The sequence below is a fragment of the Rhizobium grahamii CCGE 502 genome, assembly GCF_000298315.2.
In the GTDB taxonomy this organism is placed as follows: domain Bacteria; phylum Pseudomonadota; class Alphaproteobacteria; order Rhizobiales; family Rhizobiaceae; genus Rhizobium; species Rhizobium grahamii.
Map to the genome: position 1 here is coordinate 224,676 of NZ_AEYE02000031.1, position 53,155 is coordinate 277,830.

Below are 53,155 nucleotides of genomic sequence, written 5' to 3' on the forward strand. Positions count from 1 at the left end.
GTGTAGCGGTAGCCCTGCGGTACCGTCTTGATCCCGGCAAACAGCACGAGAATGACAAAGACTACGAGTGCAATGACGACGATATCGAAGCCGCCCAGAACCATAAAACTCCCCCGCGATAGAATCGACTGACGCAACCTTAAACGAGCCGACCTCAAACGCCAGTATCCTTGGGCCGGCAACGGCATTTACTGATGGATTCGATATGGGGAGTCTGCTGGCTATTCACAACGGGGCTGCTTTGGCCTAGAAGACCCGCAGGAAATACCGGTCGCAGCCCACCCGGTCAAAACAAGGGATCCTCATCATGAAGACTATCGTCATCTGCTCCGGCGGATTGGACTCCATTTCGCTCGCCCATAGGGTCGCAGCGGAGCATCAGCTTATCGGCCTGCTTTCCTTCGACTACGGACAGCGCCACCGCAAGGAACTGGACTTCGCCACGGCTTGCGCCAAGCGGCTCGGCGTACCGCATCAGATCATCGATATCCGGACCATCGGTCGGCACCTGACGGGATCGGCGTTGACCGACGACGTCGACGTGCCAGACGGGCACTATGCCGAGGAGACGATGAAGACGACCGTGGTGCCGAACCGCAACGCCATCATGCTGGCGATCGCCTTCGGCCTCGCGGCGGCCCAGAAGGCTGATGCCGTCGCGGTTGCCGTGCATGGCGGCGACCATTTCATCTATCCGGATTGCCGCCCGGGCTTCATCGATGCCTTCCAGGAGATGCAGAACCAGGCGCTCGACGGCTATGCCAGCGTCTCGCTGTTTGCTCCTTATGTCACCGTCTCCAAGGCCGATATCGTCACCGATGGCGCGAAATACGGAACGCCTTTTGCCGAGACGTGGTCCTGCTACAAGGGCGGCACGCGCCATTGCGGCCGCTGCGGCACCTGCGTCGAGCGGCGCGAGGCCTTTCATCTGGCCGGGGTCGCCGATCCGACGGAATACGAGGACCCGGATTTCTGGAAGGCGGCAACGTCAGGCTACGCGGCAAGGGAGGTGAAGTGATGTTTCGCATCACCAAGGAGTTCCATTTCTCCGCATCCCATCAGCTGACGCATCTGCCTGCCGATCACCAGTGCGCCAGGCTGCATGGGCACAACTACATCGTCGTGGTCGAGCTGGCTGCTGCCGAACTCGATGAGAACGGCTTCGTTCGCGACTATCACGAGCTTTCGCCGCTGAAGCGCTACATCGACGAGCGCTTCGACCATCGGCATCTGAACGAGGTGTTCGGTCATGATCGTGTGACGTCGGAATATCTCGCCAGGCACTTCTACGACTGGTGCAAGGAGCGGCTGCCGGAGACGTCTGCCGTGCGTGTCAGCGAGACGCCGAAGACCTGGGCGGAATACCGGCCATGAGCGGGGCTCGCCAGGCGCAGATCCGCGTCAGCGAGATCTTCGGGCCGACGATCCAGGGGGAGGGCGTGCTGATCGGCCTGCCGACCGTCTTCGTCCGCACCGGCGGCTGCGATTACCGCTGTTCGTGGTGCGACAGCCTGCATGCTGTCGATAGCGAGTATCGCGATCAATGGCTGCCGATGACTGTTGATGGCATATGGGCTGATGTGACACGGCTCTCCCGCGGCAAGCCGCTGATGGTCTCGCTTTCGGGTGGCAACCCGGCGATCCAGCCGCTTGGCGGTCTCATCGCGCATGGACATGCGCAAGGCTACAAGTTCGCGCTGGAGACGCAGGGCAGCGTCACCAAGGAATGGTTTGCCGATCTTGACGTGCTGGTGCTGAGCCCGAAGCCGCCGTCGAGCGGTATGGCGACGGATTGGGACGCCTTCGAGGACTGTCTTCGCTTGGCGGGTAACGGGCCTGCGATCGCGCTGAAGATCGTCGTTTTCGACGATCGCGACTATGCCTATGCGCGAGAGGCGTCGGCGCGTTATCCGGATCTCTCCGTCTATCTGCAGCCGGGGAACCATACGCCACCACCGCCGGATGACGACGACGCGCGCGTCGACATCGACGGCATCATGGACAGGATGCTGTGGCTGGTCGACAAGGTGACCGAGGACCGGTGGTTCGAGGCTCGCGTGCTGCCCCAGCTGCACGTGCTGCTGTGGGGCAACAAGCGCGGCGTCTAACTCTTAGACCCAACCGAGCAGTTCGCGGCGGACGACCTTTTCTAGCACCCGCATGCCGTCCTCGCTGTCGTTGAGGCATGGGATGTGGGCGAACTTCTCGCCGCCATTCTCGTGGAAGGAATGGGCGGCCTGCTCGGCGATTTCTTCGAGCGTTTCCAGACAGTCGGAGACGAAACCGGGGTTGAGGACGGCGATCTTCTTGACGCCGTCCTGCGCCAGCTTCTCGACGCTCTTGTCGGTGTAGGGCTGCAGCCACTCTTCCGGCCCAAAGCGGGACTGGAAGGTCACCATGAACCTGTCTTCGGGTAGTCCCAGCCGTTCGCGCAACAGGCGACCGGTCTTCTGGCACTGGCAATAGTAGGGATCGCCCTTCTGGAAGTAGGACATCGGGATGCCGTGGAAGGAGGCGATGATTTTTTCCGGTTCCCAGTCGAGCGTCGCCAGATGCCTGGTGACCGAGTTCGCCAGCGCCTCGATGTAGGCGTCGTCGTCGTGATAGTCGGGAACGGTGCGCAGCGCCGGCTGCCAGCGCATCTTGAGGAGATGCTGGAAGGCCTTGTCATTGACAGTTGCCGTCGTTGCCGCAGCGTATTGCGGGTAGAGAGGAAACAGCACGATTCTGTCGCAGCCGTCGTCCTTCAGCGCCTGGATGCGCGACGCGATCGACGGGGTGCCGTAGCGCATCGCCCAGTCTACCTTGACGTTGGGCAGGTCCTTGAGACGATCGGCCATCAGCTCGGCCTGGCTGCGGGTATAGGTACGCAGGTAGCTTTCGTTCTTGTCCTTGTTCCAGATCAGCTCGTAGGCCTTGCCTACCTTGCCGGGGCGGGTGTTGAGGACGATGCCGAAGAGGATCGGGTACCATTTCCAGGGCGACCATTCGATGACGCGCTTGTCGGTCAGGAACTCCCGGAGGTAACGGCGCATCGAGGTGTAGTCGGTGCCATCGGGCGTGCCGAGATTGACGAGCAGGACGCCCACCTTGCCTGATTTCACGGGCGGGTGATCCGCCGGGCGGCGTGCAGTATCAACGGTCGTCATGTGAGCCCCGGTATCTTGTCTGCCCGGCTCATACGCAGCCGGGTCACGATGGTTCACCCTATAGAACAAAAGCCGGCTCGGGAAACCCCCGGACCGGCTCGTCGTATCGAGACAAATCGTCTTACTTCGACGGAATCTGCAGTTCCTTGCCGATCGTCAGATGGCGCGGCGCCGGCTTGCCGTTGGCTTCGGAGATCTTCTGCCATAGCGCTCCCTCGCCGTAGAATTGCTTGGCGAGATCCCAGAGCGTGTCGCCGGCCGCGATCACGTGGTTGGTCGGAGTGTTGGGAGCAAGTGCTGCCGGAGCTTCAGCGGTGGGCGCGGCCGGCGCGGCCGGGGCTGCCGGAGAGGCGTGCGCGGGTTCCGTTGTGGCCGGCGCGTCGGTGCCGGAGGCTGCGACCTCGGTTACACGCCCGTCGGTGTAGGGCTTGTAGGGCGAGTGCGCTGCCAGGTATTCGGCCGCCACGTCGGCAAGGTCGGGTCCGAAGTCGTAGGCGTTCTTGCCCGCTGTCTCGAAGATGGAGTAGCCGTCGCCACCAGCGCGCATGAAGTTGTTGGTGACAACACCATAGGTCTTGGCGTCATCGAGCGCTACGAAGGCGTCGCCTTCCTTTGCTTCAACCGATACAAGGCGGCTGCCGGCGGGCTTCGACTTGTCGAAGCTGTATTTCAGGCCCGATACCTGCGGGAAGCGGCCGGCGCCTTGTTCGATCTGGCTGAGCCCGTTTTCCAGCGCCTTGCGGATGTCGGCGCCCGTCAGCTGGAAGGTCGCCAGCGTGTTCTGAAACGGCAGAACGGTGATGACTTCGCCCTGCGTGACGTCGCCGGCATCAATGGATGCGCGCAGGCCGCCGCCGTTCTGGATCGCGATCGTCATGCCCTGGTTCTTGCCGCGGTCGAGCATGGCGTCGGCCACGAGGTTGCCCATCGAGCACTCCTCAACGCGGCAGACAGTGCGGTCGCCCTGGATCGGGGCTTCGCTGGAGCCGATGACCTTCTTGCGCAGTTCCTCGATCGGCTTGGCGAGTTCCGCGATCCGCGCGGTGAGCGTCGGATCGGGAGTGAAGGAAGAGTCGATCAGGATCGGGTCGCCCTTGGCGTCCTTGACGACGCCGTTGTCATCGAAGGTGACGACCAGGTCGCCGAGATATTTGCTGTAGGACGCGGCCTGCACCACCGGCACCTTGTAGCCGCCGGGATTGTCGACCAGCGTCGGGTAGGGGCCTTCTGCCTTCGGGTCGGTATTGGACAGCAGGCTGTGCGAATGGCCACCGACGACGACATCGACATCGGGGATCTTGGCGATGGCTGCGAGGTCGCGCGGATAGCCGACATGGGTCAACGCGATGATCTTGTTGACGCCCTGCTTCTTCAGGTCTTCGACAGCCGCCGTGATGGTCTGCACGTCGTCGGCGATCATCACCTTCGGGCCGGGCGAGGAAAGTTCTTCGGTGTCGTTGGTCACTGCGCCGACGATGCCGATCTTCTGGCCGCCGACATCGAGCACCAGCGAGGGCTTGATGCGGTCGCCGAGCTTGGAACCGTCGCCAGCCAGCACGTTGGCTGAAATGACAGGGAATTTCACCTTGTCGAGAAAGGTTGCCAAACCATCCTCGCTGTCGTCGAACTCGTGGTTGCCGACGGTCATCACGTCGAACTTCATGTCGTTCAGCACTTCGGCCTCGGCGGCACCCTTGTAGGTCGTGTAGAAAAGCGAGCCCTGGAAATTGTCGCCAGCGTTCAGCAGCAGCACGTTCTTGCCATCAAGGGCGTTGCGGCGCTGGTCGATAGCAGTCTTCAGGCGGGCGGCACCGCCGAAGCATTCCTTCTTGCCTTCTTCCTCGGCGGAGCAGGTGGAATCGAACTTGTTGATCGACTCGATGCGCGAATGGAAATCGTTGATGTGAAGAATATTGAGTTCGTAATCGGCAAAAGCGGCGCTGCTTGACAGCGCCAGCATCGACGCGGTCAGCAGACCGAATTGAAATGATTTCGTCATCCTGCTCTCCTGATTTTTGGGGCGAAGCCTTTGACCCCTGTGCTCCGCCGTCCCTGCACGATCGATGTTTCCATCAAGCCCTTAACGGCGGCAAGAGAAAAAGCTGTGACAGGCCCGGCGCATTCCAAGGGCGGTAAACGAAAAACCTCGCGAGAGGCTGCTTTCTTTTTTTGAACGACGAAAATCCGCTCAGGCTGCGAAAGCAGTCATCCTCTGAAACGGGCTTGCTGAGAATTTGAGGACGGCCAGCGTGATCTCGCGGCAGCAACGTGACGTCAATCGGTCGCCCGACCCCGTTCTATAAATAACGGCAGTCGCGTCCTCGGGCCTTTTGGCAGACCAGACCCATTTAGTCCAACGCAAATCGAACTTTACAGCGCTACATGCGGCGCGTGAGCGTGAATTGCGCCCCGGCATCCGAGGTGCAGTTGAGCTGGCTCTGGGTCACCAGCGCGCAATTGACCTTGGACTGTGTCTTGCGCACCAGCGACGTCATGCTGATTTCGACCAGTGACGGAGAGGTGTTCACATAGGTGCCCGATGCCAGAAGCTGATTGCTGTCGGTGGTGCGGGTGGTGAAGGTGCCGGCCTGGAAGGTGGAGATGATGCCATTCGGATCAGCCCATGAGCCTTCAACACCTGTCTGAACCGGGCTCGCGGCAACCGGTATCGGGCGTGGCGACGACGTATTGCAAGCAGTCAGGGCTGCAGCTGCGCCGAGAAGGACAAGGAGGGTTCTGATTTTCATGAGCTTCTCCCGGGGATTCGGAACGAGAACTATCCGTTTGGTTGTGAGACACATGGCGCGGGCCAACCTTGAAGGCAAGACTTCAAGGTCGTGCAACGGCATTTATACAGCAGGCGTTACAAAAATGCCCGCCTTTCGGCGGGCATCTTCGAATGCGGGTTCGGCTGAGATCAGCGAACGAGAATGTTCTTGAACTGCCAGGGATCCTTGGTGTCGATGTCTTCCGGGAAGAGTCCCGGGCGACCTTCCAGCGGCGTCCAGTCGGTGTAGTGTCCTTCGACCGGGCCGAGGTACTGGCTCTGCACCTCGAGGCAGCGCCTGTAGTCGACTTCGTCGGCTTCGACGATTCCGGCATCAGGGTTTTCGAGTGCCCAGACCATCCCGGCGAGAACGGCGGAGGTTACCTGCATGCCGGTCGCATTCTGGTAAGGCGCGATGCGGCGGGTTTCTTCCAGCGACAGGCGCGAACCGTACCAGTAGGCGTTCTTCTCGTGGCCGTAGAGCAGGACGCCGAGTTCGTCGATGCCGTCCTCCAGCTCGTCCTCGTCGAGAACGTGGTGAACCGGCTGCGGGTTGCCGCCGTTGCCGAACATCTCATGCATCGAGAGAACCGCGTCGTTTGCCGGATGATAGGCGTAGTGGCAGGTCGGGCGGAACGTGACTTCGCCGTCCTTGTCGCGAACGGTGAAGAAGTCGGCGATCGAGATCGCCTCGTTGTGGGTGACGAGGAAGCCGTATTGCGGGCCGGGTGTCGGGCACCAGGTGCGGACGCGGGTGTTGGCGCCGGGCTGCTCGAGGTAGATCGCAGCCTTGCAGCCCTTCTTGTGCTTCTTGCCGTTCTTCGGCATCCAGTTTTCGTGAGTGCCCCAGCCGAGTTCGGCCGGCTGCAGACCTTCGGAGATGAAGCCTTCGACGGACCAGGTGTTCCAGAAGACGTTGAGCGGCTTTGGATGCTTGGTGCGCTGCGTATCGCGCTCGGCGATGTGGATGCCCTTGACGCCGACCTTCTTCATCAGCTTCGCCCAGCCTTCGCGGTCGTGCTGATCCGGTTCTTCGAACTTCAGGCCGATGTCGTTGGCGAGGTTGACGAGCGCCTGCTTGACGAACCACGAGACCATGCCCGGGTTTGCGCCGCAGGTGGAGACGGCCGTCGGGCCGCCGGGGTTCTTGGCCTTTTCCTTGCGAAGGGTTTCGCGCAGCGCATAGTTGGTGCGGTCGGCATTCTTCATGCTCTTGTCGAAATAGAAGCCAAGCCAGGGCTCAATAACGGTGTCGATGTAGAGGGCGCCGAGCTTGCGGCAGAGCTTCATCAGGTCGACCGACCCGGTGTCGACGGAAAGATTGACGCAGAAGCCCTGGCCACCGCCTTCGGTCAGAAGCGGCTTCAGCAGTTCCTTGTAGTTGTCCTTGGTGACGTGAGCCTTGATGTGCTTCACGCCATGCTTTGCCATGATTTCGGTGTGATCTGCGTCGTCTCGCGGGTCGATGACAACCATCCGGCTCTTGTCGAATTTGAAGTGGCGCTCGATCAGCGGCAGGGTGCCACGGCCGATGGAGCCAAAGCCGATCATCACGATCGGGCCGGTAATTTCGGCATATACCGGGTGGGTGTGTTCCGTCATTCTTTCTTTTCTCCTGTGGAAGGCGACGAAGGCGATAGCCTCTAAGAATTTATTTGAAAATGCGCAGATAATGCGAGATTACCGGCTCTAACCACAAAACCGCGTCACAATAAAGAGTGTTGGTCCCGGAACGCAGATATCAGACAGGCGAGAGGGCGTCCGCAAGCGCCCGGAGTTTGGCTGCAAGCTCGGCTTTTTGCAACGCCAGGCCTTTGTAGGCGGCCTGATGCTCGTCGAGACAATCGAGTTGTGCGGCGAAGCTTTCGGCGAGTTTGCCGGCGTCGGGGTGGTGAGCGATTGCCGCGATCGGATCGACATAGATGCGGATCGTGAAAAGGATATCGCCCGATCGCGGCAGCTTGCGCAAGGTCTGGCGCTCGACGCGAGCGAAGCGATCGGCGAGCGTGAAAGACTCGGCTGACGGCGGGCGGCGGTGCTTGGAAACCGGCAGGAAGAGATCGTCCGTGATATTGACGGACCAGTTAAGTCGTTCCACCGGCTGCGAGATCTGCAGGTTATCGAAGATGCGGGTGATGAGCGCCGCATTTCGAGTGCCTTCTCCAAAACCGGGTACGTCGGCATGGATCGCCTGCATCGGGCGACCGAACTTCTCCTGCAGCGACCAGGAGGAGGGGAAGGCGACGAAGCCGGCGACGAGGTGCCAGCCATCTTCCTTGCGCCGCATGATGACAAGGTCGTCCTGCACCAGCAGGCCGGCGCGCAGGAGGGGCGGGGCGTTGGTGTCGGCGGCATTCGCCGTGTCGTCCGAAAGCCCGGGATGGCGCTCGGCAAGGTGAGCCCGCAAGAGATCGTACGTCTCTTGTTGTGTCCCTTCGGTTCCGCCCTCGGCCATGAAGATCTCATCGCGATGGGCTTCGAGCAGTCTTCGCTTTTCGCCGACATAGCGCCCCCAATCGCCGTCCGGTTCGATCCAGCGAGCGAGATCGAGCGGCATCAAGCCGATGGTGAACGGGCGGGCGGAACCATCATAGGGCGTGTAGATCGGAAGCGTCATGACCGCACTCTATCCGGTCAACGTCCCTTGATGGAAGACCATGCGCCACTGGCAATCGGCGTCATGCCGCCAGATGGAGCTGCGCAGTGACCTGACTTGCGGGCCGGTTGGAACGGTTCGTATCGCCCGGTAGGTGACGAGCGCCAGGTCGGGAGCAAGCAATTGCAGCTCGAAGTCCGTCAATGTGCGTGTCGTCCCATCCAGCGGCTCTGCGAGCAGGCCGGTGATGACATCCTGGTATCCATAGAGGCGGCCGGATGCGCCGATTTCCCTGAATTCGGGCGAGAGAAGAGACTCGAGCGCAGCTGCCGAGGTGCGGACATTCGGCTCAAACAGCCGTTGTTCCAGAGATCGAAGATGCTCGGTGAGGTCGCTCATGCCGTTCCTGTCGTGGTCGTTCAGCTCTTCAGGATATCCAGCCCTTGGGTCGTGGTTGTGATGGCGACCTCGGTGATCTCGTATTCGGCGATGCCGTGCACCGTGAACGGGTCTTCGGCGACATAGGCCTCGATTTCGGCACGCTGGCCGACCGCAAGGACGACGCCGCCGGTGCGCGGCACCTTGCGGCCGGAGGCGAGAAACCAGCCCCTTGCATAGCCTTCCCTGACCCAGGCCATATGCGGCTCCATGTGCTTATCGGCTTCCTCGTTCGGCTTCACGTAGGTCAGGGCGAGGATGAACATCGCAGAATTTCCTTTCAGGGTGTTGCGTTCCGACGTATGTGGATATTCAATTGCTGAGGAGCCATCCATATTCTTTTTAGAATTCTGCTCCAAAGTGCGAACCGTTGAAGTCAGGACGCCCGGAACAATCGGATGAACCAGATATCGGAGCGGCTTGCCGAGTTGCAGGAAGACAGCGCTGTCCTGATCGCCCTTTACGATCAGGAAGACCGGCTACGCTATGCAAATCCGGCTTTTCGTTCGACCTTCGCCATCGAACCCGACGAAACACCCTTTTGGTCAGAATTGATGCGGCGCAATACGCGCGCCGGCAAAGGGACGATCATTCGCACCGCCGATTTCGAAGTGTGGCTCGTTTCCGCGCAATCGCGCCGCGGCAAACTGCCGTTCAGGGCCTTCGAAACCGATGTCGTCGATGGCCGATGGTTCTGGATGACGGAGACGGTACAGAAAGATGGCTGGATGTTGTGCATCGCCAGCGACATCACCCATCTGAAGCAGAGCGGGCGGGATGTCAGGCAGGATCGCGACTTTGCGCTGCGCGCCTCGCAGACGGACGAACTGACGAGCATTTCCAACCGCCGTTTCATGATGGCCGCGCTGGAAAGCCTGATCGCGGGGCAGACCTCTGCCAATGCCGGCATTGCCGGCTGCATCTGCATCATCGATCTCGACTTCTTCAAGCGCATCAATGACATTTACGGCCACCAGGTCGGTGATGATGTGCTGATCGATTTCTCACGCCGCGTGCAGCCTGTCATTCGCCGGCGTGACAGTTTCGGGCGGATCGGCGGCGAGGAGTTCATGCTGATCCTGCCGGATACGACGCTTGCGCAGGCGGAACTGATCGTCGACCGCATTATCAGGATGGTGCGTGGCGCCCGTCCGATACCCACGGTAGCGTCCTTCTCCTATACATGCTCGGCAGGATTGGCGGAGTTGCGTCCGGGAGAGACGGCACGGGAAGTCTATGCCCGTGCCGACGAAGCCTTGTACAATGCCAAGCAGAGCGGCCGCGATCGGTTGAAGATCGTGGCCTAGCCGACGAGCCGCGCCGGGATCAGTCCGCGCAACGAATTGCCCATATAGAGCTTTCCGGCTGTCAGATCGTTGACCGAGATGCGGCCAACGCGCGCCTTGTGCTGGCAGATCAGCTCGGTGCGCAACACGCCGGCGAGCAGGCCGCAGGAGATTGGCGGCGTACGCAACACGCCTGATCCGTCGTCGAGGAAGACCGAGGTGATCGTACCTTCGCAGACCTCGCCGCGCTCGTTCAGAAGCAGGACTTCGTCGGCTTCGGATGCCGGATATTCGGCGCGCGCAGTCTCGTAGACACTACGGCGCGTCGTCTTCATCCGCAGCAGTTTGTCGGCGGAATCGAGACGGGTTTCGGCAATCCGAACTTTCCATCCGGTGTCCGCCGGTGTCGGGACGAAAGGAGCCGTGGTGACCACGATTTGCCCCAGCCGATCAAGCGTCAGCCTCGTTCGCTGGGCGGTCGAGGCGCCGACAACGGCCTCTTCCAGTTTCGAGGCAGCGCCGGTCGGGTCGGGAAAGCCGATACGGCGGGCAGAGCGGGAAAGGCGGGCAAGATGCAGGCGCAACCTGACGAAACCGAAATCCGGCTCCCAGCGCAGCGTTTCTATCAGCGAGAAGTCGTTCATCGCGCGATCTCCTGATCGCCGATCGCAAACCGTGCCTTCAGCAGGCATTCCTCGTATTCGGCTTCGGCGGTGGAATCGAAGACGATGCCGCCGCCGACGTTGAAGACCGCCTTGCCGCCCGAAAACAGACTGATGGTGCGGATCGCCACGGAAAAGCGCATGGCGCCTGATGGAGCAATCATGCCGATCGCGCCGCAATAGGCGTCGCGTGGTGTGTCTTCGAGCGCGTGCAGGATCTGCATGGCGCTGAGTTTTGGAGCGCCGGTGATCGATCCGCAGGGAAAGAGCGCGGCGAAGATATCGCGAATGCTCAGATCCGGGAGAAGTTTCGCCTGCACGTGGCTGACCATCTGATGGACAGTCGGATAGGTTTCGATGTCGAAGAGCTTCGGAACATCCAATGTGCCGACCTCCGTGATGCGCGAGATGTCATTGCGCAGCAGGTCGACGATCATGCGATTTTCGGCCTGGGTTTTGATGTCCTCGCGCATGGCGGCGATGATCGCCGCGTCCTCTGCGTCATCAGCCCCGCGCTTTGCCGTTCCCTTCATCGGGTGGGTTTCGATCCAGCCTTGCTCGTCGGTGCGGAAGAAAAGCTCGGGCGAGCGTGAAAGAAGGGTGGGCCCGCCCAGATCGACCAGCGCGCCGTATTTCACAGGCTGTCTTGAGATCAGCGACCAGAAGGCAGCCTGGGGATCGCCGTCCCAGCGGGCGGTGATCGGCATGGTGAGGTTTGCCTGGTAGCAATCGCCTTGGCGCAGGTGCCAATGCAGGCGATCGAAGCGCTCTCTATATGTAGCAAAACCCCAACCGGCCCTGGGCTCGCTGAGGAACTCGCCGTTCTCTCCGCGCTGTTTCGGCTGGGCAAGCGGATGGGTATCGGCTTCGGGTGCATCGAAGATGCCGAAGGCCAGCAGCGGTGTTTCCCGGCCTTCCGACAGGAACGCTTCCAACTTCTCCTCGAAGAGATAACCCGCTTCATAGGCCATGTAGCCCGCCAGCCATTTGCCGGCGGCTTTTGCTTCTTCCATACGGGCAAGGCCGGCGATGAATTCCGCGCGCGTCTGGGCGATGATGATCTCCGACGGATCGGAAAAGAGCATCACTTGCCCGGTCGTGTCATCCCGGAACAGAACGTAGCGTTCAGCCTTGGTCATGCCTGCCTTTGGATCGAGAGCTTATGCGCTCTTATCAAGCGCTTCCAACTCGTCGATCAGCCCTTCGATCATCGACAACCCCTTGCTCCAGAACGACGGATCGGTGGCATCGAGGCCGAACGGCTTCAAAAGTTCCGAATGGTGCTTGGTGCCGCCGGCCTTCAGAAGCTCGAAATACTTATCCTGGAAGCCCTTGTCGGCCTTCTGGTAGACGGCATAGAGCGAGTTAACCAGGCAATCCCCGAAGGCATAGGCGTACACATAAAAGGGCGAGTGGATGAAGTGCGGGATATAGGCCCAGTAGGTCTCGTAGCCTTCCGAGATCTTGATCGCCGGCCCGAGGCTTTCCGACTGAACGGAGAGCCAGAGTTCGCCGATATCGTCCGAGGTTAGTTCGCCGGCCTTGCGAGCGGTATGGACCTTGCGCTCGAATTCGTAGAAGGCGATCTGGCGCACGACCGTGTTGATCATGTCCTCGACCTTCTGGGCAAGCATCGCCTTGCGCTCGCGCTTGTCCTTGGTCTTGTCGAGGAGGGCGCGGAAGGTCAGCATTTCGCCGAAGACGGAAGCGGTTTCGGCGAGCGTCAGCGGCGTCTGGCACATCAGCGCACCCTGGCCACCGGCCAGTACCTGATGCACGCCGTGGCCAAGCTCGTGGGCAAGCGTCATCACGTCGCGCGGTTTGCCGAGATAGTTTACGAGCACGTAGGGGTGCGCTGACGGAACGGTCGGATGGGCGAAGGCACCCGGCGCCTTGCCGGGGCGAACGGGAGCGTCGATCCACTGTTCGTCGAAGAAGCGCTTGGCGATCGCGGCCATCTCCGGCGCGAAGTTGCCGTAGGCGGACAGAACCGTGTCCTTTGCCTCATCCCAGGGGATGACGGCATTGGAGGTTTCCGGCAGCGGCGCGTTGCGGTCCCAGAAATTCATCTGGTCCATGCCGAGCCATTTCGCCTTCATCTTGTAATAGCGGTGCGAGAGGCGGGGATAGGCGTCCTTGACGGCAGCCGCCAGCGCATCGACGACGTCGCGCTCGACGCGGTTGGCAAGGTGCCTGCTGTCGGCAATGTCCTCGAAGCCGCGCCAGCGGTCCGAGATGTCCTTGTCCTTGGCGAGCGTGTTGGTGATGAGGGTAAAGGTACGAAGGTTTTCCTTGAAGGTCTGCGCCAGCGCCATCGCGCCCTTGTGGCGGACTTCCGGATCCTTTTCCTGCAGCATGTTCAGCGTGACTTCGAGCGGCAGCTTCTCGCCGTCGACGTCAAAGCGCAGCTCCGCCATCGTCTCGTCGAACAGGCGGTTGAAGGCAGCGGCCGAGGTCATCGACTTTTCCAGGAACAGCTGTTCCAGCTTGTCTTCCAGCTGGTAGGGCTTGTCTTTCCGCAGATCGACGAGCCAGGGGCGATAGTGGCCGGCATCCGGGTCGTTTGCCATGCAGGCGTCGATCACCGCGTCGTCGATGCGGTTGAGCTCGAGCGCGAAAAACAGGAGGTGGCTGGAGAATTCGGTGATCTTCGCCTGGGCGTCGCCATAGAGCTTGCCGTTCACCGGGTTCGACGTGTCGGAGAAATAGGTAAGCCCAGCAAAGGAGCCGAGGCGTCCGATGATGTCGTCCAGCGCCTCATATTCCTTCAGTGCCTGACCGATGCCCTCGGCACCTTTTTTGGTCGCGGCGTCGGCAAGCTTGCCCTTCCACTTCTCTTCGAAGGCGATTGCCTGCTTGCCGGCTTTTTCCATGTCGCCGGTGAAGGCAGTGGAGGTTGCGGAGGGGTAGAGGTCCTGCAGTTTCCAGGTCGGCAGCTCGCCGAGAGCGGCATCGGTCGCGGAGGCGGCAGAACTTGCCGAAAACTTAATGGTGGCGCCGGGGAGCATGTTTTTCATCATCAGGGTCCTCTTCCTCTTTTGCGACAGGCTTGACTGTCTATGCCGCTAAAGGCTTGGCATCAAGGGGCTTTCGGCTGCCCAGAAGCTCCGTTTCGGGTCGGATTCGGCTTCGTCACAAACGTTAAAATGCAATTGTTTCTCAAAACTGGATGTTCAAGCCTTTCTGCGAGAGTGCCTCCAGGTTTCGCATGAAGTGAGGCAGCAATGACCGGTTACCATGAGCTCAAGGGTGCAGCGCAGATACTTGTCGTCGAGGACGACCCGATCCAGCGTCGACTGCTCAAGAACGCGATAGAGCGTCACGGCCACGTCGTACATCAGGCGGAAAACGGCCGGATCGGGCTGGAGATGGTGAAGAGAGGCAGCGGCCTCTATAATGTCATCGTTCTTGACCTGATGATGCCTGAGATGACGGGCCTCGAATTCCTTGAGGCACTGCACGAATTCGGCACGCATGTTCCGGTGATTGTCCAGACAGGGCAGGGCGGTATCGAGACCGTGGTGCAGGCGATGCGCGCAGGCGCCTTCGATTTCGTGGTCAAGCCGGTTTCGCCTGAGCGGATTGCCAATTCGATCTCCAATGCCCTGAAGCTCGATCAGCGAGAGGTCAAGGCACGAGCCGGTCGCCGCTCCCGGTCCGGCAGCGTCGGCTTCGAGGATATTGTCTCCGCGAGCCCGGCGATGCTCCGCGTCATCGATCTGGCACAGCGCGCAGCCCAATCGAACATTCCGGTCGTGCTTGAAGGCGAGTCCGGTGTAGGCAAGGAGTTGGTCGCCCGTGCGATCCAGTCTGGCAGCGACCGCTCCGGCAAGCCGTTCGTCACGGTCAATTGCGGCGCCATTCCGCACAATCTGGTCGAAAGCATTCTCTTCGGCCACGAGAAGGGCGCCTTCACCGGTGCCACCGAAAAGCACATCGGCAAGTTCATGGAAGCCGATGGCGGCACCATCTTCCTCGACGAAATCGGCGACCTGCCGCTCGACGTGCAGGTCAAGCTGTTGCGCGCCGTGCAGCAGGGGGAAATCGAGACCGTTGGTGCGCGCACTGCGCACAAGGTCAATGTCCGGCTGATTTCGGCGACCAACAAGGATCTGATCGAAGAGGTCAAGAGCGGCCACTTCCGTGAAGACCTTTATTATCGTCTGAACGTCTTCCCGATCACCATTCCGGCACTCCGCAAGCGCAAGGAAGATATTCCGCATCTCGTGCGGGTCTTCACCGAGCGCTTCTCGAGCGAGCAGAAGGGTAGCCACCGCATGTCGGTGAGCGCCGGCGCCCTGGCTCTGCTCACTGCCTATGATTGGCCTGGCAACATTCGTCAGCTCGAGAATGCGATTTTCCGTGCGGTCGTGCTTGCCGAGGGCGGCGAACTCACCGAAGCGGACTTCCCGCAGATTGCCGCCCAGCTACCGGAATACGATGTCGTCGATCATCTGGCGCTCGTCGCCGATAACACGCGCCTCGACCGCCAGAGTGACGCCTCGGCCGCCACCTATCCGGCCCATCAGGCCAGCGTCGAAGAGGCCGTCGCCCGAATCACGGAGGCGCCCGATAACGCGATTGCCAGCACGAACCCGGCCGGGGAAGTGCGAAAGCTTGCGGATGTGGAAGAGGAATTGATCCGATTCGCCCTTAAATTCTACCGAGGGCAGATGAGTCAAGTGGCTCGGAAATTGGGCATTGGACGATCCACATTGTACCGAAAACTCAAGGATTACGGCATAGATCCGGACAATCCGCAGAAGGACGCCGCATAATCGCCTAAATTAACACTCCGGCAATCATCTTTTGTTACCAATCAGAAACCACTTGTTAGTGGCCTGTTCATTATGTAAGGAAAAGGTTGATCACGTGTGGCATTTTTGCCATCGTGTGACCGCATTTAACGGCCAACGGTGTCAAAGAGGGACTATCGGCTGTCTGACGGGGATTGAGTTTGCCGGATCTGAATGGGAATACGAAACCTTCGCGCTTGAACGGGCGCACTAGGTTCACGGACCTTTGCGGAAAGGTGTTTAGGACGGCTATGGCCGCCCTTCTCGCACTCGCTGTTTCGTCGCCGGTTCTGGTCAGTTCGCCTTCCGAGGCGGCCGGCGAAACACGTAGCCTCAAGCTCTACTTCATTCACACCGGCGAAAAGGCCGTCATCACCTACAAGCGCAACGGCCGATACGACCCGAAGGGTCTCGAGCAGCTGAACCGCTTCCTTCGCGATTGGCGCAAGAACCAGCCGACGAGGATGGACCCGCGCCTTTTCGATCTCATCTGGGAAGTCTACCGGCAGAGCGGCTCGCGCGACTACATCAACGTCGTCTGCGGCTTCCGCTCGCCTGCCACCAATGCCATGCTGAAGGGCCGTTCCCGCAATTCCGGCGTCGCCGAGAAGAGCCAGCATATGCTCGGCAAGGCGATGGATTTCTTCATTCCTGACGTCAAACTGGCCACTCTGCGCGGAATCGGCATGAAAATGCAGGTCGGCGGCGTTGGATTCTATCCGAAATCCGGCTCCCCCTTCGTTCACATGGACGTCGGCGGCGTTCGCGCCTGGCCACGCATGAGCCGCGAGGAACTGGTTCGGCTCTTCCCGAACGGCAACACGATGCACATTCCTGCGGATGGCCGTCCGCTGCCGGGTTACGAGCAGGCCGTGGCGGATTACAAGCGCCGCGTGAGCTCGACGCAGGTGCAGATGGCAAGCTCGGGTGCCTATACGGGCTCGTCGTCAGGCGATCAGCCGAAGCATAAGACATTGTTTGCCGCCCTGTTTGGTGGCGGTGCCGATGAGGCCGAAGACAGTTCTGATGATGATAGCAGCGTAGCAGTGGCTGTCGCCAAGGCGTCGCCGCCGGCGGCCAATATGCCAAACGCCGCCAATCCCGGCGAGCAGGCGCCCGCGCAGGCTACTGAAGTCGCAAGCGTAAATGCGCCGGTTCCGCAGGTGCGTCCGGCGTTCGCCAATCAGCCGGGCGGTAGCGAAGTCGCCAGCGCCCTCGTTGCTCCACAGTCCGGAAATGCAGCCCAACAAGCCCTCTCTGCTGTGACCGAGCAAGGTCAGCAGCAGTTTGCGGATCTCAGCGCCTACAGCGTACCGGTTCCATCTCTGCTCGGACCGCGCCGCTCTCCAGGCGATGCGGAAGTCGCTTCAGCCGACCCGTCTGCGATGACGGGGAATCTCGCAGCGGTTCCAACGCCGGGTGAACGACCGGCGCTTGCCGAAAAGCTTCTGGCTGCGGCGGATGCCGATGCTGAAGCCGACGACGATGTGGCAGACCAGGAAGATACGCTTTCTCCGGCCGTTGCCGATGCCCTTGACCAGCAGAATGGTGATGGCGACCGTCAGGTCGCGTCCAACCAGCCGCCGGTCACGAGCGTCGAGCAGGCTATTAACGCGGCGATACCGCAAAAGGTTCCAAGCGAAAAGGCTCCGCTGCAGCTCGCTGCACTCGCGCCGGCTACGAAATCAGCAAGTTTTGGCGATGGCTTCGATGCGCCGAAGCCATCCGATGCTAGCGGTGTAGCTCAGGGTCTGCCGACCAAGGGTGGCCGCCCGACAAAGCATGAGGCCGCGGAGGCCGACGCCAGCCGGGCTACCGTTCGGACCGAACCGAAGCTGACGCAGAAGATCATCTCGCAGTGGGCGCTCACCAACTCCCGTATGGAGATGGTCACCAAGCCTGTGAAGGCGCCGCGTTTCGTCAGCCAGACACTTCGCGCCCAGCCGACTGCAGTCTATGCTGAAGGCTTCACCAAGACGGCGTCCATTGATCCTGGCCGCTTCAGCGGTAGTGCGGTCAACTTCATGGAAGTGCGGAAGTTCGTATCGAACTGATGGTTCCACAAGGAATTTCGAAAGAGCCGCCGGAGCGATCCGGCGGCTCTTTCGTTTCTTCGATGTGACGGAAAGTCGCGCGGCGAGGTGCGGCTTAAACAAGAGCTCGGGTTGATTTTCATTTCTAGATCGAGAATAAAGCGCCTCCGATATTCTCTGTAAGTGAAGATATGGATCTGTCCTCAATCGAAATCTTTCAGGCGGTCGCATCGACCTGCAGCGTCACGAAGGCCGCGGCGGCGATAGGCCGGGTACCGTCGAATGTCACGACGCGCGTCCAGCAGCTCGAAGAGGGTCTCGGGGTGGCGCTGTTCTCGCGCGATGGCAAGAAGATGTCGCTGACGCGCGAAGGCACGGTCTTTCTCTCCTACGCTACACGTCTTGTCGACCTGGCCGAAGAAGCAAAGCAGGCCGTGCGGCCGCTCGCTGCCTCGGGCGCGCTGCGTGTCGGAACGATGGAAAGCACGGCCGCGAGCAGACTCCCTGATGTCATCAGGCGTTTCGGATCGCTGTGGCCAGATGTCTCATTGCAATTGACGATGGGGGCGACACGGGAGCTCATGCAGAGCGTGCTGGCCGAGGAAGTGGATTGCGCATTGGTCGCAAGACCGCCCGAGGCTGCGCTCGACGAGGCGCGCTATGCCGATCTCGACCTCGGCGGGTTCGATGCGCGACGCATCTATGTCGAGGAGCTGATCCTCGTCCTGCCGCCGAAGCATCCTGACGTCAGGGATGCAAGGAACCTTCGCGTCGACACACTTGCCGTCATGGAGCCAGGCTGCACCTATCGGCGGATGGCCGAGGAGTGGGCTGAAGGTGCTGCCTCGCTGCACACCCTCGAGCTCGGCTCCTATCATGCGATCCTGGCCAGCATTGTCGCCGGCAATGCCTTCGGTGTCATGCCGCGCTCCGTATTCGACCTCCTGCGATGGCCGGCTGATATCGTTACCCGCGAAATCGGCGCAGTGGAGACGTTTCTCGTTCGTCGTGAGGGCAGTCGATCGGACTCGTTCGAGGCGTTTCACGATGTCCTCGTTGCGTCGCGAGGCAGGGACCGCCTTTCACTCTCAAGCGGCTAACAGGCCCGCACCCCAAACAATTCGTTTCACAAACCGTCGGTTCGTCATGACAAATTCCAACACTCCAAAAGCCGATCCCGGTCATCGCTTCAGCCGCCGGCTGTTCTCGCCGATCCTTGCCGGTGCCACGCTGCGCGAACGCATGTTTGCCTGCCTTGGGGCTCTGATCGCGATTGCGTTGACAGGCCTGGTGTGTGGCTATTTCTTCGGGCAGGGCTCGCACCTGCCGCTGATCGTCGCGCCGATGGGCGCTTCGGCCGTGCTGCTTTTCGCCGTGCCGGCAAGTCCGCTGGCGCAGCCGTGGTCGATTATCGGCGGCAACACGATCTCCGCGATGATGGGCATTATCGCAGCGCACTTCATCCATGAGCCGATCATTGCGATCGGCGTCGGTGTATCGCTGGCCATCGCCGCGATGTCGTTTACCCGCTGCCTGCATCCGCCAGGCGGCGCCGCGGCGCTGACGGCTGTGCTTGGCGGACCCGCGGTGGCAAGTTGGGGCCTGCTTTTTCCTTTCGTGCCGGTGGCGCTGAATTCCTGCATCCTGGTCGCGCTCGGCATTCTCTTTCACAAGCTCGGACGGCGAAACTATCCGCACGTCACCACCCCGGCCCCGGTCAATACGCATCAGACGATCGATCCGCCGTCCGCGGTGCGGATCGGTTTCCGCGAAGAAGACGTCGATGCGGCATTGGCGAAGTTCGAGGAAACCTTCGACATCGACCGCGGCGACCTCAGCCGCCTGCTGCGGCAGGTCGAGGTCGAGGCGGTGGTTCGTTCGCACGGCACCGTCAGCTGCGCCGACATCATGTCGCGCGATGTGATCGCGGTCGAAGAGAACGCCACGGCGGAGAAAGCGCGCGCACTGCTTCTGAAGCACAACGTTCGCACATTGCCCGTGAAGGATGGAAGCGGGCGTTTGATCGGCACGGTCGGGCTGCGGGAACTGGTGCAGGCCGAGCGGCTTTCCGATCACATTGCGACAGCCGCGACCGCTTCCCCGGATGCACCGGCCATCAGCCTGCTGCCCGACTTGACGGATGGGCGCACCCACGCCGTCGTCATTGTGGATGCCGGCGGTTACGTGCTCGGGTTGATCTCGCAAACGGACTTGCTGAGCGCCATGGCCCATATGCTGCCGGAACAGACGCCGCGCATCGCGGCCTGAATGATACCGGAGCCTGCAGATCTCTGATTGGTAGCCAGGGGATCGGGAGTGCGCCAGCGCTGGCGCACCGTATCGTCTGAGAGAGGATTGGGCCGAGCCGCAATGCCTCAAGCTACATTGTCATACATTTAGTCCGAAATCTGAAATATCGACAATACGTCGGCCGACCAGATTGCCTACGCCCCCCAGTCGATACCTCCCAATGTTTTCAGGACGGGGTGTGTCATAAACCCAAAAGGAGCGACCGCATGAACCGTCGTATCATTTCCACTTTTGCAATTGCCTTCGCCACCAGTGCCATCGCTTTCGCCGCGCAGTCCGCGGAGATCAAGAATATCGTCATCGTTCACGGCGCCTTCGCCGACGGGTCCAGTTGGCGCAAGGCCACGGAAATCCTGGAGCGGCGCGGCTTTCATGTGACCGTCGTGCAAGAGCCTCTATCATCGCTCGCCGACGATGTTGCGGCAACGAAACGCGTGCTGGATCTGCAGGATGGACCTGCACTACTGGTCGGTCACAGCTACGGCGGCATGGTCATCACGGAAGCGGGGAATGATCCGCACGTCGAGGGGCTCGTTTACGTAGCGGCCTTCCAGCCTGACAAGGGCGAAAATGTAGGCACGCTTGCCGGCTCAAAGCCACCCGCTTCAAACAGCATCAAGGAAACCAAGGACGCCAAGTACCTCTATCTGGACCCAAGCGCCTTTCACGCCGATTTCGCCGCCGATGTGCCAAAGGCGGACGCTGCCTTTCTCGCCCAGTCGCAGGTCTTTGCAGCCAAAGAGGTCTTTGGCGCGACAGTCGGCGATCCAGCCTGGCGGTCAAAGAAGAGCTGGTCGATCGTGGCGACCGAGGACCGTGCCATCAACCCCGAACTCGAGCGGACGATGGCAAAGCGCGCCGGAAGCGCGGCGACCGAGATCAAGGCCAGTCATGCCGTCTTCGCGTCACAGCCGAAGAAGGTCGCCGATGTGATCGAGAAGGCCGCCAAGGAAGCCGGAAAATAAGCTCTGCTCGAGCGTCACTCCGGCACAAAAAAAGCCGCCGAGCGGGTCGGCGGCTTTAAAGGCACTGCTCTGAGAAATCAGCCTTCCGGCGGGGCCTCGATCATGCCGAGCGCATGCAGGTAGGTGTCGAGGATTGCGTCTTCTTCCATACGCTCCTGCTCGTCCTTCTTGCGCAGCGCAACGACCTTCTTGAGGATCTTGGTATCGAAGCCCATGCCCTTCGCTTCGCCGTAGACGTCCTTGATGTCGTCGGCGATGGTCTTCTTTTCTTCTTCCAGGCGTTCAATGCGCTCCACAAAGGCGCGAAGCTGATCGCGGGCGACGCCATGAGCATCAGACATCGTGTTCTCCTGATTGGGGGTGTAAAATTCGGATGGCGTTGACTGCCGCGAAGCGTGCCCGGGGTCAAGCCGATTCGAGACGCGAGGGAATTATTTGTGCGGCTTGTTCAGTTCAAATGCGGCTTTTTGCTCCGCCGAGGCATCGCTCTGGTGGAGGTTTTTCCAATCCTCGTACGGCATGCCGTAGACGATTTCGCGCGATTCGTCCTTCGAGAGCGGAACTCCGTCCGCCTCAGCCGCCTCGCGGTACCAGTTCGACAGGCAGTTGCGGCAGAAGCCGGCGAGATTCATCAGGTCGATATTCTGGACGTCGCCACGTTCACGCAGATGCTCCACGAGGCGACGAAAAGCCGCAGCCTCGAATTCGGTCTGCTGTTGCTTGCTTAGTGCAACCATCCTGGTCTCCTTCATTCGTACGGTCCGGTGCGCGACACGTGCACATTATACTCGTGCAGGGCCGGATCAGCGTTCATTGTCTGGAAGATCGGTGCCAGACGCTCGGCCCATGCCGTAATGCCGGCCTCATCGCCGATCAGATCCTGGCGCACCTCGAGCAAAAGGTGGGGGATACCGGTCAGCATGCAATGCCGATACATCGTGTCGCCCTTCAGTGCGCCATCGTAAGGCTCGTTGTCTCCGACCACGAGATCGGGATCGCTGCGTAGCATATCAAGCAGGGGCGCGACGGCACGATGGTCGGTGTCCCACAAAACGGCAGCGTGCCAAGGGCGTGGGAAGGCTTTCCAAAACGGCGTATAGGAATGAAGGGATAGAACGAGCGGCGCCTTGCCGGTCTTGTTCGCGACCATGTCAATCGTTTCGCTGACGGCGTTATGATAGGGCCTGTGGAACGTCTCGATCCGATAATTCCACTCTTCGGCGGTGATCGGATGATTGCCGGGAACAACGGCGCCGTCCGAAATCTTCATGATCAGCGTGGGGTCGTCTTCGCCTCGATTCGGATCGATCAACAGTCGCGAAAAGCCGCCCAGGACAGCGGGCACATCGAGCCTCGCGGAGAGTTTGCGGACCAATCCCTCGATGCCGATGTCATAGGCTATATGTCGTTCGAACGCGTTGTCCGGCAGGCCCAGCCTGCCATAGCGCTCCGGCAGCCGGTTCATTGCATGATCACCGAGCAGCACCATGCCCTTGTCATGATCGCCGGCTAGTAGTTCAAAGGATTTGAAAGAGCTCATGAGGGAAATGGCCGATCGTGGTTACGGGGCAGCCTCTGATCGCACGGGCCGCGGGCGCGTTCAAGCGTACCAGCGAGCAAAGGCGACGGCGTGGTCCAAGTACAGTCAGCCATCCAGAATATAATCGATTAGCATTGCGTTGACATTCGCCGGGAGGCAGCGCAAGAAGGCACACCTAAAATAAAATAATCGGGAGCCCATTGGAAGTCGTGTTGATTCAGACCGCGCCAAGTTTCCTTATGCGTTCCGGGCCGCTTGCCCGTTTTGCACTGTTTGTTCTCGCGGCTTTCTCGCCGTTTTTTATTGCTGATGCGGCTCGTGCCGATTTCCGCGTATGCAACGGAACGCAGAATCTGGTGGGCGTGGCGATTGGGTATCGAGCCAAGGATGGCTGGATGACGGAAGGCTGGTGGCAAGTGCCGGCAACGACCTGCGCGACGCTGATCGAGGGGGAGCTGCAGTCCCGATACTACTATCTCTACGCCGAGGACGCTGCCCGGGGAGGCCGATGGACGGGTGACGTGCAGATGTGCGTAGCGGAAAACGAGTTCAAGATCACGGGTGTCAATGATTGCTACGCCCGTGGCTATCAGAAGATGGGGTTCAAGGAATATGACACGGGCCGCCAGGGCAGCTGGATGGTTCAACTTTCCGATACCCCCGGCACGCAAGAAAGCCCGAATTGATGAAGCGCAACCGCAAAGTTAAAATCCTCGCTACCCTTGGACCCGCCTCGTCCGAGGAATCGATGATCGAGAAGCTGCACCAGGCTGGTGCCGATGTCTTCCGTATCAACATGAGCCACGCCAGCCATGACGTGATGCGCATGCTGATCAAGCGGATCCGCGCCGTCGAAGCCCGCTCCGGCCGCCCGATCGGCATCCTCGCCGACCTGCAAGGCCCGAAGCTGCGCGTCGGCAAGTTCGCCGAAGGCAAGGTTGATTTGAAGCCGGGCGACACTTTTACGCTCGACAACAAGGATGTTCCCGGCGACGCGACCCGCGTATTCCTACCGCATCCGGAAATCCTGGAATCGGTACAGCCCGGCCACCGCCTGCTGATCGACGACGGCAAGCTCGCCCTGCGCGCTGAAAAGTGCGACGGCAAGAGCATCGTCACCACGGTTATCTCCGGCACGAAGATTTCCGACCGCAAGGGTGTCAGCCTTCCCGACACGCTACTGACCGTCGGTGTTCTGACCGACAAGGACCGCACCGACCTCGCAGCCGTTCTCGAAACCGATGACGTCGACTGGGTTGCGCTCTCCTTCGTGCAGCGTCCGGAAGACTTGGCGGAAGTGCGCAAGATCGCGCGCGGTCGCGTCGGCATCATGTCGAAGATCGAAAAGCCGCAGGCGATCGAGCGCATCGAGGAAATCATCGAGCTCTCCGACGCGCTCATGGTTGCCCGTGGTGACCTCGGTGTCGAAATGCCGCTCGAATCCGTTCCGGGTATCCAGAAGCAGCTGATCCGCGCCTGCCGCCGTTCGGGCAAGCCCGTGATCGTCGCCACGCAGATGCTGGAATCGATGATCACCGCACCGGTCCCGACGCGCGCCGAAGTCTCCGACGTCGCGACCGCCGTCTTCGAAGGCGCCGACGCGGTCATGCTGTCGGCCGAATCCGCGTCTGGCGACTATCCGGTTGAAGCGGTCTCGACGATGGCCTCGATCGCCAGCACCATCGAGCGCGAGCCGCACTATCCTGGCATCATCTACGCGCAGCGCGCGCAGCCGGAAGCAACCGGCGCCGACGCGATCTCGCTGGCTGCTCGTCAGATCGCCGAAACGCTGCGTCTGTCCGCTATCGTCTGTTACACCTCGTCGGGCACGACGGGCCTGCGCGCCTCGCGCGAGCGTCCGCAGGTGCCGATCCTGGCGCTGTCGCCGGTCATCCAGACGGCTCGCCGTCTCGCCATCGTCTGGGGCCTGCACTGTGTCGTCACGCATGACGCGACCGACCTCGACGACATGGTCAACCGCGCCTGCCGCATCGTTGCCGACGAAGGCTTCGGCAAGCCGGGTGACCGCATCATCATCTCGGCTGGCGTACCGCTCGGCACGCCAGGTGCCACCAACATGCTGCGCATCGCCTATATCGGCTCCGACGGCCAGAGCGGCATCTAAGGCGCACTAGCCAATAATCATAGAGCCCGCTGCCTTAACAGACGGCGGGCTTTTTGCTGTCCTGAGTCATGGGTGTCTTGCGGCTGGCGGGTGCACATGCAAGGGTCGGCCTCCATGTTCGGGAGGGCATCATGCACATTGTTACACTTCTCGCATTCGTAGCCGTCTCCTTCGTCGCGATTGCGACGCCCGGGCCGACCGTGCTTCTGGCGATGACCAACGGCTCGCGCTACGGCGTTCGCCGGGCGATCCCGGGCATGATCGGCGCGATGCTGTCCGACTTCGTGCTGCTCGGTGCCGTGGCGATCGGTCTCGGCGCGCTTCTCGCAGCGTCGGAATTCTGGTTCTCGATGCTGAAATATGTAGGCGCTGCCTATCTCGCCTTTCTCGGGATCATGATGCTGCGCACGAAGGGCGGCTTCAACGCGGCGCTGAAGCCTGACAACGAGATGACTGGCGGAACCGCCTTTTCGATCGGCCTCAAGAGCTTCATGGTCGCCGTCACCAACCCCAAGGGTTACCTTTTCTTCTCGGCGTTCCTGCCACAGTTCATCAATCCGGCACTGCCGCAGGCGACCCAATATGCCGTGCTGGCGGTGGTCTTTGCGTCGCTCGATTTTCTGATCATGCTCGGTTACGCGGTCTTTGGTTCGCAGGCCGTCCGGCTGCTGAAGACAGCGGGCGCGGTCTGGCTGGAGCGCGCCTGCGGCGGGGCGATGCTGGCGCTGGCGGGGTCGCTTGCGCTCTACCGCCGGGCAACGACCTGACGCCCTAGGGCAGGGACACATGCCCGACACGATAGACCTGACCGGCTCCCGCAATGAGCGGTGCGGAGCGATGCAGGCTGAAGCGCACGGCCGTCCAGTTTGTCGGCTCGAAGGCCGTGACCGAGGCGACGATATCGGCCTGCCGCGCTTGTCTCTGCGCGCGCCCGATTTCGTCGTCTCTGATTTCGGCAAGCGAGGCGTAGGGTTCGATGGCGATCGTCTCCTCGGTGGCGAACTTGGCCTCTGCCACTGGAGGCGTGGTTTGCGCTTGCCAGACAATCCAGGTCGTCACCCGGGGCCAGCCGAAGGATTGCGTCAGTGCTTCGAAGCCGGGGCCGGTGAGGAAGTCGCTGGCGCGTTCCGGCTGCTGCCAGAGATAGAAGGGCGCGTAGAGGTTTTCGCGGGAGCCGAACTCGCCCTTGCGGGCGCTGAGGTATGCCTTGAAGCCGAGGCCGGGAAAGCCGTCGAGCATCGGTCCCTTGTCGCGGATGCGCCGGTCGATGATCGACATGTCGTAATCGGCCGGCAGGGTGAAGCTGTATTGCATTGCCATCATGAGAGAACCTCCACCGGCTCCAGCCAGTCGACGATACGGCCGGCCTCAGTTGCCTGGATGCTGATGTAGCTGAAAGGGCTGTCAGGCGTCGCGCCGTGCCAGTGCTTTTCGCCGGCGGCGAACCAGACTGCATCTCCGGCACGCAATTCCTCCACCGCGCGGCCTTCGCGTTGCGCTAGGCCCTTACCCGATAAAGCATAAAGCAGCTGCCCGCGCGGATGCGTGTGCCAGTGCGTGATCGTACCGGGATCGAGGCTTGCCCGCACCGCGGTGTTCTCGCCATCGGCTGCGCCTCCCAGCAGTATCTCGACCCAGAAGGGCGCGGTCGCAATATCGACGGGCGAGCGGACGACATTGCCCGGACGCTGGATCGTCATCTGTTCAGGGTTGCCCATCATGCGGCGCTCCCGAAGGCGCGGGCTTCCCAGCCGGGTTCGCTCATCTGCGCCGTTCCATCGCCGAACGACCACTCATCCGGTGAGGTGGTGGTAACGACGATCATGATGTCTTCCGGCCGGATGCCCGGCGATACCCCGAGGAGTTCGGCGGCGCGCTTGAAGAAGGCCTGCCGGGTCTCGGTCGAGCGAGGCTTCCCGGCGGTGATGGCGAAAAGCACGAAGTCGTCGGAACGTGGTCCGGCGAGATAGTTCGGGTCGAAGATCAGTTCGCCCGGTTCATGCTGGTGGATGACCTGGAAACGGTCGGCAGGCGGCACGTTGAATGTCTCGACCATGGCGCGATGAATGCTGTCCGAAACGGCGCGAAGATAGTCCGGCGACTTGCCGCGCAACAGAGAGATACGAACGAAAGGCATGACGGCCTCCTTTGAGTGAATTCTTGACAGGAGGAGCATCGCACGCCACGATGATGCAGAAAATCAGAATTATATGAATTTATGATCCAGAAAAACAGGATGATTCGATGCGGCGGACGATCTTCGATCTCGATGTGCTCAGGACATTCGCGACCGGAATGGAGCTCGGCAACTTCGCGCGGGCAGCCGACCGGCTCGGGCGTTCGACCTCGGCGGTCAGCGCCCAGTTGAAGAAGCTGGAGGAGCAGGCCGGTACGCCGATCTTTCGCAAGGCGGGGCGGGGGCTCGCGCTCACCGATGCCGGCGAGACGATGCTGGCCTATGCGCGTCGCCTGCTGGAGCTCAACGACGAGGCGGCCGCAGCCGTGCAGAGTATCGAGCTCGAGGGCTGGGTCAGGCTCGGATTGCAGGAGGATTTCGGCGAGACCCTTTTGCCCGAGGTGCTCGGCCGTTTTGCGCGTGCGCATCCGAAGGTCCGTATCGAGGCGCGGGTGGTGCGCAATGTCGAGCTGATAGAGCGGGTCACCTCGGGCAAGCTCGACCTGGCGCTGGCATGGAGCGATGGCACGCTGACGCCGCATTGCGAGAAGATCGCAGAGGTGCCGATGCGCTGGATCGGACCAGCGGATGGGGCGGTCGACTGGAGCCTCGGTAGCGGCGAGCCGGTACCGCTTGCCTCGCTCGAGGCTCCGTGCCTGTTGCGGACGGCGGCGACCAAGGCGCTCGATACGTCGGGCATTCCCTGGCGGCTTGCCTTCGTCAGTCCGAGCCTTGGGGGATTGTGGGCGGCGACGGCTGCCGGGCTCGGTATCAGCATCCGCACGCCGATCGGTCTGCCGCGGAAGGTGAAGCCGCTTGCCGCAAACGATGCCGGTCTGCCCGAGCTTCCATCGCTCGGCCTCGTCGTGCATCGGGCCGAAGCGGAGCCTGGGCCGGCGACGGCGCGGCTTGCGGCCATCATGTTGCAATCGGTCAGGGAGGCTGTCGGCGATGCGGTGCCCTCGGCCATCCAGCCGGCTGCGACAGCCTATGCCTGATATTCGCGCTGTGCGTTTCGGCGGATCGCCTGCGGCGGCTGGCCGAAGGCGCGCAGGAAGGCGCGGCGCATCCTCTCGCGATCCGCGAAACCTGTTTCTGCGGCAACGACATCAATCGGGTGCCGGCCCTGTTCCATCATCAGGCGAGCCGCCTCGAGGCGCAGGTTCTCCACCGCCTTGGCCGGCGACTGCCCTGTCTCGGCACGAAACGTCCGGCTGAACTGACGGGGGCTGAGTGCGGCCGCCTCTGCCAGCTCCTCGACAGACAGCGTGTTCTTCAGGTTGCCGCGCGCATGCGCCAGCGCCTTCTGAATGCGGTCCGATTTCGGCTCCAGCTCGAGCAGCGCGGAGAACTGCGACTGGCCGCCGGCGCGGCGATGATAAACGACCAGCTTGCGAGCGACGGCGCGGGCGATATCGGCGCCGTGATCCTTCTCGACCATGGCGAGCGCCAGATCCACTCCGGCCGTCATGCCGGCCGAGCTCCAGACGGATCCGTCGATGATGAAGATGCGATCCTCCTCGATCCTGACCTGGGGGTAGCGCGATTGCAGCTCGCGGGCGAGGAGCCAGTGTGTCGTGGCGCGACGGCCGTCCAGCACGCCCGCGTCGGCAAGCAGGAAGGCGCCGGTACAGATCGAAGCAACGCGGCGGGAGGCGGCAAGCGCGTTGCGGATGAACTCGCCTTCTCCTGGAGTCGGCAGCTTGATGCCGACGGCACCCGATACCAGCAACGTATCGAAAGCGGGATCGTCGAACCGCGTGGTTTCCATCGTGACGCCGAAGGAGCCCCGTATCGGTCCGCCGGTCTCGGAGAGATAGGCGATGTCATAGGCCTGTTCGCCGAGTTCGAAGTTGGTGAACTCGAAGGCGGAGATGGCGGCGAGGCTCATCATCTGAAAGCCAGGAAAGAGCAGGACGGCTATACGCTGCATCGCTCGAAACTCCATTTGTCCTAAAAGGTGGTTTATATGACATTCAAGACATTGGCAATCAGGCGTAAGACTCTCCTCAAGCCAACAGCAGGCGCTGTTGCCAACACGGAGAACGACAATGACCGAACAGCACAAAGGAACCGCACTCGTTACCGGCGCGTCGTCGGGGATCGGTGCCATCTATGCTCAGCGGCTCGCAAAGCGCGGCTATGATCTCATCCTGGTCGCCCGCAATGCAGAGCGGCTTTCGGAGCTTGCTTCCAAGCTCACCCGGGAAACGGGCAGGACGATTGAAACCATTCCGGCCGATCTCGGCAAGAAGGCCGATCTGGCGCGCGTGGAGGCGGTGCTGAAGAGTGACCGCAGCATCACGCTTCTGGTCAACAACGCCGGCGTCGGTGGCACCGCGCCGCTGCTGGCCTCCGATGTCGACAAGATGCAGGCGATGGTCGATCTCAACGTCACGTCGTTGATGCGGCTGACCTATGCCGCCGTGCCCGGCTTTGTTGCCCGCGGTGGTGGCGCGATCATCAACATCGCGTCGATCGTGGCGATCGCGCCCGAGGTGCTGAACGGCGTCTATGGGGCGAGCAAGGCTTTCGTTCTCGCCTTCAGCCAATCGCTGAAGCACGAACTGGCGGACAAGAACATCCGCATCCAGGCGGTGTTGCCGGGAGCGACGGCGACCGAATTCTGGGGCATTGCCGGCACGCCGGTCGAGCATCTGCCGACCGAAATCGTCATGCAGGCCGAAGACATGGTGGACGCCGCCCTTGCCGGTTTCGACCAGGGCGAGTTCGCGACCATTCCGGCTCTCGAGGATGCCGGATTGCTCAAGGCCTACGAGGATGCTCGCCAGGCGCTGATGCCGAACCTGTCACGCGCCGCACCGGCGGCGCGCTACAAGGCCGCTTAAATAGAACGGGTGAGGCAGGCCTGGCCTGCCTCTATCCGTGCCGGGCGAGTGCTTCGGCGAAGATATCGGCGTCGACGTTGCCTCCCGAGGTGACGACGACGACGTTGTCTTCTTCCAGCTGATCGCCATGGAAGAGTGCTGCGGCAAGTGCCACCGCCCCACCGGGCTCGACAACGATCTTGAGTCGCACAAAGGCGAGCGCCATGGCGCGAAGCGCCTCCTCGTCCGTCACGACGATGCCGGCGCCGGCGAGGCGCTGCAATATCGGAAAGGTGATGTTACCTGGTTGCGGCGTGATGATGGCATCGCAGATCGAGCCGGTCATGGTGGCGTTGCGCTCGATCTTGCCTGATGCCAGCGACCGCGTGAAGTCGTCGAACCCGTCTGGCTCGCAGGGGCGCACGCGGAACGCAGGCGCACTGGCTTCGAGTGCAAGCGCTATCCCCGAGGACAAGCCGCCGCCGCCGCAGGGGACCAATACCTCGGCCGAGTTGATGCCTTCCTCGTCTGCCTGTTCGGCAATTTCCAGACCTGTCGTACCCTGTCCGGCGATCACCTGCGGTTCGTCGAAAGGCTTGATCAGCGTCAGTCCGCGCGCAGCGGAGAGTTCAGCGCCAATGGCGTCGCGATCCTGCGTGGCGCGATCGTAGAGCACGACTTCCGCGCCGAGCGCACGCGTGTTGGCGATCTTCAGTTTTGGTGCGTCCGACGGCATGATGATGACGGACGGCACGCCATGCAGCTTGGCGGCGAGCGCCACGCCCTGCGCGTGATTGCCTGACGAGAAAGCGATGACGCCGCGGCTGCGAACGACAGGATCGAGCGCGGAGACGGCGGACCAGCCGCCACGGAATTTGAAGGAGCCGGTGTGCTGCAAGCACTCGGCCTTCACCAATACCCGCCGTCCGGCAAGCTCATCGATGAAGGGAGAAGAAAGAAGCGGCGTGCGGCGCGCATGTCCGCGCAGGCGGGCGCGGGCGGCAACGATCATTTCAATACTGGCCATGGAGACTCTTTCGAATGACGGTACGCCCCCTGCATAGGACCACACGCGACGCTTGTGAACGGTGACTTTGTCACCGTGACACAAAAAGCGTCGGTTGCGTAGCGACGGCTTCCGATTTGCGACGGCTGCGTCGCCTGAATTCGGTCGGGTTGGTGCCGGTGACGCGCAGGAATTCGCGATTGAAATTCGACTTGCTGATGAAGCCGCAATCGAACATCAGCCGCGTAACCGGCTCGTCCATGTTCACAAGTGCCTGACAAGCCGCGCGGATACGAAAGTCGTTCACATATTGCGAGACGCTGACACCATGGACGCGGTTGACCGCCATCGAAACGCGCCGGGCCGGAAGACTCATCTTGCGGGCGATGCGGCCGAGATTGAGGTCGGGATCACGGTAGAGCTCTCGGGACCGCATCAGATTTTCGAGCGCGTTGGCGATCTCTTCCTATGTCGATAGCCTGGAGCCAAGTGTGCCCGGCGCCCGGCCGCGCGTCAGCATCAAAGGCGATTTCGTCCACGCGCGTATCCGGTGATCAGTATCCGCTGGCGGAACCTTCGGCGGCGCGGCTGTCCATCGCGCCGTAATAGCGTGCTCCGCCGCCCTTCGCGATATCGGCAAGGCTCTTGCCGCCGACAAGGATGCCAGCGGCCTGTCCCCATTGCGGCGGGCCGCTGCCATCGTCCAGCGTGTGCCCCATGGCGATCAATGCCCGGATCGTATCGGGCGATAAGGTGTAGGGCTCGAAGTAGATCTTGTCCGGTTGCCATTGGTGGTGAATGCGCGGAGCGTTGACCGCCTGACTGATGTCCATGCCGAAATCGATGACGTTGAGGATGGCCTCCAGCGTGATGGTGATGATGCGCGAGCCACCGGGGCTGCCGATGACCATGAAGGGTTTGCCGTCCTTGGTCACGATCGTCGGGCTCATGGAGGAGAGCGGCGTCTTCTTCGGTGCGATCGCATTGGCCTCGCCCTGGATGAGCCCGTAAAGATTGGGAACGCCGGGCTTCGAAGTGAAATCGTCCATTTCGTTGTTGAGGAGAACGCCGGTACCGGGAGCGACGACGCCGGCACCGAAGTTGCCGTTCAGCGTGTAAGTGACGGCGACGGCATTTCCTTCGCCGTCGATGATCGAATAATGCGTGGTTTCGACGCTTTCCTTAGCGCCCAGAGGTTTCAGGTTGGCGGAGGTGCCCGCCTTGTAAGGATCGATCTTGGCGCGGATCGCCTTGGCGTAACCTTTGTCGAGCATTGTCGAGACGGGGTTGTCGACGAAGTCAGGGTCGCCAAGGGCGGCGTTGCGGTCGACATAGGCGTAGCGCATCGCCTCAACCATCAGGTGCACCGTCTCGGCTGAGCCGTAGCCGAGGAAGGAAAGAGGATAGTCTTCCAGAACGTTGAGGATTTCGCAGATGATGACGCCGCCCGAGGAGGGAGGCGGCGAGGAGATGATGTCGTAGCCGCGGTAATTGCATTCGATCGGCTTCAGCTCACGTACCGCGTACTGCTCGAAATCCTCCTTGGCGAGAATGCCGCCCTTCGCTTGGCTCGCCTTGACGATCGCCTCTGCCGGCATGCCCTTGTAGAAGGCGTCGGGCCCGGTGTCGGCGATGCCGGATAGAACGGCGGCAAGGTCGGGTTGCACAAGCTTCTCGCCTACGGCGTACGGTTTGCCCTCCGCTTTCAGAAAAATCTTTGCCGCGGCCTCGTCCTTGGCGAGCCGCTTCGCGCTACCGCCAATACTGGCGACGTCGCCCTGTTCCAGCGTGAAGCCTTCCTTGGCGTAGCGGATGGCGGGCGCCAGCAGATCCTGCCGCGACTTTGTGCCGTACTTCTCGCGGGCCATCTCGAAGCCCTTGACGGATCCTGGCACGCCGACGGCGAGATAGCCGTCGAGGCTGGCACGGGGAACGATATCGCCCTTGCCGTCAAGATACATGGTCTTGGTAGCTGCCAATGGCGCGCGCTCGCGGAAATCGAGGAATGTCGTCTTGCCGTCCTTCAGCCGGATCGTCATGAAGCCGCCGCCACCGAGATTGCCGGCCGTCGGATAGACGACGGCGAGCGCGTAGCCGACGGCGACCGCCGCATCGACGGCATTGCCGCCATTTTTCAGCATATCGACGCCGACATCGGTTGCCAGGTGCTGGGCGGTTACGACCATACCGTGCTCGGCCTCGACCGGCGCCGGTGAAGCGGCGAACGCCGATGGCGCGAGAGCAAATGAGAGCGCCGCGACGACGGCAGATATCCGAAAATAGGGGTGATCCATGACTTCCCTCAAAGCATGATAGTGCAATGGATATGGGACGCAGCGAGCGCTCGGCAATGTGGGCATCCGCCGAGGTTGGTACATTAGAACGTGCTGTTTGTCAGTTTCCCGTTGTTACCGGCGGTGTCAGCCCGGCCGGGTGGCCGAAAGGCGCAACGGTGTCCGCCGGTTGTGCAGGTTCTTCAACGATCAGGCGACGTTCTGCCTGGCGCGCGAGGGCCTGCAGGTCACGAGCAGCGCCGCCGATCTTCTCCATGGCGGCAACGGCGACATCGGTGACCACGTAGTCTGGCTTATGGCCAAGGCCGCGGATCATGACCAGCTCCGAACCGGCGATATCACGGGCCAGACCCTGCGAATGAAGGTGTTCCCAAACGATGCCGTCGCTGTCGCCGGTGACGATGACGGTTGGCGCGGTGATGCTGGCGTATTGCGGAGAATGCGCCTTGAGATAAGGCAGGAGGCGCATGCAATCGACGGCGTTATTGTAGAAGGCAGTCGGGCGAAGCACCAGGGTCGGTCCCGTCTTCGCGATGTAATCATCCGGGCGTGGATTGGGCCGGAAGACATTCAATGTCGCTTGTTCGAGGCGCCGCAGGCCGAGCGGCACGACGATTGTGTGGTTGAAGAGCCAGCCAAGTACGGGCATCGCCGCGACATTATAGTACCAGTCCAGTCCGCCAGGCCAGGGATGCGTCGCTGGAGCGAGGAAGAGCAGGCCCTCGGTCATCTCGGGGTGGCGGACGCCGAAAGCGGCGGCAATAGCGCCGCCGAAGGAATGACCGACGATAATGGCCCGCTTGATGCCTCGTTTTTTCATCAGTTTCGCGATCGCGTCCGCCTGCCCCGAGGGCAGGGCATTCTCGGAAGCGCCGCGCTCCGAATAACCATGACCCGGGCGGTCAACGAACAGCATTTCGGCACGGCCCTCCAACGGCTGCAGGAAGGCACCGACTTGGTCAAGCAGATTTCCGGCCGCACCGTGGATGAATACGAGCGGCGGCAGATCGGCAGTTTTGGGACGAGGGACGTGAAAGGCATTCAGCCGATATCCGCCGATATCCGTCAGTTGGCCGATGTTCGGACAATCGGCCTCGAACCGCCGTTCCTTGTAGGCGGAGTAGCCAAGAGCGGCGGCAACAGAGGCAATGAAAACGGAAGCTTCGGCAAGCATGGCAATATCTGCTGAGATCACATAACCGACGCGTAAGATTGGGCTGCTGGCGCTGGCGTCAAGATCAGGTGCGGCTGCCGGCCAGCTTTTCAGAGAGCGTATTCATCTGCTCCTGGGCGCTTCGATTGGCTGGATAGATCTCCAGGAAACGTTCCCAGGCTTTCAGGGCCAACTGGTCGTTGCCGGTTTCAGTAAGAATGGCTGCCATGCCGGAAAGCGCGCCGAAGTGGCGTGGCTCGAGGTCAAGCACATGCTCGATGTCAGACATCGACTTGCGATAGCTGTCATTGGCATAGTTGAGGGTCGCGCGGCGATTCCAGCTTTCGGCGTAGTCTGGCTTGAGAGCGATCGCTTGGTCGAGGAAATCGAGGGCGGCCGCAGTGCGCTTCTCCTCAATCGCCTTGTCGGCCCATTGCATCAGGAGGTTGACAGTCGCACTGCCCGAGTCGTTCCACTCGGTGCGGATTTCATTGGCGATGCCGCTCGCCTTGTCCGGATCGCGTTCGCGCTTCAGCTGCGCATAAAGCTGATCGAGGTGCTGCTTGGGGGAAAGGTTTGCGTCCGGTTGCTCGACAATAACTTCCTTATCCGCGGCAGCGGCAGGCAAAGCAGGAGCGATCAGGGCAAGGGACAGCGGCAGCGCCGCGCACGTCATAGCAAAAAAGCGCATGGCGGGCATAGTAGCCCGCCATCGCTGAAGATCAAAGCAATTTGATTTGATTGCCGAGGCAATCCCTAGGCAGCCATGGGCAAATGCCACGAACCGTCCAGGCGCGCTAAATCAGCCCTGGCGAGCCTTGTAGCGCGGGTTCAGCTTGTTGATGATGTAGATGCGGCCCTTGCGGCGAACCAGGCGGTTGTCACGGTGACGAGCCTTGAGCGACTTGAGCGAATTCTTGATCTTCATTGTTTTGATCCGCGATGTTTGAGGGGGAATTCACATTCGCCCGTATCTATTACATTCAAAAGCGCGCTCAGGGCGCGCTCTTCAGGTTGGGCGTGCAGATAACCCGGCGGCTCCGCTGTGTCAACCACGTGACGGTGTTTTTCCCATGGCCGGAGCGGCTTTCTCAGGGGGAAACCGGCAATTTTGTGGTCAACGTCGTGACGTGTCCCATCTTCCGCCCGGGACGGGATTCCGTCTTGCCGTAGAGATGAACAAGCGTGTCCGCCTGGCGTAACCAGTCCGGGAGCGCCAGAATATCGTCGCCAATCAGGTTCTGCATCACGCAGTCCGAATGGCGGTCGGCATTGCCGAGCGGCAGGCCGGCAACGGCGCGGATATGCTGCTCGAATTGCGAGATGACACAAGCGGCTTCCGTCCAGTGGCCGGAATTGTGAACACGAGGCGCCATTTCATTGGCGATCAGGCTGCCGTCCGCAAGCACGAAGAATTCGATGCCGATAACGCCGACATAACCGAGAGCCGTCAGGATCTTTCCGGCCGCCTCGCGGGCGGCTGCTGCCGCAGTCGCTGAGACGGAAGCCGGCACCGTCGAGGTATGCAGGATGCCGCCGCGGTGAACGTTTTCGGCAGGATCGTAGCAAACAATAGCGCCGTCGGTCGCACGCGCCGCAATGATCGAGATCTCGCGCTCGAATGAAACCAAGCTCTCGAGAATGAGTGGTACGCTGCCGAGCGCTGCAAAAGCGCCGTCCGCCGTATCGGGTGGCGAGCGGAACACCCTCTGCCCCTTGCCGTCGTACCCCAGGCGGCGAGTCTTCAGAACACCACGGCCGCCGAAATCCTTGAGCGCGGCCTCGAGGTCGGCCTGACTGTCGATGGCGTGAAAACCAGCTGTTGGGATGCCGCAGCCGTTGATGAAGCGCTTTTCCACCAGGCGGTCTTGGGCGGCCTCTAGCGCCCTCGGCGGCGGATAAACCGGGACCGTGCTCGCAAGCGCTTCCGCCGCGGCAACCGGGACGTTCTCGAACTCGTATGTGACGACGTCGCAAGCCTTCGCAAGTTCGGCCAGCGCGGCAGGATCGTCGTAGGCGGCTGCGATCTGGCCATTGGCGACCTGCGCTGCCGGACAGTCGGCCTGGGGTTCCAGGACGACGGTGCGGAAATTCAGTCGCGCCGCGGCCATGGCAAGCATACGGCCAAGCTGGCCGCCACCGATGATGCCGATTGTTCTTACAGTCATAGGTCGTCCATTGGATATTCGGCAACGGCCGCGCTCTGGCGCTCGCGCCAGTCATCAAGCCGCTCGGCAATGTCCTCGTCCGACAATGCCAAGACTGCAGCAGCCAAAAGCGCTGCATTGATCGCTCCGGGCTTGCCGATGGCAAGTGTGCCGACCGGAATTCCGCCCGGCATCTGGACGATGGAGAGGAGACTATCCTGACCGGACAGCGCCTTCGATTGAACGGGGACGCCGAAAACGGGAAGCGGCGTCATGGCTGCGGCCATGCCCGGCAGGTGAGCTGCGCCGCCCGCGCCGGCGATAATCACCTTGAAGCCTTCATCGCGTGCGGTCTTGGCGAAATTTACCAGGCGATCCGGCGTGCGATGGGCCGATATGATCCGCGCATCATAGGGAATTTCGAGCGCCTCAAGCGTGTCCGCAGCATTCTTCATGGTCTCCCAATCGGATTGGCTTCCCATGATGATGGCAACGGGCGGTCTGTCTGTCATCGTCACGGCGTTCCCCTCAGGCGATGATATCAGGGATGATCTGGTCTTCGAGCTTCGTCAGCTTGTCTTTGATCACCAGTTTCTTCTTTTTCATGCGCTGGACGCGCAATGCGTCACATCCGGTGGCAATCATGGCATTGATCGCGGCATCGTAATCTTCGTGCTCCTGGCGCAGTCGCGCCACTATGAGCCTGATTTCTGCCTGTTCCTGATCGGCCATATGCATTCCCCATAACCGTCTTCGGACATCGTCCGTTTTGCCGATGATTTCCGCAAGCTCCTATCACCAAATGGAGGTAACGGCTAGCGGCTGTTCGTCATGATTTTGCCACGTGTTCTCCTTGTTTTCACCTTCGACAAGCCTTCAAAAATATGTCACAGTCAAAAGGTTGACGCCTTGGATCTCCGGCGGTGTTGGCCGGGGAGAGGTAAGAGGAAGGAAGGGTCAAATGACTGTTCAAGCTCATCTTGAGTCACTCCAGAAAAAGCATGTTGCTCTCGAGGAGGAGTTGCATACGCTAATGATATCCCCCTCCCGAAACGATAATGAAGTTGCTGAGTGCAAACGCAGAAAATTGCGGATCAAGGACGAGATTGAGCGCCTGAAATCATCTTTCCATTGAGAACGATGCATGAATTACCGAGTGCGGTCCTAAACGGAGAAGGCAAAAGGCCAATTTCATCAGAAGTTTAGATGAGTTCGTGCTCGACAGGCAAATATACGCCGGTTCCGACGGAAAGTCGCGAGCCGGCGTTTTTCGTTTGAGGGAGCTGTCAGGCCCAGAACTGATCGAGCCAGAGATTGAGCTTGTCGAAACCGCGATTGTTGACCGCGTAGATGCGTCGCGTGCCCTCTGCGGTGACCGAAACCAGATTGCAATCCAGCAGCGCCTTGAGGTGCTGAGAGACGGCGGGGCGGCTGATGGGAAGCCCCTCGGCAAGCTCGTTCACGGTCTTCGGCGCACGTCGAAGTTCTTCCAGCAGGAAGCGCCGGTGGGGATCGGCTATCGCAGTGAAGGGATCCGTGTTCGACATGCCGGAAAGCTACGTCAAACGGCGCAATCGGGCAAGGAAATTGTGCGGCGCAACGAAACCCAAAATTGTTAGAAACCGGCACCTTCTTTCGCGATCAGTACGGCCGCAATGAGGGCCATGGCATACATGAAAGGATAGAAGACCGCCGGCTTCATACGACGCACGCACCAGGCGCCGGCAATTGTCGCAAGCGGGGCAAACGGCAGAAGCGTGGCGGATGTGGAGAGGTTCTGCGTGTCGAGCTGGCCAAGCGCGAAGTACGGAATGAGCTTCACGGCATTGAGGATCGCGAAGAAGCGGACGCTCGTGCCGGTATATTCGCGGGGTTGCATCTGCAGCGGCAGCGCATAGATCTGGAACGGAGCGCCGCCAGCATGAGCGACGAAACTGCCATAGCCGGACAGGCTGCCCCAGATCGTCGCCAGCAGCGGTCGCTGGCCGTGGGGCGGTGTGTGCGTTCCCGCGGCGGGGCCAAAGTTGTTCCAGAAATAGCGCAGGCAAAAGAGGATAGTGACGACGCCAATGACGACGCGAAGGACATTGCCCGGCACCAGGGCGGAGGTTGCCCAGCCGAGAGCGATCCCGAACAGCGCTCCCGGCAGCATGATCTTCAGCGTTGTCCAGTCGCCGTGCTTGCGCCAGATCACGAGTGAGATCATGTCCATGAAAATGAGGATCGGAAGCAGGATCGCGGCTGCCTGAACGGGTGAGACGACGAGGGCGAGAAAGGGTAGTCCGATCAGTGACAGCGCATCGCCCATGCCGCCTTTTGCAAGTCCGACCAGAATGACGGCGGGAACGGCGGCGTAATAAAATGACAGGTCCATCGGCATGCTTTTGAAAATCCTCCCCTTGCCAGCCCCGTCTAACGGAATTACTCACACAGGACGAGTGCAGATCGGCCGCAAAACGGCCTGTTCCGCTGTAAATGGAAAGAGTTCATGACCGAACCGGAAAACCGCTGCCGCCTAGTCCTGATTGCTCCCGACCTTGCCGATGCCGATGAGCAGGCAAAGGTCGTCGGCGATGCCTTGAAGGGCGGTGACGTCGCCTCGGTGATCGTGCCGCAATACGGTCTCAACGATGGCGAGTTTCAGAAGCACGCAGAAAAGCTGGTTCCAATCATCCAGCACGCGGGCGCTGCAGCGCTACTTGCGGGCGACAGCCGCGTTGTTGGGCGCACCAAGGCGGATGGCCTGCATCTGACCGGTCCGGCCAGCGAAATTTCTGAAGCGATCGACAAGTATGCCGACAAGCTGATCGTCGGCGGCGGCAATGCCGCCGACCGGCATCATGCATTGGAGATTGGCGAGGAGCGCCCGGATTATATCTTCTTCGGCAAGCTCGACGGCGACATCAAGCCGGAGGCGCATCCCAAGAACCTCGCACTCGGTGAGTGGTGGGCATCCATGATCGAGATTCCCTGCATCGTGATGGGTGGCACGGATCCGGCTTCCGCGCTCGCGGTGGCGGAGACTGGGGCTGAGTTCGTGGCGCTACGGCTTGCGGTTTTCGGCGACGCCGGACGTGCGCCAATCATCGTCGCCGAGGTCAATGCGCTGTTGGACGAAAAAGCGCCACGGTTTGAGGATTGATATCGCGCACATGCCGATCCTGTCCCGCTCCCTGCGCGTTTCCGCTGTCTTTGCCGTCGTAATCCTGGCGGGGCTGACGCATGGCGTTTTCGCTCAGACGGTCGACAACGTCGTGACGCGGCCGCTCTCGACCGCCCCGGAGACACTGAAGACAGGACGGCCCCAGGCAGACGGCACTGGTCCATCGACGGGCGTCGGGGTCTTTGACCGCATGGGCGCCAAGCTGCCCGATCTGCCACCGGAAAAGGACTATAAGGGACAAGTTGACGAGGCCTATGGCGCCTACCAACGCGGCTACTATCTCACGGCGATGGAAAGAGCTCTGCCGCGCGCCCAGCTCGGCGATCCGGCCGCGCAGACGCTGATGGGCGAACTCCTGGCGGACGGTCTGGGTGTCAAGCGCGACATGAAGAACGCAGCTTTCTGGTACAGCAAGGGTGCGGAAGGCGGCGACCCTGCGGCGATGTTCAAGTATTCGCTGATGCTGATCGAGGGGCGGTTCGTCAAACGCGATAAGGCCAAGGCCGACGAATATATGCACAAGGCGGCCGACGCCGGAAATTCGTCTGCACAGTTCAATTGGGGCCAGATCCTGACGGCCGATAATCCGGGTGACAAGGGACTGAAGCTCGCACTGCCGTACTACGAGAGGGCTGCCGAACAGGGCATCGCCGACGCGCAGTATGCGGTGGCCCAGATTTACGCCTCGCTGCCCGACCTGCCGGAAGAAAAGAAGCAGCTGGCCCGCGAATGGATGGCACGCGCTGCGCATGCGGGCTACGACACTGCCCAGGTCGATCTTGGCATCTGGTTGGTCAACGGCCAGAATGGACCGCGCGATTTCGTCAAGGGTTTCCAATGGTTGCGGCTTGCGGCCAATCGCGGCAACGTGGTGGCTCAAAACAAGCTGGCGCACCTCTACATCAACGCCCTCGGTACCAAGCCGGACCCGGTCGAGGCCGCGAAATGGTATGTGCTATCCCGTCGCGCCGGCCTGCCTGACCCGGCGCTGGAAGATTTCTACCTCGGCATCGAGGAAGACCAGCAGAAGGCGGCCATCGACGCCGCCAACAAGTTCCGCCGGTTCCAATAATTTAGAAGAGGGCGTGTGCGAAGAGGTCTTCGACCAGATTGCCCGTGAGGACCTGATCACGCAGCCGAAGTTTTGAACGTCCGGCGGCCTGGGCCGCCGGCATTGCTCAGGCGAGATAGCCACCGTCGATCGTCAGGCCGGCGCCGGTGATGAAGGAAGCTTCCGAGCTTGCAAGGTAGGCCACGAAGCTTGCGATTTCTCGATCCTCCCCGAGGCGGCCGAGTGCCATCAAGCCCTTCAACATGTCGTTTGAATGCGGGTCAGGATTCATGTCGGTTTCTGTTGGGCCGGGCTGAATGGCGTTGACGGTGATGCCTCGCGGACCGAGATCGCGTGCGAGGCCACGTGTCATGGCGGCGACAGCGCCTTTGGTCATGCTGTAAACGGAGGACGTCGGAAAGCCGCTGCGCTCGGCCGCCACGCTGCCGATGTTTATGACGCGGCCGCCGTCTTGCATGTGTTTTGCCGCCGCCTGCGTGCCGGCAAAGACCGCTCTGACGTTGACTGCAAACATGCGATCGAAGTCCTCAAGCGGGAAATCTTCCAGGCTGCTCAGCAACAGGATTCCTGCATTGTTGACGAGAATGTCGAGTGTGCCGAAATGGTCGACGGCCGCGTCGATGGCTTTTTGCACCGCAGCCGCGTCGGCGCTGTCGGCTTGAATTGCAAATGCCCTGGCGCCCTTCGCCTCGATTTCACTGACGATCGCGTCGGCCTTGTCTTTTGAGTTGGCAAAGGTGAAGGCGACCGAGGCGCCATCCGCAGCCAGTCTCCGCACGATCGCCGCGCCGATCCCGCGCGAGCCGCCTGTCACGATTGCGACTTTTCCTTCAAGTGGTTTGGTCATCTTGATTTTCTCCTTATTGGACTGTTTAGTCTAGAATTGAACATGGAAAGCCATCCTTCTTCGATCGATCTGTTATCGTAGGCTACGGATAGCGAGACCGGCGATGGCGCGCAGCGTTTCGGGGCTGGCGCCGTTGCGGGCGCTGACCTTCATGCCGGAGAGCGTAGCACCGAGGAACTGGGTAGCGGCCTCGGGGTCGATTTCGACCGAAAGCTGCCCTTTCTTCCGGCTGTCCACGAGGACCGCATGGATTGCCTTGCCCAGCACGGTGGAGGCGCTGTCGGTCAGAAGCGACACCTCGGTATCGGTCCGGCCGAACTCGCAAATCGCGCTGACACCAAGGCAGCCCTTTGACGCCTCCGACGTTGGTCTCGATGCAAAGGCAAGGAGGGCGCCCTCCAGCGCGTCAAGCGGCTGGTCGCTGTCCTGCATGTCGGCGATGATCCGCTGAATGCTGGCGGTATTGTAGCGTTTCAGAGCCTGCAGATAGAGGCTGCGCTTGTCGCCGAACGTATCGTACATGCTCTGGCGGCTGATCTTCATCGCCGACAGCAGGGCGTCGGTGGAGCTTCCCTCGTAGCCATGCTGAGCGAAGACGCCGATCGCGGCATCGAGAGCATTGTCCTTGTCGAATTCCTTGTGCCTAGCCATGGACGCACAAATAGCGATTCTAGATTGCTCTGTCCAGAATATTATTGCGGTCATTTGTGTCGGTGATAGGCGACCCGGCGGTCTCCTCTTGAAATTTTCCCTATTTTGTGGTCTTGAGGCCGCCAATCTTATAAGCGCTGCCCTATCTGGCGATCAGGGACCCATCCCGCCCTGACAGCGCGTACCGTATTCTCGCTCAAGGAAAAGTACTCACATGGCTCGTTCAGCTCTCCTCAATGTCATGGTTCAGGCTGCCATCAAGGCAGGCAAATCGCTGGGGCGTGATTTCGGGGAAGTACAGAACCTGCAGGTTTCGGTGAAGGGCCCGGGTGACTTCGTCTCCAATGCCGACCGCAAGGCGGAGAAGATCGTTAAGGATGAGCTCCTGAAGGCGCGCCCCACCTACGGCTTTCTCGGCGAGGAGAGCGAGGAGATCAAGGGCACGGACGGCGCGCATCGCTGGATCGTCGATCCGCTCGACGGCACGACCAACTTCCTGCACGGCATCCCGATGTTTGCAGTGTCGATCGCGCTTGAGCGCAACAACGAGATCGTTGCCGCCGTTGTCTTCAATCCGGCAACAGACGAACTCTATACCGCCGAGCGCGGCGGCGGCGCCTTCCTGAACGATCGCCGGCTGCGCGTCGGCGCTCGGCGCGTGCTTTCGGACTCCGTCATTGCCTGCGGTGTCCCGCATCTCGGTCGCGGCAATCACGGCAAGTTCCTTGTCGAGCTTCGCCACGTGATGGGGGAAGTTGCCGGTATTCGCCGCATGGGCGCGGCGTCGCTTGATCTTGCCTATGTGGCCGCTGGTCGCTTCGACGGTTACTGGGAAACGGCGTTGTCAGCCTGGGATATTGCGGCGGGCATCCTCCTTATCCGCGAAGCCGGCGGCTACGTCTCGGATTGGGATGGCGGTTCGTCCATTCTCGAAACCGGTTCGGTTGTCGCGGGCAACGAATATATTCAGAAGGCACTACTTGAAGTAGCCAAGCGTCCGGTTCCCGCGCGGTAAATCGCTGTTGTAAAGACACGGTTTTCGTTCCCGCATACTTCAATTCGGCGCAATGTTGCTCTAGTCTCCGGCTGAAATGAATCCGGAGGCTGCGGAACCTATGGAAAATGTGAATGTGGCGGAGTTCGGCTCGACCGAAAAAACCACGGGCAATTACAGCTATAAACTTTCCAGTCCGATGCCGTTTCTTTGGACGATGTTGCTGTTTCTGATCATCGTCGGGTTCATTGCCGCCATTCTATTCCGGCAAGCCCAGACTGCCTTCATGCACAATCCCGGCCTCAACGGTTTGATCCTCGGCGTCCTGGCCGTCGGCATCATCCTGGTTTTCAGCCATGTGCTGTCGCTCAGGCCGGAAGTGCGGTGGTTCAATTCATTCCGTGCTGCGGGCAGCGCCGACAAGGTCGGCCGCAACCCGAAGCTGCTCGCGCCGATGCGGACTCTGATCGGCAACCGCAGCGCTTCGGCAGGCATTTCGACCGCGGCATTCCGGTCCATTCTCGATTCCATTGCCAATCGCCTCGATGAATCGCGTGACGTGTCGCGCTACCTGATCGGCCTCTTGGTGTTCCTCGGTCTGCTCGGTACGTTCTGGGGTCTTATCGGCACGATCGGCTCGATCAGTTCGGTCATTCAGACGCTCGACGCGGGCGCGAACGGCTCGACCGATGTACTCGGTGCACTGAAGGAAGGGCTCTCGACGCCGCTTTCGGGCATGGGCCAGGCGTTTTCGTCGTCGCTGCTCGGTCTGTCCGGCTCGCTCATCCTGGGTTTCCTCGACCTGCAGGCAGGCCGGGCGCAGAACCGTTTCTATATGGAGCTCGAAAACTGGCTTTCGTCGGTGACCGATGTCGGCTCCGACGTGGCCATGCCTGCCATCGGCGCCAACTCGGCAGTCTCGCCGGACGACGTTCGCGCGCTTTCGGAATATATGCGCAGGATCTCGGAAGAGGGCAGCGGCGGAACCCAGAGGTCCGTTGCGGCGATGGCTAACCTTGCCGAAGGAATTCAGGGCTTGGTCAAGAACATGCGCAATGAGCAGCAAATGCTGCGCGACTGGATCGAGGCCCAACAGGACGAGACAAAAGCGATGCGCCGTACGCTGGATCGCCTGGCCGAGCGGATCGGCGCGCAAGAAAAGCACGGATCGAGCGAACGTTCTCAACGCGTGCCGCAAACCGAAAAGACCGAGGGCAAGTAAGCCATGGCTCTCGCCCGCAATCGTCGCCCTCAGCGCGCGATAGACTATTGGCCAGGTTTCGTCGATGCATTGTCGACGCTGCTGATCTCAATCATGTTCGTGCTGACCGTCTTCGTGGTCGGCCAATATATACTGAGCCGCGAAATTACCGGCCGGGATGAAGTGCTCAACCGTCTGAATAGCCAAATCAACGAGTTGACGCAGCTTCTGGCCCTGGAGAAGGGAAGCAAGCAGGACCTCGAGGATAGCGTCGCGAATTTGCAGGCGTCCTTGGCGTCGGCCGAAAGCGAGCAATCCCGTCTGAAGGCGCTCCTTGACGCCGGTTCGGGCGGCCAGAGCGCCGCGCAAGCGCGTGTCGGCAACCTGACGAAAGAACTCGATGAGCAGAAGCAGATGAGCGACCGGGCGATGAGCCAGGTCGAGCTTCTGAACCAGCAGATCGCCGCGTTGCGCAGCCAGATCGCCGCTGTTGAAGCGGCCCTACAGGCGTCCGAGCAGAAGGACCAGGGCTCGCAGGCAAAGATCGCCGATCTCGGTCGGCGCCTCAACGTCGCGCTGGCGCAACGCGTGCAAGAGCTTAACCGTTACCGGTCCGATTTCTTCGGGCGCCTGCGCGAGATTCTGTCTGATCGCGAGAACATCAGGATCGTCGGTGACCGCTTCGTCTTCCAGTCGGAAGTGCTGTTCCCTTCGGGCAGCCCTGATCTCAATCCGGATGGGCAGGTCGAGATGGCAAAGCTTGCAACAGCGCTTCTCGACGTCGCCAAGGAAATCCCGCCCGAGATCAACTGGGTTCTGCGTGTTGATGGGCATACGGATAACGTACCGCTCGCCGGCACCGGACGCTATATCGACAACTGGCAGCTGTCGTCGGCGCGTGCGATTTCGGTCGTCAAATTCCTGATCTCCCGCGGCGTGCCGGCCGACCGCCTTGTCGCGGCTGGTTTCGGCGAGTTCCAGCCGATCACCCCAGGCGACACGCCGGAGGCGCGCGCCACCAACCGTCGTATCGAGCTGAAGCTGACCGAAAAGTAGGTTTATGCGACGCCCGATCGAACGTTCGCGAGGCGACAGAGGAGAAATCCCCGCACGGCGGGGCTGTCGCTGAGGCCGATTGCCGAGAGGTAGGCGGTCTCCGCTTCCCGATAATTCTCGACTTCGGTCAGCAGATGCGCGCGAACGGCCCAATAGGGTTGATAGGCTTTGATTTCCTTTGCATCCATGCTGGCCAGGCAATCCAGCCCGGCTTGGGCACCTTTGGTGCGGCCGAGGACGGCAGCACGGCTGACGCGGGCGCCGACTGTTGGCTGCATCATCAGAAGCGCGTCATAGAAGGTTACGAGAGCGTCCCAATTCGTCATGCCTGTCTGACGACGCGCAGCATGTACGGACTGAATGGCGGCCATGCACTGGAACGGGCCGAAGCGGTTGGCCGCACCTGCCTTGCGAAGCAGCGCGTCAGCTTCGGCAAGCATGATCGCATTCCAGCGGTCCGTCGACTGCTGTTCCAGCGCGACGTAGTCACCTTCGGCATTGCGTCGCGCGGCACGCCGGCCCTCGCAATAGAGCATCAAGGCAAGTAGTCCAATGACCTCCGGTTCGTCGGGCAACATCGAAAGCAACGCGCGACAGAGCCAGATGGCTTCGTTGGAAAGGGCGCTACGACCGCCATCGGCGCCATCGAGATCGTCCCAACCAAGCCCGTAGGCGGCGTAGATTGCGGAGAGCACGGCGGATAGACGCTCGGGCACGGTGCGTCGATCGGGTATAGCAAATCCAATGCCGGTATCGCGAATGTTCGCCTTGGCCCGGACCAACCTCTGTCCCATTGCAGCCGGAGATACGACGAAGGCTTGGGCGATTGCTTTTGCGTCAATGCCGAGGACCACTTGCAGCATCAACGGCGTGTGGACGCTCTTGTCGATTTGCGGATGGGTGCAGACGAAAAGCAGCTTGAGGCGGTCGTCGGGAAATGCTTCGGCGGTCGCGTCGTTCATCCTCGCCTCTGCCTCCTCGAAGGCCAGGGCGATGGTCGGGCGAGCATTTTTCTGGACACTTCGGTGGCGCGTCCCCTGCATGAGATTGCGCCGCGCAGCGACCAGCAGCCACGCCTCCGGCCTGTCGGGAATGCCGCGCTCCGGCCAGACACGCAGGGCATCGATGAGCGCTTGCGACAGCGCATCCTCGGCGGCGGGGAGATCTCGGGAGCGGGCCGCCAGAAAGGCGACCAACTTGCCATAGGATTGGCGCGCCACCCTTTCGGCGGCGCGCTCGGCTTCGACGGTCATGCCCGCCTCACATCTGAAGACGAGGGCGAACCTCGACCGAGCCTTCCGCAGAGACCGGGACCCGGGTCGCCCATTCGAGCGCCGTATCGAAATCCGGCACGTCGATCAAATAGAAGCCACCCAACTGTTCCTTGCCTTCAGGGTAGGGGCCGTCCTGCACATCGTGATCCTCGCCCTTGCGTCGCACCACCGTGCCGGTCTCGGGTGCGGTCAGGCCGGCCCCGCCGGTCATGATGCCGGCCTGAATCAGGGCCTGCGTGTAGGCGATCCAGCCGTCGCGATAGGTGGGGTCGGTGCGGCGGGCAAAATCCCGCGATGATTCACGAACGATGAGCGCGTATTGCATGTGGCATTCCTCCAGATTCGTTGCGTTGACCGGCGTGCAGGCATCTAAGAACCAAAACTGAAAAGCTGCAACGTTCGGGGATCGGCGGAAAACCGTTCCGATACAATGAGACGTGACATCAGCTCATTTCGACATTCGGCGGAAAAAATCTTGGCGACGAAAAAGTGGCGTTGTCGGTGAGCGGGGCTCCGCGTAGGCTCGCGGAGATTTTGGGGGAGAATGCTTTTGATTGAATGCGATGTGCTGGTCATCGGCGCGGGTCTTGCCGGGCTGGTGGCGGCAGCGGAGGCCGCGGATCGCGGGCGGAAGGTTTGCATCGTCGAGCAGGAAGGCGAACAGAGCCTTGGCGGGCAGGCGTTCTGGTCGCTGGGCGGACTGTTTTTCGTCGACAGCCCGGAACAGCGGCTGATGGGCATCCGCGACAGCCTTGGCCTGGCACGCCAGGATTGGATGGGGTCAGCGTCGTTCGACCGGCCGGAAGATTATTGGCCGCGCCGCTGGGCGGAAGCCTATCTCGAATTCGCCGCAAGCGAAAAGCGTTCGTGGCTTTATCAGCAGGGCATGCGCTGGTTCCCGGTCGTCGGCTGGGCGGAGCGGGGAGGCGGCTTGGCGCACGGCCACGGAAATTCCGTGCCACGCTTCCACGTGACATGGGGAACCGGGCCTGCTGTGCTTGCGCCGTTCATTCTCCGTGTACGCGAGGCGGAGGCGAAGGGCCTTGTCACGTTTCTGTTCCGGCATCAGGTGGATGATATCCTTATTCAGGATGGTATCGTCTGCGGCGCCCGCGGCACCGTCCTTCAGCCCGACGACTCCGTGCGAGGGCGGGAGACGAACCGTATTTTTTCGGGACTCTTCGAGGTTCGGGCCGATGCGACGATCATCACATCAGGAGGTATCGGGGGTAATCACGACGCGGTGCGCAGGAGATGGCCGGTAGACAGACTCGGACGGCCCCCGGCCGATATGGTCGCTGGCGTGCCTGCCCATGTGGATGGTCGAATGATCGAGATCTCTGAACGTGCAGGTGGCCGCGAGATCAATTCGGACCGAATGTGGCACTATACGGAGGGGCTGAAGAACTGGGATCCCATCTGGCGCAATCACGGGATACGTATCCTGCCGGGTCCCTCCTCCTTCTGGTGTGATGCCAATGGGAACCGCTTTGCTGCGCCTGCCATGCCAGGCTTCGATACCTTGGAAGCGCTGAAAACCATCTGCGCGACCGGGCACGACTACAGCTGGTTCATCCTCACCAAGGCAATCATCAAGAAGGAGTTTGCCCTTTCGGGTTCCGAGCAGAATCCTGACATTACGGGCAAGGACCTTCGCCTGCTTCTCAAGCGGTTGGGCAAGGAGCCGCCAGGGCCGGTTCAGGCGTTCATGGATAAGGGCGAGGATTTCATCGTTCGCGACACGCTCGAAGCGCTTGTTGATGGTATGAACGGACTGACCGGCGAGAAGCGTGTGGACGCGAGCCGCCTCAGGACGCAGATCGAGGCGCGTGACCGGGAGATCGCCAACGGCTTTTCCAAGGATGCGCAGGTCACCGCGATTCGCGGTGCGCGACGCTACCTCGGCGATCGACTGATGCGCACGGCGAAGCCGCACGCGCTGCTTGACCCGCGGGCTGGGCCGCTCATTGCCGTGCGACTGCACATCCTGACACGCAAGTCGCTGGGTGGTCTGGAGACGGATCTATCCGCGCGCGTGATCGGCCATGGCGGTGATCCTGTTCCAGGGCTTTATGCTGCGGGCGAAGTAGCAGGTTTTGGTGGTGGGGGTATGCACGGATACAATGCGCTCGAGGGAACTTTCCTCGGCGGTTGCATCTTTTCCGGCAGGGTCGCCGGACGAGCAGTGTAGAGGCGGCGCTTTTGGCGCCGCCTGATGGGTCAGGCCTCAGCCTTCGTCGTGTCGACGACTTCTGCGCCGGGAGAATTCTTCTTGATGGATTCGATGGCGCTCAGCGCCGATGCCTTGGCCTTATAGCCTTCGGAGCCGAACATGGATTCGCCGTTCGGCGCTTTGAAACGGAAACGGAACTCGCCAGCCTTGTCCTTGTAAACTTCGAACTTATACATCGATTTTTCTCCCGGAATCAGGATGTTGTCCTATCTACAGCCGCAGCGTAGAACAAAAAACGCAACTATTCCATCGGGATATTTGCGCGCTTTGCAACCGACGCGACTGACGGGTCCTGCAAAGGAAATCGCTGGTATCACGGCTTGAAGATCGAGAAGACCGACGAGAACTTGTTAATCAGGTATGGCGCGAAAAGCACGAGGCCGGAATAGAAGAAGTTCGCCGCCTTCGTCATGTCGGGTATCTCGTTGACGCTGGCAAAGCGATAAAGGCAGGCGAGGCCGAAACCGACGTATAGCATTAGTATTGCGACGGTTCCGACAAGGGCGATGAAACGGCTCGAACTCGCTTTCATCATCGTGATGGTTAGTGGGAGCTGCCCTGCGGCGAGGGGGATGCCAGCGGCGTCGATGGGGGTTCCGGCTGCGTCAGTTTTCGTCAACTCGACTTCCTCAGACAGGGCGTCGGTCAGCGACCAATCGTGGGCCTCCCGGAGCGAGCGGTAGCACAGCAGCATCGATATCACCACGGCGATGGCGACGAGTACGATCAGCATATCGGCAAAATTTATCGAATTCACCAGAGCCTCCCTCAGAGTGCCGCGACATGAATCTGTCGATGAAACCGAGTGTAATCTTTGCGTGTATCATGTCAATATACACGCAAAGATTACACGTCGATACAACCGTCGCAGGCTGCTCGCTGAGAGGGGGCGTGTAATTCGATGATCACTTCACGGCGGCGAGAAAATCGCCGGCGCCAGTTTCGAACTGCAGCTTGGCAAGCTTGGCGTAGATGCCGCCATCACGAATGAGGGTCTGATGCGTTCCCTCCTCGACAACGCGGCCTTGATCCATAACGAGAATCCGGTCAGCCTTCAGCACGGTGGCGAGGCGATGAGCAATGACAAGCGTCGTGCGCCCGGTCATGAGCCCATCGAGGGCCTTTTGCACAAGTGTTTCGCTTTCGGCGTCCAACGCCGAAGTCGCCTCATCGAGCAGGAGCACTGGTGCGTCTTTCAGGATGGCACGGGCGATCGCGATCCGCTGACGTTGGCCGCCGGAGAGCGTGATGCCGCGCTCGCCAACTTCCGTGTCGTATCCCTTCTCCAGGCGGGCAACGAATTCGTCGGCCTGGGCGGCGATCGCGGCGGCACGCACCTCTTCGCGCGTAGCCTCCGGACGACCGAAGGCGATGTTGTCGTGAATCGAAGCCGCAAAGATGGTGACATCCTGTGGCACGATCGCGAGGCGTTTGCGCAGCTCGTCGGGATCGGTGCTGGTTGCTTCGACACTGTCGACCGTCACGGAGCCTTGCTGCGGGTCATAGAAGCGGAGCAGCAGAGAGAAGACTGTACTTTTGCCGGCGCCCGAGGGACCAACAATCGCAACGGTCTCGCCGGGAGCGACGTCGAAGCTCAGGCCATGCAGCGCCGATCGTTCGGGGCGTGATGGATAGGCGAAGTGCACATTACTGAACTGCACACGGCCAAGGGCAGGAGCAGGCAGCGCAACAGGCGCTGCCGGCGCCGCAATCGGAGAAACCTCGTCGAGCAGTTCCGTCAGCCGGTCGGCAGCACCCGCGGCCTGCGAAAGCTCGCCCCAGACTTCCGACAGGGCTCCGAGGGAACCGGCGGCGATGACGGCGTAGAGAAGGAACTGGCCGAGCGTGCCCGCAGAGAGTGTGCCCGCGAGGACGTTGTGGGCTCCGACCCAGAGGACGGCAACGACGCTGCCGAAGATAAGCGTGATGGCGATGCCGGTCAGCAGGGCGCGTGAGCGGATCGCGGCACGGGCGGCGGCATAGGCCGTTTCGACGGCCGATCCATAACGGTCCGCCGCAGCGTCTTCTCCGCCAAAAGCCTGGACGGTGCGGCTGGCGGCGATCGTTTCGTTGGCGAACGCGGAGGCATCGGCCAGCGTATCCTGAGCAAAGCGAGAGCGTTTCCGTACCGAGCGGCCGAAGCCGACGAGCGGGAAGACGATCAGCGGGATCGCACCGATCACCAGGCTGGACAGCTTTGGAGAGGTCACGATCATCATGCCCATCGCACCGAGACAGAGGATGAGGTTGCGCAGAGCCACAGAGGCCGTGGCACCAACGGCCGACTTGATCTGCGTCGTATCTGCCGTCAGGCGAGAGACGATCTCACCGGACTGATTGATGTCGAAGAAGGCCGGCGATAGTCGTGTCACGTGACTGAAGACATCACGGCGAAGGTCGGCGACGACCCGCTCGCCAAGCGTGATGACAAAGTAGTAGCGAAGGGCGCTGGCGACGGCCAGCACGACCGCCATGATCATCAGCATGAGGAAGTAGCTGTTGATGAAGCTGCCATCGGCCTGCGTGAAGCCGTGATCGATCATGCGGCGGACGGCAAGCGGCAGGGCGAGCGAGGTGACCGCCGCAAGCGCAAGCGAAGCGAGAGCGCCGGCGACCAGGCCGCGATAGCGCACGACATAGGGCGTAAGCCGGCCTAGCGGCTTCAGCGATCGCGACTTCTTTTCCCCTGCTTGACCCGCGTATGCCAATTCGTCTCCGATCCCCTACAACACCGCTTAACCGCGGCTGATGGCTCTTGTTATCCTGCCGGCCTTCATGTATAGGCAGCCCATCCTAATGGGAAGCCGTAGCCTTTGCGTCTGCGGCTTCATTTATTCAATCGGTCCTCTTGTCGCAACGAATATGCGTCAAATTGGACGTTGCTTCGCAGGAAGATTGTTATGAAGGCAGATATCCATCCCGACTATCACACGATCAAGATAGTCATGACCGACGGCACTGAATACGAAACCCGCTCGACCTGGGGTTCTGAAGGCGCAGTCATGAACCTCGAAATCGACTCCAAGTCGCATCCGGCATGGACTGGTGGCAACCAGCAGCTCATGGACCGTGGCGGCCGCGTTTCCAAGTTCAACAAGCGTTTCGGCGGCCTCGGCCTCTAATCGCTGCTGGATGGCAGAATTTGAAAAACCCCACTTCGGTGGGGTTTTTTATTGCGTGCTTTCGGTGGTTGCCGCGACACTGTTTCCCTTCTTGAATACGTTACGGCCTCTTGGAAATCCGTTCGATCCAAGACAAGATCATCCAGCTCCAGCTTTGAAGGGGACTGGGATGGAAAACCACGAGCCGTTTCTAAGAGAAGCGATCGCGCTTTCGAAATCTTCGATGGAACGCGGTGACGAGCCGTTTGGCTCAGTGCTGGTTAAGGACGGCAGGGTCATTCTGCGCGCCGAAAACAGCGTATTCACCGGCCGCGATATGACGAACCACGCCGAGTTGAACCTGATCAAGCTCGCTGCGCAGAAGTACGATGCTGCTTTCCTGACAGATTGCACTCTCTATACCAGCACCGAGCCGTGTGCGATGTGTTCAGGGGCGATTTACTGGTCAGGGATCGGGCGCATGGTGTTTGCGTGCTCCGAGACGCGACTGGGTGAGATTGCCGGGATAGGCCTGAACGTTCCGAGCCGGGCAATATTGGAAACCGGCGCGCGCATTATCGCCGTCGATGGCCCGAACATAGAAGGCGAAGCTGCTGCCGTCCATCAGGAATTCTGGCCAAAGCATCTGGGTAAAACGTAGCGGGCTGAATGCCCGTGGCGCGCAAAAGAAAAACCGGCCGCGCACGACGCAGCCGGTTTCATGAATGCGGTATCGAGGCGGCTTAGTTGTTGCTGAAAGCCGTCTGCAGCAAGCTAAGCTGAGCCTGGACGCTATTCTGGTTGTCAGGAACGATCGGGGCTTCGGCCGGACGGTAGATTTCGCGATCGAGCAGGGCGACGCGGTTCTGCAAGCGCAGCGAACGTTCGATCAGATCGCGGAAGGATTCCGGCAGGTCGCCCCAGCCCGGCGCGTTGCGATCGACGTTGAAACCGTCGAGCCGCACCTTGTTCTTCTCGGCCAGAACCTGATCGCGTGACATCTCGCCATTGTTGACAGCGCGCTGCAGCAGCAGCCAGGACGCCATCTGCATCAGGCGGGTGGTGAGGCGCATCGACTCAGCGGCATACAGAACGGATGCCATGCGCGGCAGAACCTTCGAGGCTGCGCGACCCTGGCCATCGAGATAGGCGGCGGTTTCTTCAACCAGCGACATGCCTTCCGAATACAGTGTCTTGAACTGCGAGGATGAGGCAGCGCGACCTGCAAAACTGATCGTGTTCAATCCAAGCTCTGACATTTAAATAGTCCCTGTTGCACGCATCTACTTATG

60 protein-coding genes (1 of these 60 running past the window's edge) are annotated in these 53,155 nt (G+C 61.0%); 23 read left to right on the forward strand and 37 right to left on the reverse strand.

All coding sequences use genetic code 11. From position 1 onward, the window contains the following. Nucleotides 1-104, reverse strand: partial view of an SPFH domain-containing protein gene (locus RGCCGE502_RS25600; protein WP_016557112.1) — the beginning only. The gene continues 904 nt to the left of window position 1, outside the view; 104 of the gene's 1,008 nt are visible here — the first part of the coding sequence; the start codon lies at nt 102-104; the stop codon falls past the left edge of the window. 203 nt (nt 105-307) lie between these two features. On the opposite strand from RGCCGE502_RS25600, the gene queC reads away from it, so the two are divergent. The 3 genes from queC to queE are packed head-to-tail and all read left to right on the forward strand — an operon-like array spanning nt 308 to nt 2,108. After that, a complete protein-coding gene (queC, locus tag RGCCGE502_RS25605) occupies nt 308-1,018 on the forward strand; it encodes a 7-cyano-7-deazaguanine synthase QueC (RefSeq protein WP_016557113.1) in 711 nt (236 codons plus the stop codon). Beyond that, nucleotides 1,018-1,374 carry a 6-carboxytetrahydropterin synthase QueD gene (gene queD, locus RGCCGE502_RS25610; protein ID WP_016557114.1) on the forward strand — a complete coding sequence of 119 codons (357 nt, stop codon included), beginning with the start codon at nt 1,018-1,020 and terminating at the stop codon, nt 1,372-1,374. The genes queC and queD overlap by 1 nt, the downstream gene beginning before the upstream one ends. Continuing rightward, a complete protein-coding gene (queE, locus tag RGCCGE502_RS25615; RefSeq protein WP_016557115.1) occupies nt 1,371-2,108 on the forward strand; it encodes a 7-carboxy-7-deazaguanine synthase QueE in 738 nt (245 codons plus the stop codon). Before queD ends, queE begins: the two co-directional genes overlap by 4 nt. Nucleotides 2,109-2,111: 3 nt before the next feature. Here the strand turns inward: queE and hemH are convergent, their stop codons facing one another. From hemH to RGCCGE502_RS25650, 7 genes are all read right to left on the reverse strand, one after another. Then, a complete protein-coding gene (gene hemH, locus RGCCGE502_RS25620; RefSeq protein ID WP_016557116.1) occupies nt 2,112-3,149 on the reverse strand; it encodes a ferrochelatase in 1,038 nt (345 codons plus the stop codon). Between the two features lie 121 nt (nt 3,150-3,270). Beyond that, a complete protein-coding gene (locus tag RGCCGE502_RS25625) occupies nt 3,271-5,148 on the reverse strand; it encodes a 5'-nucleotidase C-terminal domain-containing protein (RefSeq protein WP_016557117.1) in 1,878 nt (625 codons plus the stop codon). A 379-nt stretch (nt 5,149-5,527) separates the two neighbouring features. Beyond that, nucleotides 5,528-5,896, reverse strand: a complete 369-nt coding sequence (omp10, locus tag RGCCGE502_RS25630; protein WP_016557118.1) for an outer membrane lipoprotein Omp10 — start codon at nt 5,894-5,896, stop codon at nt 5,528-5,530. Nucleotides 5,897-6,066: 170 nt separating this feature from the next. After that, a complete protein-coding gene (locus tag RGCCGE502_RS25635; protein WP_016557119.1) occupies nt 6,067-7,518 on the reverse strand; it encodes a homospermidine synthase in 1,452 nt (483 codons plus the stop codon). Nucleotides 7,519-7,657: 139 nt separating this feature from the next. After that, nucleotides 7,658-8,533, reverse strand: coding sequence for a heme-dependent oxidative N-demethylase family protein (locus tag RGCCGE502_RS25640; protein ID WP_016557120.1), 876 nt, complete (start codon nt 8,531-8,533; stop codon nt 7,658-7,660). Between the two features lie 9 nt (nt 8,534-8,542). Beyond that, nucleotides 8,543-8,911, reverse strand: a complete 369-nt coding sequence (locus tag RGCCGE502_RS25645) for a nuclear transport factor 2 family protein (protein ID WP_016557121.1) — start codon at nt 8,909-8,911, stop codon at nt 8,543-8,545. A gap of 20 nt (nt 8,912-8,931) precedes the next feature. Continuing rightward, nucleotides 8,932-9,216 (reverse strand): YciI family protein, encoded by a 285-nt coding sequence (locus RGCCGE502_RS25650; protein ID WP_016557122.1) that lies wholly within the window; start codon nt 9,214-9,216, stop codon nt 8,932-8,934. 132 nt (nt 9,217-9,348) lie between these two features. Here RGCCGE502_RS25650 and RGCCGE502_RS25655 point away from each other — a divergent pair, with 132 nt between their 5' ends. Further along, nucleotides 9,349-10,257 carry a sensor domain-containing diguanylate cyclase gene (locus RGCCGE502_RS25655; protein ID WP_016557123.1) on the forward strand — a complete coding sequence of 303 codons (909 nt, stop codon included), beginning with the start codon at nt 9,349-9,351 and terminating at the stop codon, nt 10,255-10,257. Here the strand turns inward: RGCCGE502_RS25655 and RGCCGE502_RS25660 are convergent. From RGCCGE502_RS25660 to RGCCGE502_RS25670, 3 genes are read right to left on the reverse strand one after another with little or no spacing between them, the layout of a single operon-like run. Further along, on the reverse strand, nt 10,254-10,880 hold the full coding sequence (locus RGCCGE502_RS25660; RefSeq protein WP_016557124.1) for an aminotransferase class IV family protein: 627 nt from the start codon (nt 10,878-10,880) through the stop codon (nt 10,254-10,256). The two genes, RGCCGE502_RS25655 and RGCCGE502_RS25660, sit on opposite strands and share 4 nt — an antisense overlap. Further along, nucleotides 10,877-12,037, reverse strand: a complete 1,161-nt coding sequence (locus tag RGCCGE502_RS25665; protein WP_016557125.1) for an aminodeoxychorismate synthase component I — start codon at nt 12,035-12,037, stop codon at nt 10,877-10,879. The genes RGCCGE502_RS25660 and RGCCGE502_RS25665 overlap by 4 nt, the downstream gene beginning before the upstream one ends. Nucleotides 12,038-12,058: 21 nt before the next feature. After that, nucleotides 12,059-13,915 (reverse strand): M3 family oligoendopeptidase, encoded by a 1,857-nt coding sequence (locus tag RGCCGE502_RS25670; RefSeq protein WP_040675657.1) that lies wholly within the window; start codon nt 13,913-13,915, stop codon nt 12,059-12,061. Nucleotides 13,916-14,122: 207 nt separating this feature from the next. Here RGCCGE502_RS25670 and RGCCGE502_RS25675 point away from each other — a divergent pair, with 207 nt between their 5' ends. From RGCCGE502_RS25675 to RGCCGE502_RS25695, 5 genes are all read left to right on the forward strand, one after another. After that, entirely contained in the window at nt 14,123-15,676 is a 1,554-nt protein-coding gene (locus tag RGCCGE502_RS25675; protein WP_016557127.1) for a sigma-54-dependent transcriptional regulator, read from the forward strand. A gap of 179 nt (nt 15,677-15,855) precedes the next feature. Further along, the gene (locus tag RGCCGE502_RS25680) at nt 15,856-17,748 is read left to right on the forward strand and encodes a peptidoglycan L,D-endopeptidase MepK (RefSeq protein ID WP_040675619.1); all 1,893 of its coding nucleotides are present in this window, start codon (nt 15,856-15,858) and stop codon (nt 17,746-17,748) included. 170 nt (nt 17,749-17,918) lie between these two features. After that, a complete protein-coding gene (locus RGCCGE502_RS25685) occupies nt 17,919-18,827 on the forward strand; it encodes a LysR substrate-binding domain-containing protein (RefSeq protein ID WP_016557129.1) in 909 nt (302 codons plus the stop codon). A 46-nt stretch (nt 18,828-18,873) separates the two neighbouring features. Continuing rightward, entirely contained in the window at nt 18,874-19,995 is a 1,122-nt protein-coding gene (locus RGCCGE502_RS25690) for an HPP family protein (RefSeq protein ID WP_016557130.1), read from the forward strand. 248 nt (nt 19,996-20,243) lie between these two features. After that, a complete protein-coding gene (locus RGCCGE502_RS25695) occupies nt 20,244-21,002 on the forward strand; it encodes an alpha/beta fold hydrolase (RefSeq protein WP_016557131.1) in 759 nt (252 codons plus the stop codon). A gap of 77 nt (nt 21,003-21,079) precedes the next feature. On the opposite strand, the gene RGCCGE502_RS25700 is transcribed toward RGCCGE502_RS25695, so the two are convergent. From RGCCGE502_RS25700 to RGCCGE502_RS25710, 3 genes are all read right to left on the reverse strand, one after another. Further along, nucleotides 21,080-21,343 carry a DUF2312 domain-containing protein gene (locus RGCCGE502_RS25700; RefSeq protein WP_007527482.1) on the reverse strand — a complete coding sequence of 88 codons (264 nt, stop codon included), beginning with the start codon at nt 21,341-21,343 and terminating at the stop codon, nt 21,080-21,082. Nucleotides 21,344-21,433: 90 nt separating this feature from the next. After that, nucleotides 21,434-21,739 carry a DUF1244 domain-containing protein gene (locus tag RGCCGE502_RS25705; RefSeq protein ID WP_016557132.1) on the reverse strand — a complete coding sequence of 102 codons (306 nt, stop codon included), beginning with the start codon at nt 21,737-21,739 and terminating at the stop codon, nt 21,434-21,436. 11 nt (nt 21,740-21,750) lie between these two features. Then, a complete protein-coding gene (locus tag RGCCGE502_RS25710; RefSeq protein WP_016557133.1) occupies nt 21,751-22,542 on the reverse strand; it encodes an N-formylglutamate amidohydrolase in 792 nt (263 codons plus the stop codon). A gap of 200 nt (nt 22,543-22,742) precedes the next feature. On the opposite strand from RGCCGE502_RS25710, the gene RGCCGE502_RS25715 reads away from it, so the two are divergent. From RGCCGE502_RS25715 to RGCCGE502_RS25725, 3 genes are all read left to right on the forward strand, one after another. Beyond that, nucleotides 22,743-23,228: a DUF1036 domain-containing protein gene (locus tag RGCCGE502_RS25715; RefSeq protein WP_016557134.1), complete on the forward strand. Its 486-nt coding sequence runs from the start codon at nt 22,743-22,745 to the stop codon at nt 23,226-23,228. Next, nucleotides 23,228-24,667, forward strand: a complete 1,440-nt coding sequence (gene pyk / locus RGCCGE502_RS25720; RefSeq protein WP_016557135.1) for a pyruvate kinase — start codon at nt 23,228-23,230, stop codon at nt 24,665-24,667. Before RGCCGE502_RS25715 ends, pyk begins: the two co-directional genes overlap by 1 nt. A gap of 131 nt (nt 24,668-24,798) precedes the next feature. Next, entirely contained in the window at nt 24,799-25,434 is a 636-nt protein-coding gene (locus RGCCGE502_RS25725; RefSeq protein ID WP_016557136.1) for a LysE family translocator, read from the forward strand. Between the two features lie 4 nt (nt 25,435-25,438). Here RGCCGE502_RS25725 and RGCCGE502_RS25730 read toward each other — a convergent pair whose 3' ends face one another. Genes RGCCGE502_RS25730 through RGCCGE502_RS25740 form a run of 3 tightly spaced genes read right to left on the reverse strand, consistent with a single transcriptional unit; the run spans nt 25,439 to nt 26,804 of the window. Further along, nucleotides 25,439-25,990, reverse strand: coding sequence for a DUF4865 family protein (locus tag RGCCGE502_RS25730; RefSeq protein WP_016557137.1), 552 nt, complete (start codon nt 25,988-25,990; stop codon nt 25,439-25,441). After that, nucleotides 25,987-26,388, reverse strand: coding sequence for a cupin domain-containing protein (locus tag RGCCGE502_RS25735; protein ID WP_019280711.1), 402 nt, complete (start codon nt 26,386-26,388; stop codon nt 25,987-25,989). The genes RGCCGE502_RS25730 and RGCCGE502_RS25735 overlap by 4 nt, the downstream gene beginning before the upstream one ends. Continuing rightward, nucleotides 26,385-26,804: a tautomerase family protein gene (locus RGCCGE502_RS25740; RefSeq protein WP_016557139.1), complete on the reverse strand. Its 420-nt coding sequence runs from the start codon at nt 26,802-26,804 to the stop codon at nt 26,385-26,387. Before RGCCGE502_RS25740 ends, RGCCGE502_RS25735 begins: the two co-directional genes overlap by 4 nt. Before the next feature lie 107 nt (nt 26,805-26,911). Here RGCCGE502_RS25740 and RGCCGE502_RS25745 point away from each other — a divergent pair, with 107 nt between their 5' ends. After that, on the forward strand, nt 26,912-27,841 hold the full coding sequence (locus tag RGCCGE502_RS25745) for a LysR substrate-binding domain-containing protein (RefSeq protein WP_016557140.1): 930 nt from the start codon (nt 26,912-26,914) through the stop codon (nt 27,839-27,841). On the opposite strand, the gene RGCCGE502_RS25750 is transcribed toward RGCCGE502_RS25745, so the two are convergent. Continuing rightward, nucleotides 27,832-28,776, reverse strand: coding sequence for a GlxA family transcriptional regulator (locus RGCCGE502_RS25750; protein WP_016557141.1), 945 nt, complete (start codon nt 28,774-28,776; stop codon nt 27,832-27,834). The genes RGCCGE502_RS25745 and RGCCGE502_RS25750 overlap by 10 nt on opposite strands. Before the next feature lie 118 nt (nt 28,777-28,894). Here RGCCGE502_RS25750 and RGCCGE502_RS25755 point away from each other — a divergent pair, with 118 nt between their 5' ends. Beyond that, nucleotides 28,895-29,692 carry an SDR family NAD(P)-dependent oxidoreductase gene (locus tag RGCCGE502_RS25755; protein ID WP_016557142.1) on the forward strand — a complete coding sequence of 266 codons (798 nt, stop codon included), beginning with the start codon at nt 28,895-28,897 and terminating at the stop codon, nt 29,690-29,692. 31 nt (nt 29,693-29,723) lie between these two features. Here the strand turns inward: RGCCGE502_RS25755 and RGCCGE502_RS25760 are convergent, their stop codons facing one another. The 9 genes from RGCCGE502_RS25760 to RGCCGE502_RS25800 all read right to left on the reverse strand — a co-directional run bounded on the left by RGCCGE502_RS25760 (nt 29,724) and on the right by RGCCGE502_RS25800 (nt 37,003). Further along, entirely contained in the window at nt 29,724-30,698 is a 975-nt protein-coding gene (locus RGCCGE502_RS25760; RefSeq protein WP_016557143.1) for a threonine ammonia-lyase, read from the reverse strand. A 70-nt stretch (nt 30,699-30,768) separates the two neighbouring features. Further along, nucleotides 30,769-31,113 carry a helix-turn-helix domain-containing protein gene (locus RGCCGE502_RS25765; protein WP_016557144.1) on the reverse strand — a complete coding sequence of 115 codons (345 nt, stop codon included), beginning with the start codon at nt 31,111-31,113 and terminating at the stop codon, nt 30,769-30,771. A 118-nt stretch (nt 31,114-31,231) separates the two neighbouring features. Further along, nucleotides 31,232-32,971: a gamma-glutamyltransferase gene (gene ggt / locus RGCCGE502_RS25770; RefSeq protein ID WP_016557145.1), complete on the reverse strand. Its 1,740-nt coding sequence runs from the start codon at nt 32,969-32,971 to the stop codon at nt 31,232-31,234. 100 nt (nt 32,972-33,071) lie between these two features. Beyond that, nucleotides 33,072-34,145 carry an alpha/beta fold hydrolase gene (locus tag RGCCGE502_RS25775; RefSeq protein WP_016557146.1) on the reverse strand — a complete coding sequence of 358 codons (1,074 nt, stop codon included), beginning with the start codon at nt 34,143-34,145 and terminating at the stop codon, nt 33,072-33,074. A 64-nt stretch (nt 34,146-34,209) separates the two neighbouring features. Continuing rightward, nucleotides 34,210-34,824, reverse strand: coding sequence for a tetratricopeptide repeat protein (locus tag RGCCGE502_RS25780; RefSeq protein ID WP_016557147.1), 615 nt, complete (start codon nt 34,822-34,824; stop codon nt 34,210-34,212). 102 nt (nt 34,825-34,926) lie between these two features. After that, complete coding sequence (ykgO, locus tag RGCCGE502_RS25785; protein ID WP_003582204.1) at nt 34,927-35,052, reverse strand: type B 50S ribosomal protein L36; 126 nt, start codon at nt 35,050-35,052, stop codon at nt 34,927-34,929. A gap of 163 nt (nt 35,053-35,215) precedes the next feature. Beyond that, on the reverse strand, nt 35,216-36,292 hold the full coding sequence (locus RGCCGE502_RS25790; protein WP_016557148.1) for a 5-(carboxyamino)imidazole ribonucleotide synthase: 1,077 nt from the start codon (nt 36,290-36,292) through the stop codon (nt 35,216-35,218). Continuing rightward, nucleotides 36,289-36,783, reverse strand: coding sequence for a 5-(carboxyamino)imidazole ribonucleotide mutase (purE, locus tag RGCCGE502_RS25795; RefSeq protein WP_016557149.1), 495 nt, complete (start codon nt 36,781-36,783; stop codon nt 36,289-36,291). Before purE ends, RGCCGE502_RS25790 begins: the two co-directional genes overlap by 4 nt. A 16-nt stretch (nt 36,784-36,799) precedes the next feature. Further along, a complete protein-coding gene (locus tag RGCCGE502_RS25800; protein ID WP_016557150.1) occupies nt 36,800-37,003 on the reverse strand; it encodes a YdcH family protein in 204 nt (67 codons plus the stop codon). A 229-nt stretch (nt 37,004-37,232) separates the two neighbouring features. Here RGCCGE502_RS25800 and RGCCGE502_RS35020 point away from each other — a divergent pair, with 229 nt between their 5' ends. Then, the gene (locus RGCCGE502_RS35020; RefSeq protein ID WP_016557151.1) at nt 37,233-37,406 is read left to right on the forward strand and encodes a YdcH family protein; all 174 of its coding nucleotides are present in this window, start codon (nt 37,233-37,235) and stop codon (nt 37,404-37,406) included. A 151-nt stretch (nt 37,407-37,557) separates the two neighbouring features. Here RGCCGE502_RS35020 and RGCCGE502_RS25810 read toward each other — a convergent pair whose 3' ends face one another. After that, entirely contained in the window at nt 37,558-37,818 is a 261-nt protein-coding gene (locus tag RGCCGE502_RS25810; protein WP_016557152.1) for an ArsR/SmtB family transcription factor, read from the reverse strand. A gap of 68 nt (nt 37,819-37,886) precedes the next feature. Continuing rightward, entirely contained in the window at nt 37,887-38,651 is a 765-nt protein-coding gene (locus RGCCGE502_RS25815) for a sulfite exporter TauE/SafE family protein (RefSeq protein WP_016557153.1), read from the reverse strand. A 108-nt stretch (nt 38,652-38,759) separates the two neighbouring features. On the opposite strand from RGCCGE502_RS25815, the gene RGCCGE502_RS25820 reads away from it, so the two are divergent. Both RGCCGE502_RS25820 and RGCCGE502_RS25825 read left to right on the forward strand, forming a co-directional pair. Then, nucleotides 38,760-39,413: a thiamine phosphate synthase gene (locus RGCCGE502_RS25820; protein WP_016557154.1), complete on the forward strand. Its 654-nt coding sequence runs from the start codon at nt 38,760-38,762 to the stop codon at nt 39,411-39,413. A 10-nt stretch (nt 39,414-39,423) separates the two neighbouring features. Further along, nucleotides 39,424-40,506: a tetratricopeptide repeat protein gene (locus tag RGCCGE502_RS25825; RefSeq protein ID WP_016557155.1), complete on the forward strand. Its 1,083-nt coding sequence runs from the start codon at nt 39,424-39,426 to the stop codon at nt 40,504-40,506. Nucleotides 40,507-40,612: 106 nt separating this feature from the next. Here the strand turns inward: RGCCGE502_RS25825 and RGCCGE502_RS25830 are convergent, their stop codons facing one another. After that, nucleotides 40,613-41,353: a 3-oxoacyl-ACP reductase family protein gene (locus RGCCGE502_RS25830; protein WP_016557156.1), complete on the reverse strand. Its 741-nt coding sequence runs from the start codon at nt 41,351-41,353 to the stop codon at nt 40,613-40,615. 72 nt (nt 41,354-41,425) lie between these two features. Continuing rightward, nucleotides 41,426-42,004 carry a TetR/AcrR family transcriptional regulator gene (locus RGCCGE502_RS25835; protein ID WP_016557157.1) on the reverse strand — a complete coding sequence of 193 codons (579 nt, stop codon included), beginning with the start codon at nt 42,002-42,004 and terminating at the stop codon, nt 41,426-41,428. A gap of 214 nt (nt 42,005-42,218) precedes the next feature. Between RGCCGE502_RS25835 and RGCCGE502_RS25840 the strand changes: the two genes are divergently transcribed. From RGCCGE502_RS25840 to RGCCGE502_RS25850, 3 genes are all read left to right on the forward strand, one after another. Further along, nucleotides 42,219-43,019 (forward strand): inositol monophosphatase family protein, encoded by an 801-nt coding sequence (locus RGCCGE502_RS25840; RefSeq protein WP_016557158.1) that lies wholly within the window; start codon nt 42,219-42,221, stop codon nt 43,017-43,019. Between the two features lie 100 nt (nt 43,020-43,119). Beyond that, nucleotides 43,120-44,220, forward strand: a complete 1,101-nt coding sequence (locus RGCCGE502_RS25845) for a hypothetical protein (RefSeq protein ID WP_016557159.1) — start codon at nt 43,120-43,122, stop codon at nt 44,218-44,220. A gap of 3 nt (nt 44,221-44,223) precedes the next feature. After that, nucleotides 44,224-45,255 (forward strand): peptidoglycan -binding protein, encoded by a 1,032-nt coding sequence (locus tag RGCCGE502_RS25850; protein WP_016557160.1) that lies wholly within the window; start codon nt 44,224-44,226, stop codon nt 45,253-45,255. A 2-nt stretch (nt 45,256-45,257) separates the two neighbouring features. On the opposite strand, the gene RGCCGE502_RS25855 is transcribed toward RGCCGE502_RS25850, so the two are convergent. Then, nucleotides 45,258-46,508 carry an RNA polymerase sigma factor gene (locus RGCCGE502_RS25855; RefSeq protein ID WP_016557161.1) on the reverse strand — a complete coding sequence of 417 codons (1,251 nt, stop codon included), beginning with the start codon at nt 46,506-46,508 and terminating at the stop codon, nt 45,258-45,260. 7 nt (nt 46,509-46,515) lie between these two features. After that, the gene (locus tag RGCCGE502_RS25860; RefSeq protein ID WP_016557162.1) at nt 46,516-46,854 is read right to left on the reverse strand and encodes a YciI family protein; all 339 of its coding nucleotides are present in this window, start codon (nt 46,852-46,854) and stop codon (nt 46,516-46,518) included. 219 nt (nt 46,855-47,073) lie between these two features. Between RGCCGE502_RS25860 and RGCCGE502_RS25865 the strand changes: the two genes are divergently transcribed. After that, a complete protein-coding gene (locus RGCCGE502_RS25865; protein ID WP_016557163.1) occupies nt 47,074-48,720 on the forward strand; it encodes an FAD-binding dehydrogenase in 1,647 nt (548 codons plus the stop codon). A gap of 29 nt (nt 48,721-48,749) precedes the next feature. Here RGCCGE502_RS25865 and RGCCGE502_RS25870 read toward each other — a convergent pair whose 3' ends face one another. The 3 genes from RGCCGE502_RS25870 to RGCCGE502_RS25880 form a co-directional block, all read right to left on the reverse strand. Next, on the reverse strand, nt 48,750-48,938 hold the full coding sequence (locus RGCCGE502_RS25870) for a YegP family protein (RefSeq protein WP_007527415.1): 189 nt from the start codon (nt 48,936-48,938) through the stop codon (nt 48,750-48,752). 137 nt (nt 48,939-49,075) lie between these two features. Next, nucleotides 49,076-49,519, reverse strand: a complete 444-nt coding sequence (locus RGCCGE502_RS25875; protein ID WP_016557164.1) for a hypothetical protein — start codon at nt 49,517-49,519, stop codon at nt 49,076-49,078. Between the two features lie 148 nt (nt 49,520-49,667). Next, nucleotides 49,668-51,470 (reverse strand): ABC transporter transmembrane domain-containing protein, encoded by a 1,803-nt coding sequence (locus RGCCGE502_RS25880; RefSeq protein ID WP_016557165.1) that lies wholly within the window; start codon nt 51,468-51,470, stop codon nt 49,668-49,670. 192 nt (nt 51,471-51,662) lie between these two features. On the opposite strand from RGCCGE502_RS25880, the gene rpmE reads away from it, so the two are divergent. Together rpmE and RGCCGE502_RS25890 are read left to right on the forward strand one after the other, a co-directional pair. Then, the gene (gene rpmE / locus RGCCGE502_RS25885) at nt 51,663-51,884 is read left to right on the forward strand and encodes a 50S ribosomal protein L31 (RefSeq protein WP_016557166.1); all 222 of its coding nucleotides are present in this window, start codon (nt 51,663-51,665) and stop codon (nt 51,882-51,884) included. A gap of 169 nt (nt 51,885-52,053) precedes the next feature. Beyond that, nucleotides 52,054-52,524 carry a nucleoside deaminase gene (locus RGCCGE502_RS25890; RefSeq protein WP_016557167.1) on the forward strand — a complete coding sequence of 157 codons (471 nt, stop codon included), beginning with the start codon at nt 52,054-52,056 and terminating at the stop codon, nt 52,522-52,524. 82 nt (nt 52,525-52,606) lie between these two features. On the opposite strand, the gene rcdA is transcribed toward RGCCGE502_RS25890, so the two are convergent. Next, entirely contained in the window at nt 52,607-53,122 is a 516-nt protein-coding gene (rcdA, locus tag RGCCGE502_RS25895; RefSeq protein ID WP_016557168.1) for a protease adaptor protein RcdA, read from the reverse strand. Nucleotides 53,123-53,155: the final 33 nt, after the last annotated feature.

What these genes read in the sequence shown, in the direction of transcription:
- queC (WP_016557113.1), top strand. Translation starts at nt 308, where the DNA reads ATGAAGACTATCGTCATCTGCTCCGGCGGATTGGACTCCATTTCGCTC.
- queD (WP_016557114.1), top strand. Translation starts at nt 1,018, where the DNA reads ATGTTTCGCATCACCAAGGAGTTCCATTTCTCCGCATCCCATCAGCTG.
- queE (WP_016557115.1), top strand. Translation starts at nt 1,371, where the DNA reads ATGAGCGGGGCTCGCCAGGCGCAGATCCGCGTCAGCGAGATCTTCGGG.
- hemH (WP_016557116.1), bottom strand. Translation starts at nt 3,149, where the DNA reads ATGACGACCGTTGATACTGCACGCCGCCCGGCGGATCACCCGCCCGTG.
- RGCCGE502_RS25625 (WP_016557117.1), bottom strand. Translation starts at nt 5,148, where the DNA reads ATGACGAAATCATTTCAATTCGGTCTGCTGACCGCGTCGATGCTGGCG.
- omp10 (WP_016557118.1), bottom strand. Translation starts at nt 5,896, where the DNA reads ATGAAAATCAGAACCCTCCTTGTCCTTCTCGGCGCAGCTGCAGCCCTG.
- RGCCGE502_RS25635 (WP_016557119.1), bottom strand. Translation starts at nt 7,518, where the DNA reads ATGACGGAACACACCCACCCGGTATATGCCGAAATTACCGGCCCGATC.
- RGCCGE502_RS25640 (WP_016557120.1), bottom strand. Translation starts at nt 8,533, where the DNA reads ATGACGCTTCCGATCTACACGCCCTATGATGGTTCCGCCCGCCCGTTC.
- RGCCGE502_RS25645 (WP_016557121.1), bottom strand. Translation starts at nt 8,911, where the DNA reads ATGAGCGACCTCACCGAGCATCTTCGATCTCTGGAACAACGGCTGTTT.
- RGCCGE502_RS25650 (WP_016557122.1), bottom strand. Translation starts at nt 9,216, where the DNA reads ATGTTCATCCTCGCCCTGACCTACGTGAAGCCGAACGAGGAAGCCGAT.
- RGCCGE502_RS25655 (WP_016557123.1), top strand. Translation starts at nt 9,349, where the DNA reads ATGAACCAGATATCGGAGCGGCTTGCCGAGTTGCAGGAAGACAGCGCT.
- RGCCGE502_RS25660 (WP_016557124.1), bottom strand. Translation starts at nt 10,880, where the DNA reads ATGAACGACTTCTCGCTGATAGAAACGCTGCGCTGGGAGCCGGATTTC.
- RGCCGE502_RS25665 (WP_016557125.1), bottom strand. Translation starts at nt 12,037, where the DNA reads ATGACCAAGGCTGAACGCTACGTTCTGTTCCGGGATGACACGACCGGG.
- RGCCGE502_RS25670 (WP_040675657.1), bottom strand. Translation starts at nt 13,915, where the DNA reads ATGAAAAACATGCTCCCCGGCGCCACCATTAAGTTTTCGGCAAGTTCT.
- RGCCGE502_RS25675 (WP_016557127.1), top strand. Translation starts at nt 14,123, where the DNA reads ATGACCGGTTACCATGAGCTCAAGGGTGCAGCGCAGATACTTGTCGTC.
- RGCCGE502_RS25685 (WP_016557129.1), top strand. Translation starts at nt 17,919, where the DNA reads ATGGATCTGTCCTCAATCGAAATCTTTCAGGCGGTCGCATCGACCTGC.
- RGCCGE502_RS25690 (WP_016557130.1), top strand. Translation starts at nt 18,874, where the DNA reads ATGACAAATTCCAACACTCCAAAAGCCGATCCCGGTCATCGCTTCAGC.
- RGCCGE502_RS25695 (WP_016557131.1), top strand. Translation starts at nt 20,244, where the DNA reads ATGAACCGTCGTATCATTTCCACTTTTGCAATTGCCTTCGCCACCAGT.
- RGCCGE502_RS25700 (WP_007527482.1), bottom strand. Translation starts at nt 21,343, where the DNA reads ATGTCTGATGCTCATGGCGTCGCCCGCGATCAGCTTCGCGCCTTTGTG.
- RGCCGE502_RS25705 (WP_016557132.1), bottom strand. Translation starts at nt 21,739, where the DNA reads ATGGTTGCACTAAGCAAGCAACAGCAGACCGAATTCGAGGCTGCGGCT.
- RGCCGE502_RS25710 (WP_016557133.1), bottom strand. Translation starts at nt 22,542, where the DNA reads ATGAGCTCTTTCAAATCCTTTGAACTACTAGCCGGCGATCATGACAAG.
- pyk (WP_016557135.1), top strand. Translation starts at nt 23,228, where the DNA reads ATGAAGCGCAACCGCAAAGTTAAAATCCTCGCTACCCTTGGACCCGCC.
- RGCCGE502_RS25725 (WP_016557136.1), top strand. Translation starts at nt 24,799, where the DNA reads ATGCACATTGTTACACTTCTCGCATTCGTAGCCGTCTCCTTCGTCGCG.
- RGCCGE502_RS25730 (WP_016557137.1), bottom strand. Translation starts at nt 25,990, where the DNA reads ATGATGGCAATGCAATACAGCTTCACCCTGCCGGCCGATTACGACATG.
- RGCCGE502_RS25735 (WP_019280711.1), bottom strand. Translation starts at nt 26,388, where the DNA reads ATGATGGGCAACCCTGAACAGATGACGATCCAGCGTCCGGGCAATGTC.
- RGCCGE502_RS25740 (WP_016557139.1), bottom strand. Translation starts at nt 26,804, where the DNA reads ATGCCTTTCGTTCGTATCTCTCTGTTGCGCGGCAAGTCGCCGGACTAT.
- RGCCGE502_RS25745 (WP_016557140.1), top strand. Translation starts at nt 26,912, where the DNA reads ATGCGGCGGACGATCTTCGATCTCGATGTGCTCAGGACATTCGCGACC.
- RGCCGE502_RS25750 (WP_016557141.1), bottom strand. Translation starts at nt 28,776, where the DNA reads ATGCAGCGTATAGCCGTCCTGCTCTTTCCTGGCTTTCAGATGATGAGC.
- RGCCGE502_RS25755 (WP_016557142.1), top strand. Translation starts at nt 28,895, where the DNA reads ATGACCGAACAGCACAAAGGAACCGCACTCGTTACCGGCGCGTCGTCG.
- RGCCGE502_RS25760 (WP_016557143.1), bottom strand. Translation starts at nt 30,698, where the DNA reads ATGGCCAGTATTGAAATGATCGTTGCCGCCCGCGCCCGCCTGCGCGGA.
- RGCCGE502_RS25765 (WP_016557144.1), bottom strand. Translation starts at nt 31,113, where the DNA reads ATGCGGTCCCGAGAGCTCTACCGTGATCCCGACCTCAATCTCGGCCGC.
- ggt (WP_016557145.1), bottom strand. Translation starts at nt 32,971, where the DNA reads ATGGATCACCCCTATTTTCGGATATCTGCCGTCGTCGCGGCGCTCTCA.
- RGCCGE502_RS25775 (WP_016557146.1), bottom strand. Translation starts at nt 34,145, where the DNA reads ATGCTTGCCGAAGCTTCCGTTTTCATTGCCTCTGTTGCCGCCGCTCTT.
- RGCCGE502_RS25780 (WP_016557147.1), bottom strand. Translation starts at nt 34,824, where the DNA reads ATGCCCGCCATGCGCTTTTTTGCTATGACGTGCGCGGCGCTGCCGCTG.
- ykgO (WP_003582204.1), bottom strand. Translation starts at nt 35,052, where the DNA reads ATGAAGATCAAGAATTCGCTCAAGTCGCTCAAGGCTCGTCACCGTGAC.
- RGCCGE502_RS25790 (WP_016557148.1), bottom strand. Translation starts at nt 36,292, where the DNA reads ATGACTGTAAGAACAATCGGCATCATCGGTGGCGGCCAGCTTGGCCGT.
- purE (WP_016557149.1), bottom strand. Translation starts at nt 36,783, where the DNA reads ATGACAGACAGACCGCCCGTTGCCATCATCATGGGAAGCCAATCCGAT.
- RGCCGE502_RS25800 (WP_016557150.1), bottom strand. Translation starts at nt 37,003, where the DNA reads ATGGCCGATCAGGAACAGGCAGAAATCAGGCTCATAGTGGCGCGACTG.
- RGCCGE502_RS35020 (WP_016557151.1), top strand. Translation starts at nt 37,233, where the DNA reads ATGACTGTTCAAGCTCATCTTGAGTCACTCCAGAAAAAGCATGTTGCT.
- RGCCGE502_RS25810 (WP_016557152.1), bottom strand. Translation starts at nt 37,818, where the DNA reads ATGTCGAACACGGATCCCTTCACTGCGATAGCCGATCCCCACCGGCGC.
- RGCCGE502_RS25815 (WP_016557153.1), bottom strand. Translation starts at nt 38,651, where the DNA reads ATGCCGATGGACCTGTCATTTTATTACGCCGCCGTTCCCGCCGTCATT.
- RGCCGE502_RS25820 (WP_016557154.1), top strand. Translation starts at nt 38,760, where the DNA reads ATGACCGAACCGGAAAACCGCTGCCGCCTAGTCCTGATTGCTCCCGAC.
- RGCCGE502_RS25825 (WP_016557155.1), top strand. Translation starts at nt 39,424, where the DNA reads ATGCCGATCCTGTCCCGCTCCCTGCGCGTTTCCGCTGTCTTTGCCGTC.
- RGCCGE502_RS25830 (WP_016557156.1), bottom strand. Translation starts at nt 41,353, where the DNA reads ATGACCAAACCACTTGAAGGAAAAGTCGCAATCGTGACAGGCGGCTCG.
- RGCCGE502_RS25835 (WP_016557157.1), bottom strand. Translation starts at nt 42,004, where the DNA reads ATGGCTAGGCACAAGGAATTCGACAAGGACAATGCTCTCGATGCCGCG.
- RGCCGE502_RS25840 (WP_016557158.1), top strand. Translation starts at nt 42,219, where the DNA reads ATGGCTCGTTCAGCTCTCCTCAATGTCATGGTTCAGGCTGCCATCAAG.
- RGCCGE502_RS25845 (WP_016557159.1), top strand. Translation starts at nt 43,120, where the DNA reads ATGGAAAATGTGAATGTGGCGGAGTTCGGCTCGACCGAAAAAACCACG.
- RGCCGE502_RS25850 (WP_016557160.1), top strand. Translation starts at nt 44,224, where the DNA reads ATGGCTCTCGCCCGCAATCGTCGCCCTCAGCGCGCGATAGACTATTGG.
- RGCCGE502_RS25855 (WP_016557161.1), bottom strand. Translation starts at nt 46,508, where the DNA reads ATGACCGTCGAAGCCGAGCGCGCCGCCGAAAGGGTGGCGCGCCAATCC.
- RGCCGE502_RS25860 (WP_016557162.1), bottom strand. Translation starts at nt 46,854, where the DNA reads ATGCAATACGCGCTCATCGTTCGTGAATCATCGCGGGATTTTGCCCGC.
- RGCCGE502_RS25865 (WP_016557163.1), top strand. Translation starts at nt 47,074, where the DNA reads ATGCTTTTGATTGAATGCGATGTGCTGGTCATCGGCGCGGGTCTTGCC.
- RGCCGE502_RS25870 (WP_007527415.1), bottom strand. Translation starts at nt 48,938, where the DNA reads ATGTATAAGTTCGAAGTTTACAAGGACAAGGCTGGCGAGTTCCGTTTC.
- rpmE (WP_016557166.1), top strand. Translation starts at nt 51,663, where the DNA reads ATGAAGGCAGATATCCATCCCGACTATCACACGATCAAGATAGTCATG.
- RGCCGE502_RS25890 (WP_016557167.1), top strand. Translation starts at nt 52,054, where the DNA reads ATGGAAAACCACGAGCCGTTTCTAAGAGAAGCGATCGCGCTTTCGAAA.
- rcdA (WP_016557168.1), bottom strand. Translation starts at nt 53,122, where the DNA reads ATGTCAGAGCTTGGATTGAACACGATCAGTTTTGCAGGTCGCGCTGCC.